Source organism: Hymenobacter puniceus (genome assembly GCF_014333525.1).
In the GTDB taxonomy this organism is placed as follows: domain Bacteria; phylum Bacteroidota; class Bacteroidia; order Cytophagales; family Hymenobacteraceae; genus Hymenobacter.
The window spans coordinates 747898-805234 of record NZ_JACSCX010000003.1 but is presented as its reverse complement, the minus strand read 5'-3'; the positions used below and the strand labels follow the sequence as shown (position 1 = coordinate 805234).

The window sequence follows — 57337 nt, the reverse complement described above, 5'->3', positions numbered from 1 at the left end:
TGCTTGATGCGCAGGGGCAGGTGCAGTGCATCATTCAATCCGTGCAGGACATCACCACCAGCCGCCAGGCCGAGCGGCAGCTGCTGGCCTGCATGCAGGCTGAGCAAGAAGCTTTTGCCGTGGCCGAGCAGCAGCGCCAACGCTTCCGCGAGGTGCTCACGCAGATGCCCGCATACATTGCCGTTTACCAGGGGCCAGACCACATCTACCAGTTCGTTAACCCCGCCTACCAGAGCTTGTTTCCGCACCGCTCCTTCCTGGGCCGGCCATTTCGGGAGGGAACCCCGGAATCCGTCGAGTTGGGGGTTGTGGCCTTATTTGATCAGGTGTACCGAACTGGGGAGCCGGTCTACCTGCGCGAAATGGAAGGCTGGTTTGACTTTCACGGCAACGGGCAGCCGGTGCAGGTCTTTCTAAATATCTCCTTACACCCGTTGCGCGATGTGCAGGGCCACATCGACGGGGTGATGGACTTCACGTACGACGTGAGCGAGCAGGTGCGCGCCCGCCAGCAAGTTGAGCACCTCAACCAGGCGCTGGAAACCCGCGTGCAGGAGCGCACCCAGGAACTGCGCGAGAGCAATGCCCACTTGCAGCGCACCAACGCGGACCTGGATACCTTTGTCTACACCGCCTCGCACGACCTCAAAGCGCCAATTACCAACATCGAGGGCCTGTTGCTGACCCTGCACGAGGTGCTGCCGGCCGAGGTGCAACAGACGCAGCTGGTGGCTGAGCCACTACGCTTGCTGCAGGACACGGTCAGCCGCTTCCGCATCACCATCACGCAGCTCTCCGACTTGGTGCGCTTACAGCAGAGCCAGGCAGGCCCGACTCAACCGGTGATGCTGGAGCCCTTGCTGGAGGCTGTATGCCACGATCTGGCCGCCGAAATTAAGGCAGCCGAGGCCACAGTGCACCTGCATATACCGGCAGAGCTGCGGATCAATTTCATTCCGGCCACCCTGCGCTCCATCGTGTACAACCTGCTCAGCAACTCCGTGAAATACCGTGCTCCTGAGCGGCCAGCCCACATCTGGGTGCGAGCTGAGCAGCAGGCCGGGGTGGTAACGCTGACCGTGCAGGATAATGGCCTGGGCTTAAACCAAGCGCAGCAGGGGCGCTTGTTTCAGGTATTTCAACGCCTGCACACCCACGTCGAAGGGTCGGGCGTTGGGCTTTACATGATCAAGCGACTCATTGAGAACGGGGGCGGCACCATTGCCGTGAGCAGTGAGCCAGGTGTGGGCACCACGTTCATCGTGGCGTTCCGCGCCTGATGCGCGCCTTTCTGTTGTTTCCGTCTTATGCCCCTCTATCTGGGGCCTCATTGTCCTTAGTCGCTCATGAAGACGCTGCTTGTAATCTGCTGCAATATTTAACAAACTAGTTCACAGAATCAGTGGTAAGAAAATACAGTTGGGGGTGTGGTTCCTCAACTTATGATCATTCCAAAAAACGCTCGGTTTAGCTACACTAGCCAATGTCCTGGAAAATATAACTTTTCGAGGGTGTTTTTTTGCTTAATCTGATCAATATGTATATTTGTTTAGGAGGTGTTTTTCGTTCACCTACTTTGTTTGCCTCTTCTAATTCATGACAACAACTCCGGCATTCATCTTAGCTAATGAGGAAGTGGAGCGTTTGCGCACCCTCCGCTATTATGACATTCTAAACTCGTTGAACGAGCAGATTTTCGATGAATTTGTGAATCTGACGGCTCGTATTTTCAGTTTGCCTATCTCCCTGATCAGCTTGGTAGATGAAGACCAGGTAGAGTACAAAGCAAGTGCTGGGCTACAAGGTTTGACATCCCAGCCTAGAGTGGAAGCGCTTTGTTCGCTCGCCATTCAGCAGGACAAGGCGGTGGTGGTGCAGGATATAGAAAAAGAAATCCAGCTTCCGGTTACCAACGAAATTAAGAAGGCTGCCCAGCTGAATAACCTGCGCTTCTATGCCGGTGCCCTGTTGCGGATGCCTGATCAGCGTAGCATAGGCACGCTATGCGTCATAGATAGAAATCCACGCTCATTCAGCGAGGAAGAACAGCAGATGCTTAATCAATTGGCTGGTTTGGTGGCGCAGACCATTGCTGTTCGGCATTTTTGCCTTGTAAGCACTGAGCTAGGGGAAGATTGTTGGAAAGACAACCAGCGGCGATTGGTCGAGGAGATACACGCACTGGTTGCGTTGGTGCGCTACGTCAATACACGCTACGGAGCTGAAGTGCCGGTGTCGCATGATGTTCTAGCGCCTGTGTCACGTCGTTTAGATGATCTGCGAGAAATCTTGCAGAACTATAGCAAGTGATTAAAGTGGGTAGTCGATAGATAAAGCAACCACTATCCAGTGACAGGCGTGTCCATAAATCGGTCGATTTCTGGACACTTTAGTTACCCGCCTCAACGGCCCCGAAAACACCGTTTTTCGGGGCCGTTTTCGTAACCCTTTTTTGGACGAGTAGTATTAATCTGTTTCTAACAAGCTAAACAGTAAAATAAACTATCATCGTCTCATGGACTTTCGCTCTTTGTCTGTGCCTGACCAAGTACGAATTGCCCAGCAAGTGTGTCAACAATTGTTTAAGCACTCGCAGACCTACCATTCATGGGAATGCATCCTGCGTGTGTTGCTCACGCTTAAATCTCTTGCTCGATGAGAAGGCAGCTGAGCCGGTAGGACGGCAGCATTTACTTCTTGTGCTTGCCGAACTCCAACGCCCATGAAAGCTGCCATCTACGCCCGCGTGAGCACCCGCGATAAAGGCCAAGACAACGAGAACCAGCTGCGCGAGCTACGGGCCTTCGCCGAACGACTCGGCTACACTATCTATAAGGAGTACCTCGATACCGAGTCGGGCGGTAAGGCCAACCGGCCCCAGTTCCAGCAACTCTTCACCGATGCCCACCAGCGCCGCTTCGACGTCGTGCTGTTTTGGGCCCTGGACCGCTTTAGCCGGGAGGGCGTTATTGAAACGCTCAACCACCTGCAGCGACTCTCGCACGCGGGCGTGCAGTTTAAGAGCTACTCCGAGCAGTACTTAGATTCAACCGGTATGTTCAAGGAGGCCATCGTCAGCATTCTGGCCACCATTGCCAAGCAGGAGCGGGTACGGCTGGGGGAGCGGACGAAGGCAGGCCTGGCCAAAGCAGTGGCAAAGGGTGCGACGCTGGGCCGGCCAGGTGTCGACACCGAGAAGCAGGTCCATGTGTTGCGGCTGAAGGCCACCGGCATTTCGAACCGGGCCATTGCTACCGCGCTGGGGCTTTCGCCAAGCACCGTGGCCAAGTACCTTGCCACCTGAGGGTGCTACTGACGCTTGGCAGTGGACGATGAATAATGTTCAAGCCACTCGCATGCGGAGGCTAGATGATCAAATATGTTGATAACAGGATGCTTGTTGCGATGCGCAAATTCCTGAATCTTATCCTGAATCTTATAGGGAGTAGTCGGCTCTTGCGCTTTCACCCAAGCGACTGCTCCAATCCCGTTTTGCCACAAACGGGGAAAATAATGCTGCTGCATCCATTCACCCAGCAGCTCCCAGCCATCTATGCCTTGGCTGCTATCCCAGAGAATTTTCGTGACTCCCGTTTGCTTGACGAAACGCATAATAATGGCGCAACTAGCCAAGGCAGAGGTTTCATCCTGTATGCCTTGCCATTCGATATAGAGCCAACGCCGGCTGGTATCTTCACTAACTGAAAAAATCGAGGATTCATACAGGGGTACAATCATACTGACGTAACGCCCGGTAAATTATGCGAGTTATACTGAAAAAAGGCTCTGTACTTATCCAATGAGGAGTTTGGAGTGCGGTTTTCACGTACAGTGTAGCGGGTAGTTACCGCAATTTCCTGTCCTTTTTGACGGCACCGCTGGGCGTGAGTTTTGGGCTCATGTTTCACACATCCCAATCCAAACCCCAGTTTTATGAAAGGATTTTTTGTGCTGCTTTTCGGCAGCATCAGTTTGTTACTGGCCAGCGCGCTGAGCAGCCCGGCCTATGCCCAGGTGCGAAGGCCTGAACCTGTCGCCTTCCACATGCAGATGCGTCACGTGTACATCGATGTGGACGCAGTGCCAGTTGCAACCGAGCAGGTGATTATAGCTCAGATGGCAGCCGTGCTGCCCGACGAGGGCAGCAAGCCGCACCCGAATCGATTTTACACCAGGTGGCGCCGGGTGCACGGTCGCTGGTACCAGTTCACGTTCCGGCGTGGTGAGCGTCGGGCCATGGTAACAACGCCTGAACCTATTTGGCGAAGTAGAAGTCGAGCATAAGTACATGCAAAAAGGGCTCTCGGCGTCGTGCTGAGAGCCCTTTTTGTTAGAAGTCCGGCATCTTAGCCAGCTGCTCGTCGTCGTCAAACATGCCCATTTTGCGCAAGTAGGTGGCCGTGATGCCGGCGTGGGCGTGTCGACAGTGGCGGCGCACCAACTCAATATCCTTGGTGGCCAAGTACAGGTTAATGGCGCCGGTGTGCTTGTAGCCGTAAATCGTATGCTCGCCATCAAACAGGCCCACAGCCTCCAACACCTTGCGGTGACGCTTGGCAAACCAGTTCTTACCTACCGGCGCGGGCCCGGGCTGCCGCTGCTTGGTGAAAATGTAGTAGTCGGGCGGGTAGTTGCGCAGTCCCGCTTGATCGATGAGCGTCTCGAGCTGGCGCACGATGCCTACGTGCTCGGCCTTGTTGTTTTTGGCGCGGTCTGCCGGAATGAGCACGGTGCGGGCCTTGATGTCTTTGACCCGTAGCAGGCGCAGCTCGCTGCCGCTGCGAATAAAGCCATAGTAGATGAACCCGATGTAGAGCAGCAGTTGCTCATCGCCCCGGGCCTGAATCTCGGCCGTAATCCGCTGGCGTTCGGCTTCCGTATAGGGCGTGTGGATGGGGGAGGCCTCCACCCGGCGTAGTTCCGTGGGCTGGCACGGATTGCGGGTCAGAATTTCCTGCTTGACTAAGTAGTTAAACGAAGCGTTGAGGCTGTTGCGGTAGTTGTTGTAGGTTTTGGCCGTAATGCCTCGCTTGCTTTGCTGCTCCAGAAAGTTGGTGACGTGTGGCAGCGTCAGAAAGCGCAAGGGGAGGTTGCCAAAGGTGCGGTACTCGCGAATCCGACGCAGGGCAACGTTATAGAATTCCAAGCCGATGCCCGCGGCTGCCTTACGCGCTACCACCCACTCGATGGCTTCCTGCACCGTGGCTTTCTTTGGGTCCAGGCCCAATGTTACCGCCGGCGTCTCCCCGGCCGTGTAGCCTTCCTGCAGCAGCTGCTGGATCTCCTTTAGTTTGTCTTTGCTCACCCGCCGCCTATCCCGGAGCGTGGTGTATTTATTCATGCCGGTATACTGCTTGCGGACGAAGTCCTGCTTGTCCGTATCCCAGATACGATAGTCGATATACCACCGCTTTGACATGTCGCCATCCGCGTCAAAAAGCCGAGGGGGATACTCTGACGAAAACATGGTGTTGTGATAAAATTGTGATAAAAATATAACATGCAACAAAAAACGGCCTCTCCGTAATGGAAAGGCCGTTTTTAAAAGTAGCGGGGACGAGAGTTGAACTCGTGACCTCAGGGTTATGAATCCTGTGCTCTAACCAACTGAGCTACCCCGCCGGGTTTTTGGTGCTGCAAAGGTAAGGACAAGATTTGTTCTAGCACAAGCTCTGAAGCAAAAAAAGCCGTGTATATTGCTTGCCTACGGTCTTTGGTAGATTCTTCCGGACCATTAATTTCCTAAGTCTGTTCTGCTTATGCCTCTTTCTGCCACTCGTCACAAACATCGGTTTACTGTCGAATTTCCAATCAACGCTTCTCCCAAGATTCTGTATCCCTACTTGGCCTCGGCTTCGGGATTGGCGCAGTGGTTCTGCCAGGATGTGCGCATCGACGAAGACCACCGCTTTAACTTCATTTGGGACAACCAGTCTCATTTTGCCGAAATGAACTCGCACCGTACCAACCGCTCGGTGCGCTATGTTTTCCTCGATCAGAACAAGCGCCTTACCCCGGATGCCAACTACCTGGATTTCACCTTGGAAGAATCGCAGCTAACCCAGGAAGTGTACCTGCGTGTGCTGGACTACTCTGAAGAAACCGACGACGATGAGTTGCAAGGTATGTGGGAAAGTCTCATTGTGAAGTTGCGTGAACTGGTAGGCGGATAAGAAGGTTCTTCATAATTGAAAAGCAGAGCGGACGCGAAACGGACAGTATCTTCGTTTCTGTTCCGCTCTTTTTTGTGGCCTCTTTTCGCCTATGCGCCCGGTCGCCGCTTCTGCATGAAAAAACTCGATAAGCTTATTCTCAAGGCCTTCGCGGGGCCTTTTGTCCTCACGTTTGCGGTGGTGGAATTTATTCTGCTCACCCAATACATGTTAAAATACCTCGACGATTTGGTCGGGAAGGACCTCGGAGCTGAGGTAATCGGGCAATTGCTCTTCTTCTTTGCCGTGCTCATGGTGCCGGTGTCCTTGCCGCTGGCTGTGCTGCTTTCTTCCCTGATGACTTTTGGTACGCTTGGTGAGCATCACGAGCTGACGGCTATCAAAACCTCAGGAATTTCGCTGACGCGGATTCTCCGGCCGGTGCTGCTAACCAGCCTTGGCCTGATGGTTGGAGCCTTTTGGTTCAACAATACCATTGTGCCCAAAGCCAACCTGAAAGCCTACAGCTTACTCTGGGATTTGCGGCAGCAAAAGCTGGCTCTGGATATCCGGCCGGGCGTGTTCTACAGTGGCATTCCGGGCTACACCATCAAAGTCAATGACAAGTTGGGTGAAGACGGCGAAGTGCTTATGGGAATTATGATTTATGACCACACGCAGGGTTCCGGTACCATGCGGGTGATTCTGGCAGATTCGGGCCGGATGTTTACGCGTTTCGGCGGGCAGTATTTAGGATTAGAGCTGTTCCGGGGGCAGAGCTATGTAGAGCAGCCGGACGCGCGCAGTCGTTCCGGCGCTACGTTCATTCGGCAGGCCTTCAACCGCAACATGATTACGTTTTCCCTGAAATCCTTTGACCTGAACCGGACACAGGTAGAGCTGTTTTCTCAAAATAAGATGATGAAGAACATTCCGCAGCTGGAATCCTTCATCGATTCACTGCAAGGGCGGTTGCAAACCGAGCGTAGTCAAGTGCCTCAGCAGCTGGCGCCCTACTATTCTTATCTGCGTTTCGACTCTACCGGCCAGGCCCTCAACCGCCGGGCCGAGCCAATTCAGATAGCAGAAGCTCGTTTGCCCGCCCTTAATGCCGGTGTGCTGGAACAAGCCACCAACCGGGCCCGCAACGTACGGGCCTTCGCCGGAACTACTGGCGAGCGGCTGGCTAACCTGGTTAAGGAATCAGGCAACTACCGCATCGAAATTTACCGCAAGTACGTGCAGTCGGTAGCCATTCTGCTGATGTTTCTGATTGGGGCACCCTTAGGGGCCATTATCAAAAAGGGTGGGCTGGGCGTGCCTATTCTGGTTTCCATTCTGTTTTTCATCGTGTACTACATCTTGTCTATCATTGGCGAGAAGTATGGACGGGAAGGGTTGATGCCTGTAACGCTGGGCATGTGGATGTCGACGGCGGCGCTGCTGCCGTTTGGCTTGTTCTTCCTCTATCAGGCGCGCAACGACTCCGGTTTGCTCGACTGGGACTTGAGCCGGTTTGTGCCTGCCTGGCTGCGCTGGCCGTTTCGCGGCTATAAGAAAGCAGTCTGACGGCTTGTAGTCGTTGTTCAGCCCAAGCTATACTTCTGAGCGAGCATCGGCAAACAACCAACAAATCACTATTTTTCTTACCTTTGCCGCCACCCCGAAATGCGGGGTGGCTTTCTTTTTTCATACTTACTATCAAAGACGGGGAAACCTATCTGCCGATGAAACTCACTACCGAAGCAAAACAGGCTATTTTCGAGAAAAACAGCCTGCAAAAAGTAGCCACCGACACCGGTTCGGCCGAGGCTCAGATTGCGCTGTTCACGCACCGCATCACGCACCTCACCGAACACTTGAAAGTGAACAAGAAAGACTTCTCGACTCGTTTGGGTCTGCTGAAGCTTGTTGGTAAGCGTCGTCGCCTGTTGGATTACCTCCAGCACCGCGAAATCAACCGCTACCGCGCCATCATCAAGGAGCTGGGCATTCGTAAGTAAGCTCACCGCCTGGAGCAGGGAGCCTTCCACGCCGGAAGGTTCCCTGCTCTTTTTTTGTCCGATTCCCAGCGCACCATTTGCCGGGTTTGGGCGTTGATTTTCCCGAATATGATTTTTTAGAGCAAAATGGGGCCTCCGCCGGCCCCGTTTTTTCGGCTGCTCGCCCGCTGCACGCTTTTCCACAAGCACCCTCTCAGATGCCCAATTACAACGCGGTTACCAAACACATTACGCTGCCCGACGGTCGGCAGATTTCCATCGAAACCGGCAAACTGGCCAAATTCGCGGATGGCGCCGTTGTGGTGCGCCTCGGCGACGCCATGCTGCTGGCCACGGTCGTGTCGCAGCCCAGCGCGCGCGGCGACGTGGATTTCCTGCCCCTGTCGGTTGATTACCAGGAGAAATTCGGTGGTGCCGGCAACATTCCCGGCTCGTTCCAGCGTCGCGAAGGCCGCCTCTCGGATGCTGAAATCCTGGTGTGCCGCATCGTAGACCGTATCCTGCGCCCGATGTTCCCCAAGGACTATCACTACGAGGTGCAGGTGATGATTACCCTGATTTCGGCCGATAAGACCGTGCAGCCCGATGCCCTGGCCGCGCTGGCCGCCTCGGCTGCTCTCTCAATTTCGGATATTCCCTTCGCCGGCCCCATCTCGGAGGTCCGCGTAGCCCGCATCGACGGTAAGCTGCAAATCAACCCCCTCACCGCCGACATTGCCCGCGCCGACATCGACCTGATTGTAGGCGCCACAGCTGATTCGGTAGCCATGGTAGAAGGCGAGATGGACGAAGTGAGCGAAGAGGAAATGGTAGAAGCCATTGCCTTCGCCCACGAAGCCATCAAAGAGCAAGTGCGTGTGCAGTTGGAACTGGCTGCTGAAGTGGAGAAGTCCCACACCAAGCGCGAGTATCCCAAGTACGAGGAAAACGACGACCTCAAGAAGCGCATCCAGGAAGGTGTGTACGAGCAGGCTTATAAAGTGGCACACTCGGGCAACCCCAGCAAAGCCGGCCGCAAGGAAGGTTTTGGCGCCATCAAAAAGACTTTGACCGCGCAACTGCTGGAAGAGCAGCCCGAGCTGGACATGAAGATGTTCGGCCGCTACTACTCGTCGGCGGAGAAAAAAGCCATCCGCGACATGATGATCAAGGAGCGCACCCGCCTTGATGGTCGTGCTCTGACGGAAATCCGCCCGATCTGGAGCGAGGTGAACTACCTGCCCGGTGCCCATGGCTCGGCCCTGTTCACCCGCGGCGAAACCCAGTCGCTGACCACCGTAGCCCTTGGCACCAAGCTCGATGAGCAGATCATCGACACGGCCATGACCTCAGGCTACAGCAAGTTCATGCTGCACTACAACTTCCCGGCCTTCTCGACCGGCGAGGTGAAGCCCAACCGCGGCCCCGGCCGCCGCGAAATCGGCCACGGCAACTTGGCCCAACGCTCCTTGAAGAAGGTGATGCCTTCCGACGACGAGAACCCCTACACTGTGCGCATCGTGTCGGACATTCTGGAGTCGAACGGCTCCAGCTCAATGGCTACGGTGTGCGCTGGCTCGATGGCCTTGATGGACGCCGGTATTCCGGTGCGCGCAGCCGTTTCGGGCATTGCTATGGGCCTCGTGCAGGATAAAGAAACCGGCGAATACGCCGTGCTGTCCGATATCCTGGGCGATGAGGACCACCTCGGCGACATGGACTTCAAAGTAACCGGCACCGAGAAAGGTATCGTGGCTTGCCAGATGGACATCAAAATCCAGGGCTTGAGCGCCGAAATCATGACGGCTGCCCTGCACCAGGCTCGTGAGGGTCGCCTGCACATCCTGCGCGAGATGGCCAAGACCATTGCGGCGCCGGCTGCCGAGCTGAAGCCGCATACGCCCCGCTCGCACAAGATGCTGATCGACAAGGAGTACATCGGGGCCGTTATCGGACCCGGCGGCAAAGTCATCCAGCAGATTCAGAAGGACACCAACGCTACGGTTATCATCGAGGAGAAGGACGAGAAAGGCCACGTGAGCATCTACGCTTCCAACCAGGAAGACATGCAGGCGGCCATCGACCGGATCCGGGCTATTGCCGCCACGCCGGAAGTAGGCGAAACCTACAAAGGCAAGGTGCGCAGCATTCAGCCATACGGTGCGTTTGTAGAAATCATGCCGGGCAAGGATGGGCTACTGCACATCTCGGAGGTTTCGCACGAGCGCCTTGCCGCGCTGGAAGGCGTGCTGGAAGTAGGGCAGGAGATTGACGTGAAACTGCTCGACATCGACAAAAAAACCGGCAAATACCGCTTGTCGCGCAAGGTGCTGCTCCCGAAGCCGGAGCGCGCCGCCGATACCAACGGCGCGGCCTAAACCGCCCTGCCGAACTTTCGCGGGTACCGGGGTGTTGCTCTCAACTGACCTGGTACCCGCGTTTGGGTACTTTCCGTATACCGGATCAATACGACGTCATCAGCATCAATAACTTCATTCTCTCGCGCCCGCAATGAGACAGTTAAAAATCAGCAAGCAGATCACCAACCGCGAAAGCCAGTCGCTGGATAAATACCTCCAGGAGATTGGCAAGGTGGATCTGCTAACCCCCGATGAGGAGGTAACGCTGGCGCAACGCATCAAAGAAGGTGACCAGCAAGCGCTGGAAAAACTCACCAAAGCCAACCTGCGCTTCGTGGTGTCGGTGGCTAAACAGTACCAGAACCAGGGCCTCAGCCTCGGCGATTTGATCAACGAGGGCAACCTCGGCCTGATCAAGGCGGCCAAGCGCTTCGACGAAACCCGGGGCTTTAAGTTCATTTCCTACGCCGTGTGGTGGATTCGCCAGTCGATTCTGCAGGCTTTGGCCGAGCAGTCGCGCATTGTGCGTCTGCCCCTGAACCGGGTAGGCTCGCTGAATAAAATCAGCAAGTCATTCTCGGAGTTGGAGCAGAAATTCGAGCGGGAGCCTTCGCCTGAGGAAATTGCCGAAGTACTGGAGCTGACTACCTCGGAAGTAGTGGACACGCTCAAGATTTCGGGCCGCCACGTATCGGTGGATGCGCCGTTTGTGCAGGGTGAAGAAAACCGTCTGCTCGACGTGCTCGAAAACGAGGACGAAGAATCGCCCGATACCGGCCTGATGAACGACTCGCTCCGCAAGGAAGTGCAGCGCGCGCTGAGCACGCTCACCAAGCGCGAAGCCGACGTCATCACGCTCTATTTCGGTCTAAACGGCGAGCATTCCCTTACGTTGGAAGAAATAGGCGAGAAGTTCAACCTGACCCGTGAGCGGGTTCGTCAGATCAAGGAAAAAGCTATTCGCCGCCTGCGCCACACCTCGCGGAGCAAGGCTTTGAAGCCCTATCTGGGGTAAATTTTTCCGCCCCGTCGCAGAAAACCCTGGCCTTTGGTTGGGGTTTTTTGTTGACTATACGGTGGTGCCCTCTGTATTATCCTGCTTTCTCGGCATTTCGGACAAAGTGGCCGGCTACGGATTTGGCCTAATTTTCGGCAGTACGGAGTTGCGCCGGACGAAAACCCGGGACGCGTGTACTTTTGCATCCCAACTTCAACCCTTCACGGCGCAAGCTGCTGCTTACGTCATTTTTTCTGTATGGCGACTACCACCCCAGAACACATCAAGTGTCTGATTATTGGCTCCGGCCCGGCCGGCTACACGGCGGCTATTTACGCGGCCCGCGCCAACCTCAAGCCGGTCATGTACCAGGGTTTGCAGCCTGGTGGCCAGCTCACGATTACCAACGACGTCGAGAACTTCCCCGGGTATCCTGACGGCATCATGGGGCCGGAAATGATGGAGGACCTTAAGAAGCAGGCCGCCCGCTTCGACACCGACATCCGCTACGGCATTGCCACGTCGGTGGACTTCTCGGGCCACCCGCACCGCGTGACCGTGGATGAGAAGGTGGAACTGACGGCCGATACCATCATCATTGCCACCGGGGCCTCGGCCAAGTGGCTGGGGCTGCCCTCGGAGCAGCGCCTGAACGGCTCGGGCGTATCGGCCTGCGCCGTGTGCGACGGGTTTTTCTACCGTGGCAAGGACGTGGCCATTGTGGGCGCCGGCGACACGGCGGCCGAGGAGGCTACCTACCTGGCCAACCTGTGCAACAAGGTGTACATGATTGTGCGGAAAGGGGAGATGCGGGCCTCGAAAATCATGCAGAAGCGCGTGACCGACAACCCCAAGATTGAGGTGCTCTGGAACACGGTGACCGACGAAATTCTGGGCGAGCACGCCGTGGATGGGGCCCGGGTAAAAAACGTGCTGGATGGCACCACCCGCGACCTAGCCATTGAGGGCTTTTTCGTGGCCATCGGGCACGAGCCCAATTCGAAAATCTTCCAGCCCTATCTGCACCACGACGAGCAGGGCTACCTGAAAACCATACCCGGCACGGCCAAAACCAACGTGGACGGCGTGTTTGCCTGCGGCGACGTGCAGGACTTCACCTACCGCCAGGCCGTAACGGCCGCCGGCTCCGGCTGCATGGCTGCCCTCGACGCCGAGCGGTACCTGGCCGCGCTGGGCGACCATTAACAGCGGCGTTGTGAAGTTGTGAAATAATGAATTTGCACTTGATGCAAGACATTGGGTGCATTGGGCGTTGAAACCCGGAATATCATCATTTCACAACTTCACAGCCTCGCAATTTCACCTTTTACTGAACGCCCTTGCTGCATTTTTTGAAAACATGGCTGCTGCCGCTGCTACTGATCGGGCTGTTTCTTGGCTTGCCCGGCCAGCTGCTGGCCCAGCGGCGCAAAGCGCCGGCGCCCAAGGCGAAAGCCGGCTCCGCAGGCAAGCGGAGCGACTTTTTCCGCATCAAGTCCCCGACCATTCGCTACGTGCGGCCGGATACTACCATTCTCATTCAAACCGAGGAATTGCCTGAAGAAGGGTCTGACGCGGCCAAATCTATCTTCTTTAACCCGGCCAAAAAACTGTCCATCGTGAGTGAGGATACTACCACGCTCAATGAGGGCGGGCAGGAGATTGTGGAGATGTCGGAGGAAGTGAAAATCGACTCCTCCTGGATCAAAGTGGCGGGCTACTACGCCATCTGGGACACGCACAACATTAACCCATACCGCGTAGATGGCCGCCGGCTGCGCGACACGTTGAATCTGAAGCTAACCGAGCCCGAGCGCCAGCGCTTCGCTAAAATGCCGCTGGTGAAAACGCCTTTGACGTCCGACTTCGGCTTCCGGGGCTACCGCTGGCACTACGGCGTCGACCTGGACCTGGAAACCGGCGACTCCGTGAAGGCGGCCTTCGATGGAGTGGTGCGCATCGTGAAATGGGACGGTTCGGGCTACGGCAACTACGTTCTTATCCGCCATTACAACGGCATCGAAACACTTTACGGGCACATGCAGAAGTCCTTGGTCACGCCGGGTACGTTTGTGAAGGCCGGGCAAATTATCGGGCGTGGTGGTAGCACGGGGCGCAGCAGCGGCTCGCATCTGCACTTTGAGGTCCGTTACGAAGGTAATCCCATCGACCCGGAGCAGATGTACGACTTCCCGGATTACCGGTTGGTGAAAGACAATTTCCAGATTACCTCGGGCCTGTTCGCTTACTACAGCAAATCGTTGAAGTACCGGGGCGGCAGCGTACCGGGCGCGGCTACGCGCAGTACCAGCAGCAGTGCCGGCAAACCCACCCAGGCCCGGCGCATCGTCAGCCACAAGATCCGCAGCGGCGACACGCTCTCGGAAATTGCCGATAAGTACGGCGTGTCGCAGGCCCAGATCCGGCGCCTGAATGGCGGTACGGCCGTGCTGCGCGTAGGCCGGGTGCTGCGGATAAAGTAAACATAGCAAACAGCAAACCTGGAATAGCTGGCAGCGTTCAACCACGCGTTGACGAAGTCAGCTATTTTCGTCTTTTGCTCTTCCCGTACTACAATCACATGAAACTTGATATCCTGGCTTTTGGGGCGCACCCCGATGATGTGGAAATGTCGGCGGCCGGCACGTTGCTGGCGGCGGCGGCGGCCGGTAAGAAAATCGGCATCGTCGATTTTACCCGGGGTGAGTTGGGCACGCGCGGTACCCCCGCCACCCGCGCCCAGGAAGCCGAAGCCGCCAGCCGTATTCTGGGGTTGAGCGCCCGCGAAAACCTGGGACTGCCCGATGGCTTTTTTCGCAACGACCGGGAGCATCAACTGCCATTAATTGCAGCCTTACGGCGCTACCAGCCCGATGTGGTGCTCTGCAACGCCATACAGGACCGCCACCCCGACCACGGCCGGGGTGCCCAACTGGCCTCGGATGCCTGCTTCCTGAGCGGGCTGCGCATGATTGAAACCCTCGGCGAAGATGGCCAGCCCCAGCAGCCCTGGCGCCCCCGTGTGGTGTACCACTACATCCAGGACCGGCAGCTACCATCTGACTTTGTAGTAGACATTACGGCGCACTGGGCAAAGAAATGGGAATCCATTCAAGCCTACCAAACCCAGTTCTTCAACCCCAGTCTCGACCAGCCACAGACCTACCTTTCCAGTCAGGAGTTCAGCAAGTTTATGGAAGCCCGCGCCCGTGAGTTCGGCCACCTGATAGGGGTGGAATTCGGGGAGGGCTTCACCCGTCAGCGGCCGGTGGGCGTGCGCGAGATTACAGAGTTGATTTAGAGGCGGCAAATTCTTTCTCAAGGGATGTATACTGCCTGGCAGCTTAGCTCGCCCGTTATGCAACAGGCTAGGCAGCAGGTGCACATATACGCAAAGCAAAATGCCCGACTGGTCAGCCGGGCATTTTGCTTTTCCAGTTTCATACCTTTTACCGCACCCCCAGCCGGTTCCGCTTCCAGGCTGAGCCGGTAGCGGACGGCGTATCAGCTGAAGCAGCGGCAGTAGCGCCGGGTTTCTTCTCGGTCAGGAGCATAGCGGTGAGCACGGCGGCGAGCTTGGCGGTAGCTTCGTCCGGGGCGGCAGGTTTCAAGGACTCGGGCGTGAAGTGGTCCTTAATGAAGTTGGTGTCGAAGTTGCCGCTCACGAAGGCCGGGTGCTGCAGCACGTAGCGGCCGAAGCCCAGCGTGGTTTCAATGCCGGTAATCTGGTACTCGTCGATGGCGCGCAGCATCCGGGCAATGGCCTCCTCGCGGGTGGCCCCGAAGGTGACGAGCTTGGCAATCATCGGGTCGTAGTAGATAGGAATTTCCATGCCCTGCTCGAAGCCGTCGTCGACGCGCACGCCGGGGCCCTGGGGGCGCACGTAGGTGGTCAGCGTCCCGATGTCGGGCAGGAAGTTGTTCTGCGGGTCTTCGGCGTACACGCGCAGCTCCAGCGCGTGTCCGGTGATGCTCAGCTCGTCCTGGCTAAAAGCCAGGGGCAGCCCCTGGGCCACTTTGATCTGCTCTTTCACCAAGTCGAGGCCGGTGATTTGCTCGGTGACGGGGTGCTCCACCTGCAGGCGGGTATTCATCTCCAGGAAGTAAAAGTTGCGCTGGTCGTCGAGCAGGAACTCCACTGTGCCGGCACCGGTGTAGTTGCAGGCGCGGGCCACATCCACGGCGCAGCGGCCCATTTCGGCGCGCAGCTCCGGGGTAAGCACTGACGAAGGCGCTTCCTCAATCACCTTCTGGTGGCGGCGCTGAATCGAGCACTCCCGCTCGAATAGGTGCACGATGTTGCCGTGCTCATCACCTAGCACCTGAATTTCGATGTGGCGCGGGCCGGTCACGAACTTCTCAATGAAAACCGAGCCGTCGCCGAAGGCCGAGGTGGCTTCGTTGATGGCCAGCTGCATCTGCTCCTCGAAATCTGCAGCCGAATTGACAATGCGCATGCCCTTACCGCCGCCGCCGGCCGAGGCCTTAATCAGGATGGGGAAGCCCACCGTAGCGGCAATGCGCTTGGCTTCTTCCACGTCGCTGATGGCTTCGTCGGTGCCGGGTACCAGCGGGATGTTGTAGGCTTTCACGGCCTGTTTGGCCGAAAGCTTGTCGCCCATCACGTTCATGGCTTCCGGCGAAGGCCCCACGAAAATTAGCCCAGCCTCCGTGACCATACGGGCAAACTCGGCGTTTTCGCTCAGGAAGCCATAGCCAGGATGGATAGCATCGACGCCCAGCTGGCGGCACACTTCCAGAATTTTGTCGCCGCGCAGGTAGCTGTCTTTGCTGGCGGGTGGGCCCACGCACACGGCCTCATCGGCGTAGCGCACGTGCAAAGCGTTGCGGTCGGCTTCGGAGTAAATGGCCACGGTCTGGAGGCCCATTTCCTTGGCCGAGCGCAACACGCGCAGCGCAATTTCGCCGCGGTTGGCGACGAGCAGCTTGGTGATTTTCTTCATCAGGAGAGAGGTGGAGCGGGTGGGAGTGGAATAGTTGCGTAAAGAAACGTCATGCTGCGTCCCTGGCTTGATGCGCCACATGCTCTGCATGACGTTTAACATGGCGGAATGCCTTTCAGTACCCAAAGAAACGCCATTCCGGCCGGACCGTAAAACCGCGTAGCCCAATTTGCAGATGGTTGGAAGCCTGCCTGCTGAGGGCTACCTTTGCGGATTGCCATAACTTTGTACATTCCCCGGCGGTTAGCCCTTCGCGGACAGCCGCTCGTTTCCTTTCACATTAACCCGTCCCCTCGTGGATCTATTTGAGAAGATTGCCGCCAACCGCGGCCCGCTGGGCAGCCACTCGCACTACGCGCACGGCTATTTCACGTTCCCCAAACTGGAAGGCGAAATCAAGCCCCGCATGATATTCCGCGGCAAGGAGGTGCTCACCTGGAGCCTGAACAATTACCTGGGCCTGGCCAACCACCCCGAGGTGCGCAAGGCCGACGCCGAGGCGGCTGCCGAGTACGGCATGGCCCTGCCCATGGGCGCCCGCATGATGAGCGGCAACTCCAACCTGCACGAGCAGCTGGAAAATGAGCTAGCCGAATTCGTAATGAAGCCGGACTGCATGCTGCTCAACTTCGGCTACCAGGGCGTGGTAAGCATTATCGACGCCATGGTAAACCGCCACGACGTGATTGTATACGACGCCGAGTCGCACGCCTGCATCATTGATGGGGTGCGCCTGCACGCCGGCAAACGGTTTGTGTACACGCACAACGACATGGGCAGCCTGGAGAAGCAACTGGAGCGGGCCAAGCGCCTCACCGATGAAACCGGCGGCGGCATCCTCGTGATTACCGAGGGCGTTTTTGGCATGTCGGGCAACCAGGGCGACCTGCGCGGCGTGATTGCGCTAAAGGAAAAATTTCAGTTCCGTCTGTTCGTGGATGATGCCCATGGCTTCGGCACGATGGGCGCTACCGGCGCCGGAACGGGCGAAGAACAGGGCGTGCAGGATGGTATTGATCTTTATTTTTCGACGTTTGCGAAGAGCATGGCCAGCATTGGCGCCTTCGTAGCCGGCCCCGAGAACGTAATTGAATATTTGCGCTACAACATGCGCAGCCAGATTTTCGCTAAAAGCCTGCCCATGCCGCTTGTGGTGGGCGCTTTGAAGCGTTTGGAGCTGCTACGCACCCAGCCCGAGCTGAAGGAAAACCTCTGGACCATTGTGCGGGCGCTGCAGAGTGGCTTGCGCGAGAAAGGCTTTAATATCGGCACTACCACCTCGCCCGTAACGCCGGTGCTGCTGGAGGGCCAGATTCCGGATGCCACCCAGGTAACCTTCGATCTGCGTGAGAATCACGGCATTTTCTGCTCTATCGTGGTATATCCGGTGGTGCCCAAAGGCGTGATTATGCTGCGCATTATCCCGACGGCAGTACACACACTGGAAGACGTCGATACGACCATCAAAGCCTTCGAAGTGGTACAGGAGAAGCTCGCAAAAGGGCTTTATTCCAAAGCTGAAGTACCTGCGGGCCTGCAGAACTAGTTTCGGCTTCGCTAAATACAAAAGCCAGTCTCTGCGAAGGGGCTGGCTTTTGTATTTAGTATTATTCCGAGGTAGGTGTGCTGGGTAAGCGAAGGCGGAGTAAACTTTTTTTGCGAAAAAGTGGCCCTGGGAGCCGTGAAACGCGTTTAAGAAAAAAAGTGGCCTACTTGCTTGTATTTGAAATCCCTGTATATTAGGCCCAGTTAAATTGTTTTTTCCACTCCACACAACCCCCTCACATGAGCAATTTCAGCCAACTCAAGGACCTCGTTATGGGCCTGGAAGGTGACTTCGAGAAGTTCTACGACAAGAACAACTCGGCCGCTGGCACCCGCGTGCGCAAAGGCATGCAGGAACTGAAGAACATGGCCCAGAGCATCCGTACGGAGGTTCAGAACGCTAAAAACAGCGCTGCTCCAGCTGCTGGTGCTGCTAAAGCCGCTCCGGCTGCTAAGAAAGCGGCTCCGGCTGCTGCCAAGAAAGCTGCTCCGGCTGCCAAAAAGAAGTAGTCCGGCTTCGGCACCGTTCCGGCCTTCACCCCGGCCGCCGCTGCTGATGCGGAGTACGCAAAAGAAAAGGCCTCACCTGTCCGGTGAGGCCTTTTTTATGGCCGTAAGTCAAAGAAGCTACACCACCTTAATCAGGTAGTAGTTCTTCTTGCCTTTTTGGGCTACCACGTACTTATCGTGCAGCAGCGGCAGCTCGGTGGCCTGCTGCTCCAGCGTGGCCTTGGCGCGGTTCAAACTCACGCCGCCGGCCTGAATCATCTTCTTGGCCTCGCCTTTGGAGGGGAAGATGACGGCGTTGGTGGCGTCGCTGAGCAGGCTGATGACGTTGTGCTCCGAGAGGCTGGCGCGGGGCACCTCCACGTGGGGCACACCGGCAAACACGTCGAGCAGCGTAGCCTCGTCGAGGCTGCTCAGCTCCCCGTTGCCGAACAGCACCTGCGAGGCCGCCACGGCCGCCTCGTAGGCGGCCTGGCCGTGCACGCGGATGGTCACGTCCTGGGCCAGGGCTTTCTGCAGGGTGCGCAGGTGCGGGGCAGCGGCGTGCTCGGCTTCCAGGGCTTCAATTTCCGGCTGGCTCAGCAGCGTGAACACGCGGATGAGGCGGGGCACGTCGGCGTCGGCGGCGTTGAGGAAGAACTGGTAGAACTGGTACGGGCTCGTCATGGCGCCATCGAGCCACACGGTGCCGGTTTCGCTCTTGCCGTACTTGGTGCCGTCGGACTTAGTGATGAGCTGGCCGGTGAGGGCGTAGGCCTTGCCCTCGCCGCCCGACATGCGCCGGATCAGCTCGGTGCCGGTGGTGATGTTGCCCCACTGGTCAGAGGCGCCCATTTGCAGGGTGGTGCCCAACTCTTTGTAGAGGTGGTAGAAGTCGTAGCCCTGCAGCAGCTGGTAGCTGAACTCGGTGTAGCTGATGCCGTCGGCGCCGGATTCCTCGTTGCCGCCGATGCGGCGCTTCACCGAGTCCTTGGCCATCATGTAGTTCACGGTGAGGTGCTTGCCCACTTCGCGCAGAAACTGCAGGAAGTTGAAGTCCTTGAACCAGTCGTAGTTGTTCACGACGCGGGCCCCGGTAGGCGAGTCGTCGAACACCAGAAACTTCTCCAGCTGGGCCTGAATGCCGGCCTGGTTGCGGCGCAGGGCCTCTTCATCGAGCAGGTTACGCTCCGCCGATTTGCCCGAGGGGTCGCCAATCATGCCGGTAGCGCCGCCTACCAAGGCCAGGGGCCGGTGTCCGGCGCGCTGCAGGTGCACCAGTAGCATGATGGTGGCCAGGTTGCCGATGTGCAGGGAGGGCGCGGTGGGGTCGAAGCCGATGTAGCCAGTGATGGGCGCGTTCTTCAGCAGGTGCTCCTCGGTGCCAGGCATCATGTCGTGAAACATGCCCCGCCAGCGCAGTTCGTCTATGAGGTTCAAAGTGTAAGTAGTAAGTAAGAATTAGGAATTAAGAATTGAGCCGGCGAAATCCAGAGAGGCAAACGTGCTTTTCTCATCCGGTACCAGCCGCCCAATTCTTCCAAAGCTGTTCGGCAAAGGTAAGAGGCAGCCCGTACCTTTGGGTAGGAAGAATTGGGAAGGTGCTCACCAGTGCGCCCGCATCAATTCTTAATTACTAATTGCTCATTACTAATTAAAAATTGACTCTCTCGCCCGACGAAATCCTGAAGCAGCTCCAGCAGCGGCAGTTTGCGCCCGTGTACTTTCTGCAGGGGGAGGAGCCGTACTACATCGATCTGCTGGCCGATCTGCTGGAAAAGCACGTGCTGCCCGAGCACGAGAAGGGCTTCAACCAGGTGGTCATGTACGGCAAGGACACCGACGTGGCCGGCATTCTGGGCCAGGCCAAGCGCTTCCCCATGATGGCCGAACGCTCGGTGGTCATCGTGAAGGAAGCCCAGACCGTGGCCGATCTGGAGGCCGAGAAGTCGTGGCCGTTTCTGGAGGCGTACCTGCGCAATCCGCTGCAAAGCACGGTGCTGGTGTTTTGCTACAAGCACAAAACCCTGGATGCGCGCAAGAAGCTGGGCAAGCTGCTGGCCGGCGACAAAAAGGAGCCTGCCCCGGCCGGCACCGTGCTCATGACCAGCAAAAAGCTATACGACAACCAGGTGGCCCCCTGGCTGAGCAACTACGTGCGCTCCAAAAACCAGCAGATTACGCCCCAGGCCACGGCCATGCTGGCCGAGTACATCGGCGGAGAGCTGGGCCGCCTCACTAACGAGGTGGATAAGATGCTCATCAACCTGTTGCCCGGCCACAGCATCGACGAGGATCTGGTGCAGCGCATGGTGGGCATCAGCAAGGAGTACAACATCTTCGAGCTGCAGAGCGCCTTGGTGCGCCGCGACGTGCTCAAGGCCAACCGCATCCTGCTCTACTTCGAGGCCAACCCCAAGAACAACCCGCTCATCCCGAACCTGACGCTGCTATTCAACTACTTCTCCCGCCTGCTGGTGCTGCACCAGCTGCCCGGCAGCCCCGCAGACGCCGACTGGCTGAAGATGGGCCTACGCTTCCCCATCCAACGCCAGGACTATCAGGTGGGCCTGAAGGTATTCGACTTCCACCGCACCCGCGACATCGTGCACCTCATCCGCCGCGCCGACGCCCAGAGCAAAGGCATCGACAGCGGCTCCATGACCGACGGTGAAATCCTGCGGGAGCTGATCTGGCTCATCATCCACCCGGTGCCGCTGCACGCGGTGGTGGGGCGGTAGCCAGTAGCGCGAAGCCTTTGCTTCGCGTATCGTTGCGGGCTTCCGCCATGCATTGTTCCGCCTTACGCGAAGCAAAGGCTTCGCGCTACACAAGCACTATGCACCCTGACTGCTTCCCGGCCGGGATATCCGGCTTCCCCTCGTGGTGGTAATATGAGGCGTTTGAGCAGCAACTGCTCCGTAAACAGCTGCTGCTTGCTGAGGGGGCTCTAGTAGCGGAATCGGTGATGCGTTTTGCGTGCCCCGCGTGCCGGGAAGTATGGGTGCTATCGGAGCCGGAAGGAGCGTGGCGGGGCTATTTTCTGCCGGAGGCCGCTGCCGCCACTTATGGCCGCTGGCTGACCCTGCGCGAGAAGCTGCGCCGGCTCGGCGGCTTCGGGCTGTTGCTGGCGGCGACGCTGCACTGCGGGTGGTGGTGGTGGTGAGCGTTTGGGGGTGGGGAGTAGTTGTCGGTGCCGAGTTGGCTGGTGAGAAGTACTTGGTAGAGCAAAATAGAAAGAGGTTTGAAACAATGTCGGTACAATTAATGTCTATACATTAATTGTCATTCTCGCGGACCGCATATCTGGCCGAAGCATCGCACCTACGGGGCGGGGCTGGCACGATTTCGCGGGGCAGCGGGGAGACGCCTACTTCTTTCTATTACACTAGCATGAACATTCTGCACGTCATTTCCAGCCCCCGCGGCGGCGCTTCCTTCAGCATTCAACTGGCCAACGGCATCATCGAAAAGCTGCAGGCTGCTTACCCCGGCAGCACCGTCACTACCCGCGACCTGGCCACGCATCCGTTCCCGCAGCTGGAAGAAACCAAGCTGCAGTCCTTCTTCACGCCGCCCGCCAACCGTACGCCCGAGCAGCACGAAGCCGCCCGCCACTCCGACGACGCCATTGCCGAGCTGCAGGCCGCCGACATCATCGTTATCGGTGCGCCGCTTTACAACTTCGGTATCCCGTCCACGCTCAAAGCCTGGATTGACCACATTGCCCGCGCCGGCATCACGTTCAAGTATGTCGATAACGCGCCCCAGGGCCTGGTAACCGGTAAGAAAGTGTACGTGGCCATGTCCAGCGGCGGCATCTACTCGGAAGGTCCTGCTGCCGGCTTCGACTTCGTGGCTCCGTACCTGCAGGCCGTCCTCGGCTTCCTGGGCATGACCGACGTAACGGTAGTGCGGGTAGAAGGCGTTGCCATCCCCGGCGTACAGGATACGGCCCTGGAAAAAGCCCTGAGCAGCGTGAGCATCCCAGAGCCGGCCGAACTTACCGCGTAGCCAGTAGAACGGCGTAGAGACGCAATACTTTGCGCCTCGTCGTTGCTGATGTTGTTAAAAATTCACGCTTCAAGTCGTTCAACGACGAGACGCAACATGTTGTGTCTTTACATTGGCTGCTTCCAGCTTAACCCGCTAGTGAAGATCCATAGCTGGTTCCCTCATTACCAGAAAAGCCCGTCCGGCCTCCCATTGGGGAAATCGGGCGGGCTTTTCTGCTTGGCGGGGGGCCTGTTGAGATGCGCGGGTGTCCCTGAAGCCCCGGTCTATGTAGGAGCCTACGATACCCGCTGATAAGCCCAAGGTACCCGCCTTGGAACGCCCGCGCTGACAGCTCCGGAGAACCAAAGGAAATTTTTCCTCGTTAATCAGAAAAAATTCCATAAGTTCGATTCGCTAACCGAAAATTTACCATGGCCACACCTGCTCATCAACCCAAGATTACGGCCCCCATGCCGGCGGCTTTGCGCAAAAAATGGGCCGCCTGGGGCCGGGCCGGGCAGGACGCCTACGCCTTGGTGATGGAGGCCCGCAAAGGTGTGCCGGCGGCCACGGCGTTTGAGGTGGCCGAGGCCTACCAGCTGCAGGCCCAGGAGCTGGAGGCCATCTACGAGCTATCCACCAAAACCCTGCGCACCTACTCCCAGGAAAAGAAAAACCTGAGCGCAGCCAGCAGCGAGAAAACGCTCAAAATTATCAGCCTCTACAACCTGGGGCTGGAGGTGTTCGGCAACGCGGCGGCCTACCTGCGCTGGCTGGACAAGCCCGCCCACGGCCTCGACGGCGAGATTCCGCTGCGGCTGCTGGAAACCAGCGGCGGCATTGACCTGGTAGCCGAAGAACTCACGCGCATCGCCTACGGCGACTTGTCGTAACCCGAGAATCTGCATGCTGGTTTACCGCATCTGCCTGGCTAAGTATGCCGACGACCTGTTTGCCTCGGGCTACCGGGCGCGCTGGAATTTCAAGGATCAGTTCGTGATTTACACGGCTGCCACCCGGGCGCTGGCCTGCCTTGAAAACGTGGTGCACCGCAGTGGTGAGGGCGTCACCGACCAGTTCCGGGTGCTGGTAATTGAGGTGCCCGACGACGTGCTCATCGAGGAAATCAGCCCCACCCAGCTGCCCACCGACTGGGAAAAAGCCAGCCGCTACGCCGTGTGCCAGCCCCTCGGCGACGCCTGGTACCGCCGCCGCAGCTCGGCGGTGTTGCGCGTGCCTTCGTCCATCGTGCCCCAGGAGTTCAACTACATCCTGCACAGCCGCCACCCCGATTTTAAGCGCATCCGCATCGTGGCCCGGGAGGAATTCCGGTTCGACTCGCGCATCAAGGCGCAGGAAGTGGGCTGAGTGCAGATCAGGATGGATAAGAAGATTTTGACGCTGCTACTTGGGCTGACGTGCCGCTATGGTATAGCGCAACAGCCGCAGAAAGTTACTCGTCTGAGAATATCGGTTTCAGAGATGTTTGCCCACCGGGAGTACGTACTTACCGATAGCACAATTCAGGTTGAGCTACATGGGTTAGGCATCCGGGATACATTGTTTACCAGAGTAATAACACCAGCGGAACGGAGTGCGCTGTTTGCCCCACTGGACCAAGTGTATTTGTCTACGCTAAAAAGCCACTACCGAAACGGCGGCACCGACTCCCACCAGCCCAGCTACACGTTCACAGTGGTGAAGGGAAGTTTCATCAAGCAAATCAGACTGGATGACTACCGACTCAGCTGTCTGATCGGCGTTTCGGAGAAGCTGGATAGGCTTCTTCCTGAGGCCTTCCGGCTACGCTACGCCACTGAAGTGACCAAGTGATTTTTCTGCTCTCTCTGCTGCCTTTCCTATGCAAGTCCTCGACATCATCCCCGTATCCCCCAAAGAAACCTTCCTGATCGGCCACCTGACGGGGCCGGTGCAGCCAGGCAAGTGGGAGTTGCGCCTGAACGGCGAAACCGTGGCCGTGCTGGATATTGTGGGCGAGGCTCAGGTGCAGAACGGGCCCAAGGGCAAGCTGCTGCCGCCCCGCGTGCTGGAGTGCCGCGGCCCGGTAGACCGCCGCGCCATCGACTTCACCCGCGACGAGGTGACGCTGGAGCGGCAGTAGCTAATACCGCTCCTCGCCGCGGGCCGAGCTGAGGTCCAACAGATACTCGCAGGCTTTGCGGAAGCCTTCCTGCTCGTCGGGGCTATAGCGGTAAACCAGGTGGTAGCCGTCGGCCAGGTGGGCTTCCAGCAGCCAGTCGGCACCGTCTATGACGCTGAGGTCTTCACGGGAGGTCAACTGGCGAAACTCACTTTTCAGCAGTAGCTGCTCGAAGCGCTGCCATTGCTCTTGGCTGAGTGAGCGGGTGGTTTCTTCGGCACCAACCGGCATGGGTGGCCGGTTGGCTTCGGCCAATTCCCGCTGCAGGGCGGGGGCTGCCTGTCGCTGGCGAAACTGCGCTTTCAATTTCCTGACTTGCGCCGCCGAGGCATCTGGTGGTATGTACAGGATGTCTACCATCCTGGGGAGGCCGGCCGGTTTATTCAGAAACTGTGTGCGAAGCGTCGGGCCATTTGCCTGCCGGGCCAGGGTCAGCAGAACGGGGCGGTGGAAAGCCCGCAGCCACAGAAACCGATAGGTGTCGGTGCCTCTATAATAATTCGCCAGAACCGGGGCCTTAAATGCGTACAGATTGCGCGAGGCAAATTGCAGGGAGTGAGGAGGGACAGCGTCTGCCGAATCAATGGGGTACGGGAGGAATCCGCCGGGAAATAGAACGTGGTGGAGTCCCGTGGTTGGCCCTGTGCATCGGAAATGGCCGGGTTTTGTGGATAGTTGCTCACGGAATCGTTGGGAGCGGAGCAGCCGGCTAGCAGCAGGAACGGGAGCAGCAAACGGATACGGCGCATAGAGCAGAGGCTAACATATAAAATAGCGGACCGAAGGTAACAACCGCCTTTTGGCTACACCAAACCCGGCCGGTGGCGCGTTAACCTGAGCTAAAAGGCGATTCTGCCGCAACCCAAGCGCGTTTTTAACTACTTTTGGCCAACTCCGGCCCTGGTGGGGCCGCTTCCCGTAACGCCGAGCAATGAAGTTATTCCCCCGGATTGCGCTGGCCGCCTCCCTCAGCGCCGCGGCGCCGCTGGCCGCCCAAGCCCAGCAAACCCAGGTGTTCGCCTCCGACGAGCGCCACTTCCAGGAAGGCCTGGAACTGTTCGACCGTGGCAAGTATGGCGCCGCCCAGCAGGCGTTCCAGCGCTACCTCGACCTAACCCAGCGCCGCACCGGCGAGCTGGCCGAGGGCCGCACCATCGACGCCGAGTACTACTACGCCGTGGCCGGCCTCTACCTGTTTCACCCCGACGCCGAGGACCGGATTCTGGCCTTTGCGCGCCAGAACCCGGCTCACCCCAAGGCTGCCGTGGCGTTTTTCGAGCTGGGCAAGTTCTACTTCGATAAGAAGGACTACGTCAAGGCCATCGACTACCTGCAGCGCGTGGGCGCCGACAATCTGAGCACCGAGCAGCGCGCCGAGTCGGAGTTCAAGCTGGGCTACAGCTACTTCGCCCAGAAGGAGTTCGACAAGGCCAAGCTGCAGTTCGACCGCAACAAGCAGGGCACCCACGAGTACCGCTACGCCAGCTCCTACTACGCCGGCTACCTGGCCTACCGCGCCGGCGACTACGCCGGAGCCCGCCAGGACCTGGCCGTGGCCGAGCAGAACGACGCCTACCGCCCGGTGGTGCCGGCCGTGATGAGCCAGATTTACTACAAGGAAGGCAACTTCGACGGCCTCATCGACTACGGCACCAAGGCCCTGGCCCAGACGCCGCCGCCGCAGTCCGCCGACGAGATTCAGCTGCTGGTGGGCGACGCGTACTATCAGAAGCAGGACTTCAAGCAGGCCGCCGAGTATTTCGATAAGTATGCCGCCGGCCGCAAGAAGATCGAGCCCGAGGTGCAGTACAAAATCGGGTACGCCAACTACAAGCAGGGCGACTTCAAAGGCGCTATCGGCTCGTTCAAGGGCGTAGCCGCCCGCCGCGACTCGCTGGGGCAGAACGCCGCCTACCACCTGGGGCTGAGCTACCTGCAGACCAGCCAGAAGCAGCTGGCCCTGAACTCGTTTGACGCGGCCCGCAAAGCCAGCTTCGACCGGAACATCACCGAAAACGCTACCCTCAAGTACGCGCAGATCAACTACGAGCTGGGCAACACACCGGAGGTAATTGCGGCCCTCAAGGACTTCGGCAAGAAGTACCCGCGCTCCAAAAACCGCGAAGCCGCCGACGACATCCTGAGCGAGAGTTTCCTGAACTCCTCCGACTACGCCCAGGCCCTCAACTACCTCGACAACCTCGACGACCGCAGCGCCAAGCTCGACGCCACCTACCAGCGCGTGTCTTACCTGCAGGCCGCCACGCTCTACAACAACGCCCGCTACACCGAGGCCCTGCCGCTGCTCGATAAGAGTCTGAAATATCCGCAGGACGACGCGCTGCGCGCCGCCGCTCAGGTGCTGAAAGGCGAAATCTACAGCGTGGGCCAGCAGTACCAGCCCGCCATTACGGCCTACACCGCCGCGGCCCGCACCGCCCGCCAGGGTGGCGTGGACGCCGACGAGAAGGTGTTCGAGCAGAAGGCTCGGTACGGCCTCGGCTACGCCTACTACAATACCCAGCAGTATGACCGCGCCCGGCCGCAGTTCCAGGCCTGGCTGCAGGACCCAGCAGCCAAGCCCGCCGACCCCAACTACTACGACGTGAGTTTGCGCCTGGCCGACACCTACTACGTGGCCAAAAACTACACCCAGGCGCTGGAGCTCTACAACAAAGTCATTGCGGCCAACGCCGCCGACAAGGACTACGCCTACTACCAGAAGAGCGTGGTGCTGGGTTTGCTGGGCCGTCGCGACGAAGCGGCCAGCACGCTGGGTACGCTGCTGCGCACCTCGCCCACCTCGCGCTACGCCGACGACGCCGTGTACCAGCAGGCCCAGCTGGATTTCGAGGCTGGCTCGTTTCAGCAGGCCGTGGATGGCTTCTCGCGCCTGATTACCAACCGCCCCAACTCAGCCCTCATTCCGCAGGCGCTGCACAAGCGCGGCGTGGCCTACGCCAACCTGGAGCAGCACGACAAGGCCGCCGCCGACTTCAAGCAGGTGCTGAGCCAGTATCCGCGCACCAAGGCGGCCAGCAGCGCCATCTACTCGCTGCAGGAGAGCTTGTCGGCGCAGGGCAAGACCGAGGAGTTCGACCAGTACCTAGCCCAGTTCAAGCAGCAGAACCCCGACAGCAAAGCCACCGAAAGCGTGGAGTTTGAGGCCGCCAAGTCGCTGTACCTGGCCGAGAAGTACGCCCAGGCCATTCCGCGCCTGGAGTCGTACCTGAAGCAGTACCCCGACAACGCCTTGGCCGCCGACGGCCGCTACTTCCTGGCCGACGCGCTGCTGCGCACCGGCAAGAAGGCCGAGGCACTGCCCAAGCTGAAAGCCGTGGTGCAGGAAGGCAAGTCGGAGTTTGTGAACCGAGCCGTGGGCCGGGTGGCCGAGCTGGAGTTCGAGAACAAGAACTACCCCGAGGCCATCAGCTACTACACGCGGCTGCGCACCTCGTCGCAGAACAAGCGCGAAATTGCCAACGCCGGGCTGGGTTTGATGCGCAGCTACTACGAAAGCGGCGACTTAGAAAACACGCGCCGTGTGGCCCAGGAACTGCAGGCGCAAGCCGCTTCGCCCACCGCCACCAACGCCGCGCTGCTCTACCTGGGCAAGGCCAGCCTCAAAGCCGGCAACTTCGACCAGGCCATTACGGAGCTGAACACGGCCGCCACGGCCGCTGCCGCCGACGAGAACGGCGCCGAAGCCCAATATCTGGTGGCCGACGCGCTGTATCAGCAGAAGAAGTACCCCGAAGCCCTCGACGCCGCCTACAAAACCAACACCTCGAACTACGAGCTGTGGCAGGGCCGGGGCTTCCTGCTCATCTCCGACATCTACGCTGCGCAGGGTGAAAACTTCCAGGCTCGCGCCACGCTCAACTCCATCATCGACAACAAATTTCCGGTGGCCGAGGTGATTGACGGGGCTAAGCAGCGCCTCACCGCGCTGCCCTCCGACAGCCCAGCCGGCGGCACTAAACCTGCCCCAACCAAGCCGGCCACCACCAAGCCCGGCACCAGCAAAGCCCCGACCACGCCTAAGGGCAAAACCGCCGGCCGCAGCTCGTTGCAGCCCAGCACGGCCCAGCCCACCGATACCATCAGCAACCGCACCGACGGTCCGGTAGGCGAGGAGGAATAGGAATAGAGTTGCTTGTGTTGTCTGGAATATTTGTCTGATTATTAATTGGTTGCTGCAGTGTATCTCAACTGATGCCTGCACTGAATCCACTCCCGAACCATATGACGCTTCATCCGTCGAAAATGCTGGCCCTGGCTGGCCTGCTGGCTGCCGTGCCCGCCGTGGCGCAGGCGCAGACTACGCGCCCGAACCCCCGCGGCAAGATCGAGGAGGCCGAAATTGAAATCGTAAAAGAGCGGGTCAACCAGCTGCCCGAAGCCACCCGCAACTTCGAGAAAATCAACATCGCGCCGCCCGCCAAAACCGCGGCCCAGGTGCCGTACACCTACCCCGACTACAAGCTGCCGTCGGACCTGCTCAACCCCTCGGTGCGCGTGCTCACCATCCGGCAGGAGGAGCTGACGCCGCAGACCGGCAACTACCTCAAGGCGGGCATCGGCAACTACGGCACCTTCTTGGGGCGGGCGCACCTGCACAACACGCGCAGCAACGCCGCTTCCTACGGGCTCGATCTGAACCACCTGTCGTCGAGCCGCGGCCCGGTTGACAAGCAGAACTCCGGCCAGAGCCGCACCAGCCTGGGCGTGCACGGCGAAACTTACAGCGGCAGCACGGCGCTGGGCGCCAAGGTGGACGTGGGGCGGGAGCGGTACAACTTCTATGGCTACAACCGCGACCGGGCCGACCTGCCCGTAGCCGACAGCCTTAAGCAAACCTTCTTCCGGGCCGATGCTAAGGTGTACGCCCGCAACCGCGCCACCGACGCCGCCTTCCAGTATGACGTAGCTCTGGGTTTCCGGCACTGGAACGACCGGTTTGAGGCCAAGGAAAACAACATCTACGCCGAGTTGCGCTCCAGCTACGCCCTGAGCGAAAGCAGCCGCGTGACCGTCAATGGCGACCTGTCGTTCATTTCCTTCAAGGATTCGCTGAGCTACCGCCGGCCCTTCCTGCAGGTGACGCCGGCCTACAACCTCACCCTCAACCGTCTGGCCCTGACCGTAGGCGCCACCTTGGGCTACACCGGCGACACCATCCGCGACGTGTCGCAGTTCAAGGTGTACCCGGCCGTGCGGGTGGGCTATACCGTCACGGAAGACAAATTGGTGGTATTCGCGGGCCTGGGTGGCGGTTTGCAGCGCGTGAGCATGTACGACCTGACCACCGAAAACCCCTGGCTGGCCCCAAACCAGCGCGTGGCCGACACGCACCGCGGCCCCACGCTGTACTTCGGCTTCCAGGCCGCGCCGGCCCGTGCGCTGGAGGTGAATGCCAAGGTGACGCTCAGCAACGACCGGAACCTGTACTTCTACAACAACTCCCGCCGCGACTCCACCAAGTTCGACCTGGTCTACGACAAGAAAGCCACCCAGCTGCTTAATGTCCACGGCGAAATCATCTACAACGCGGCCGAGAAAACCCGCATTGGCCTCAAAGCCGACTACAACGGCTACAACGTGAAGACGCTGGCCGAGGCCTTCCACCGGCCGGCCTTCCAGTCGGTGCTGTTTGCCTCGCACAACGTGTATGAAAAGCTGTTGCTGGGCGCTGAGCTCTACACCTACAGCTCCAGCTTCGGCTCGGGCTACCGCTACGGCGCCAATGCCCTGCAGCCCCGCGAATTCGTGCGCCCCACCGACTCCGTAATCGACCTGAATCTGCGCGCCGATTACCGCATTATGGAAAATCTAAGCATCTTTGCTCAAGGCAATAACCTGCTTAACCGTCAATATGAGCGGTTCCTCAACTACCCGGTGAAGGGAATCAACGTATTGGCCGGTGTCACCTACGACTTCTAAAATTAGTGCTTGGTGCCTGGTGCTTAGTGCATAGGTCGTGCTACGACCAGTTACTAAATACCAAGCACCAGGCACTACGCACTAAACATATATGCCGCTCTCCGACCATATCCGCACCCTGCTCCGGGACCATGACTGCGTCATCATCCCCGATTTTGGCGGCCTGATTGCCGACTACGCGCCTGCCCGCATTCATCCGGTGCGGCACACGCTGGCCCCGCCGGCCAAGCGCGTAGCCTTCAACCAGTCGCTGACCCGCAACGACGGGTTGCTGGTAGATGCGCTGAGTGCGCGCCTCAACCTGACCACGGCGCAGGCCCGCCAGCTGGTGCGCGAAGCGGTAGTGCGCATGCAGGAAGAGCTGGACGCCAACCAGCGCACTGAGCTGAGCGGCATCGGCACGTTCCGCCGCTCTGCCGGCCGCGGCCTGGAGTTTGAGTACACCGGCACCGACAATTTGCTGTCGGCCAGCTTCGGGCTGCCGGAGTTGGTGTCGCGCCCGGTGCGCGCCACCGATGCGCTGAACTCGCGCGAGCGGCAGCCGGCCGTGCCGCAGCTGGCCATCGTGCGCCGCCGCGCCTCGCGGCTGGTTTACAATGCCCTTACCGCCGTGGTGGTAGGGCTGATGTTCTCGGCCAGCTATATGTTTGCCGATCAGCAAGGCTACTTGCCGCAGAGCTTGCGCCTGCCAGCTTTTCAGGAAGTGAGTGCCACCACGCCGCAAATCCAGCCAGTGGTAACTGCGCCGGCCATCAGCCGTCAGCAGGCCGCCCTTACGCCCCCCGATAACTACGCCGCCACGCCCGCCTCTGAAACCCCAGCGCCAGAAGTAGCTGTAGCAACGCCAACGGTGGTAAATAAGCCCGCCGTAGCCAGCAAGCCGGTAGCTGTAACGCCAGCCGTTGTGGTCCGGAAAGCTCCGGCCGCTGCGCCCGCCGCAAAAGTGACTCCGGCCGTGGCTGCCTCGGTAGCTGCCGTAAAACCCGCCAGCAAAGACGTGCAGGCTCCGGCCGCTAAATCGGCCAAAGCAGCGGTGAAAGCGCCGGGTTGGGAAAAAGCCCGCGCCACCAATGCAACCCCGGTAGCCAGCAGCGCGACAATTAACAGCCGCACCAACCGTTACTACGTGGTGGCCGGTTCGTATACCAGCCTCAAAAATGCGGAAAAAGGCCGTCAGGCCCTGATTCGGTTGGGTCACCCGGCCCGCGTGATTCTGCCGCAGGCCGGTAGCCGGCAATTCAAGCTCTCCGTTGCCGACTTCGCCGACCGCACCTCGGCCGACCGGCAGGCCACCATCCTGCGCAAGCGGATGGGTTCCTCTCTCTGGGTACTCAATTACTAGCATGACCGTATTGCTTTCCCTGCTGCTTCAGATGCAAATCGGCAGCGCGCCCGCCGCCGGCGCGGCCACCGCCGACTCCACCGCCACGGCCGCCAACGCGGCTGCCAACGCCGCCGCCGCCGACCTTTCGCTGGTAGATTTGATTGTGAAGGGCGGGGGCATCATGATTCCGCTGTTTCTGCTGTCGTTTGTGTCGCTCTACATCATTATTGAGCGCTACATCACTATCCGCAAAGCCGCGGCTGTGCCGGAGTCGTTCATGCCCGGCATCCGCAACCTGATGGTGAAAGGCGACTTGCAGGGCGCCAAAATGTTGTGTGCACAGACGGCCACGCCACTGGCCCGCATGATCGAGAAAGGCATCCGCCGCATCGGTTTGCCGCTGAAAGACATCGAAACCAGCGTGGAGAATGTCGGCAAAGTGGAAATTGCCCGCCTCGAAAAGAACATCAGCATCCTGGGCATTATTGCCGGCATTGCGCCGATGCTGGGTTTCGTGGGTACCATCATCGGGGTTATCAAGATCTTCTACGCCATCAGTGCCACCGGCGACTTCGGCATTGCTCAGATTTCGGGCGGTCTGTACACCAAGATGGTGACGTCGGCTACCGGCCTGATTGTGGGTATCATTGCCCACATCGGCTACCACTGGCTCAGCATCATGGTCGAGCGCCTGGTGTTCCGCATGGAAAATTCGGCTATCGAGTTCATGGATATCTTGCAGGACAACTAAGTAGTTGTCAGTTACTCGGTATCAGTTGTCAGGCTTTTTTACTAGCCGCAACGGGTAACTAACAACTTACGACCAACAACTGACAACTCCAATGAATTTAAGCCGGCGCCGTAAGCTTTCCTCGCACGTCGAAACCAGCTCGATGAACGACATCATGTTCTTTTTGATGCTGTTCTTCCTGATTGTGTCGACGATGGTGAACCCCAATATCATCAAGCTGATGCTGCCCAATGCCAAAAGCAGCAAGCAGATGATGAAGCAGCCCATTACGATTTCTGTGGACGCTGCCGGCGGCTACTTCATCGACCGGCAGCCAACTAGCGCCGCCCAGCTTGAAGGTGAGCTGCAGCGCCGCGTGCAGGGCCTCGACAGCCCCACCGCTGTGCTGCGCGTAGATGCCTCCCTGAACGTGCAGAAGCTCGTCGACATCCTGGAAATCGGCAACCGCCTCAAGATTAAAATGGTGATGGCCACCCAGGCCCAGCAGGCCGCCGGGAAATAGGTTGGGTGATGAGGTAATGAAGTGAAGACGTGAAGAGGAAACAGGCGAGGAAAATCATCCGGCTTGTTGTTCTGAACCTTTGGCACTTTACATCCCTTACCTAATCACCTGATTTCTTCATCACCTCATCACCTCATCACCACAATGGAATACCGCGAAGAACATCGGAAGGAAGCCCTGGTTGGCACCGTGCTGCTGCACGCGGCCCTGGCTGCCGTGTTCTTCTTCACGGTCTTCAAAGGCCCTGACCCGCCCCTCGACGCGCTGGGCGGCGACGGAGTAGAGCTAAACTACGGCGTAGACGAAGCCGGCTCCGGTGACATCCAAAGCCTAGCCACCGCCAACGACTCGCGCAACCGCGAAGACAGCCGCCCGCCCGCCTCCAACCCCGACCCGCAGCCGACGCCCCCGCAGCCCCAGACGGCGCCACCCGTGCCGCAGCAGGCCGCCGAGGCCCGCACCGTGACGAGTGAGGCTGAGGAAAGCCCGGTGGCCGCGCCAACCGTGGAGAAACCGTCGCCGGCCCCAAAAGAGGAAGTGAAGGAAGCACCCAAGCCCGCCGAGCGCCCGCGCACGCTCTACACGCCTAAAGGCAGCGCCAATGGCGGTGGCAACGGCGTGAACGGCTCTAGCAACGCCCCCACCGGCAACAATAACGGCGACCGGCCCGGCTCCGTCGGCGACCAGGGCGACCCGAATGGCTCACTGGATGCCAAGGCCCTCTACGGCCAGCCCGGCAGCGGCGGCAGCGGCAGTAGCCCCGGCTCGGGCGGCTTGGAAATGAGCGGCTGGGCTTTCGTCAACCGGCCTACGGCGCCGGCTATCGACAACAACTCCGGCTTCGTACGCTTCAAAATCAAAGTAAATGCCGACGGTGAAGTGGAGGCCGTGACCAAAGTATCGGGCAACGTGTCGGCGGCGCAGGAGCGGGCCTGCCGCGACGCGCTGGAAAACGCCGAATTCCGCCGCACCAACTCCGCCAACGGCGGCGGCACCGGCTTCTACACGTTCCGCTTTACGGTGCGCTAAGTTTCAAGGCACAGAGAACATCACCGGGCCGCCGGCTGGAGAAATCCGGCTGGCGGCTTTGTTTTGCGGGCAGTAGCGCGAACTTTGTAGTTCGCGCTACTGCTCCCGCCGCAATGACCTACCAGCAAACCCTCGATTATCTGTATAGCCAGCTGCCCATGTTTCAGCGGGTGGGGGAAGCTGGCTACAAGCCGGGGCTAGAACGGACCGAGGCGCTGGCCGCGGCCATGGGCAACCCTGAGCGGCAGTTGCGCTGCGTACACGTGGCGGGCACCAACGGCAAGGGCAGCAGCTCCAACCTGCTGGCGGCGGTGCTGCAGGCGGCCGGCTACAAGGTGGGGCTCTACACTTCACCGCACCTCAAGGAATTCACGGAGCGTATCAAAATCAACGGGCAGGATTTAGCGCCCGACTACCTAGTGGCATGGGTGGCGCGCTGGCAGCCGCTGTTTGCCGAGCTGCAGCCGTCGTTTTTCGAGATGTGCGTGGCGTTGGCCTTTGCCTACTTCGCCGAAGAGCAGGTAGACGTGGCCGTGGTGGAAGTGGGGTTGGGCGGCCGCCTGGATTCCACCAACATCATCACGCCGCTCGTCTCGCTCATCACCAACATCAGCTACGACCACCAGAATCTGCTCGGCAACACGCTGCCGCAGATTGCCAGTGAAAAAGCCGGCATCATCAAGCCGGGTGTGCCGGCCATCGTCAGCCAGACCCAGCCCGAAGTGCAGGCCGTGTTCGAGCAGAAAGCTGCCGAGGTGCAGGCCCCGCTGCTCTTCGCCGACCAGCACTACCTGGCCGAGCTGGCCGCCCCGCCGGCACCCGATGAGGAAACCCAACAGCTCACCATCACCCAACCCAACGGCCAGCTGCTGCTCGCCGACCTGGAGCTGGGTTTGGTGGGTGACTACCAGCGTCTGAACCTGCCCGGCGTGCTGGCCGCGGTGGATGAGCTGCGCCGGCAGGGGGTCACGATTCCGGAAGCTGCCGTGCGCGAAGGACTGCGCGACGTGCGCCGCCTCACCGGTTTCCTGGGCCGCTGGACTATCCTGGGCCGCCAGCCGCTGGTAATTTGCGACACGGGCCACAACGAGGCCGGCATCCGGTTTATCGTGGGGCAGCTGGCGCGGCTGCCCATGCAGCGGCTGCATTTCGTGCTGGGTGTGGTCAACGACAAAGACGTGACCAAAATGCTGAGCCTGCTGCCCCAAGAGGCGACCTACTATTTCTGCCAAGCCACCATCCCGCGGGCTATGCCGGCCGCCGAGCTGGCCGAACGGGCCGCGGCGGCCGGCTTGCAGGGCGTCGTATGGGGGCCGGTTCCGGCTGCCGTGCGCGCCGCCCGCGCCGCCGCCGGCCCCAATGATGTGGTGTTCATCGGGGGCAGTACCTTTGTGGTAGCCGAAGTGGACTTCTGAGTTGTTAGTTGCGGGTTGTTAGTTGTCAGGTGTTTACTTGAAAATTGATTAACCAGTAACTAACAACTGACAACCAGCAACTAACATCTAAATACCCAACGCCCAGTGCCCCGTATCAAACTCCAACGCTTCGCCGAAAACGCCGAACGGCCCGACATTGTAGAACCCGGCAAAGCCAACTACGAGCAGCTGCGCGGCCGCTGGCACGTGGAATTCTTCGGCACCGAGCACCCCATTACGCTGGAAGTGGGTTGCGGCAAAGGCGAATACACGGTGGGCTTGGCGGCCCGCTATCCGGAGCGCAGCTTTCTGGGCCTCGACATCAAGGGCGAAAGAATCTGGCGCGGCAGCAAGCGGGCCGAGGAGCAGGGCTTGCGCAACGTAGGCTTCGTGCGCACCCGGGCCCACGATTTGCTGCAACATTTTGCGCCCGCCGAACTGGCTGAAATCTGGATTACGTTTCCCGACCCGCGCCCGCGTGACCGGGACATCAAGCGCCGCCTGACCTCGCCGCGCTTCCTGGACCTGTACCGGCAGATTCTGCAGCCCGGCGGCCTCGTCCACCTCAAAACCGACAACGAGGACCTGTTCGACTACACCCTGGAAGTGCTGACCGAGCGGCCCGGTGTCACCATTCTGGCCCAGACCAAAGACCTGTACGCTACGCCGGAGCTGCTGCCGCACGCCGAGGACATCGTCACGAACTTTGAAAGCAAGTACCGCGCCCAGGGCGTGCCCATCAAGTACGTGCAGTTTCAGCTGAGTTAGGGCGTTGTTGGTAGCCCAGGCAGCCGCTTACAGTCGCCCGCATTCCGCCTGAAGTTGCCCGCTTACAATTCGAAGACATGGAGCCATTACCCATGCTGTCCACTGCGCACTTGTTTCCGGTACTAGATGCGCGACTGCAGGAACTGCTTGGCTCGCTGACCCTGGCGGAATGGGAGCAGCCGACGCTGGCGCCGCAGTGGCGGGTGCGCGACGTGGCTCTGCATTTGCTCGACGGTAACCTGCGCACGCTCTCGATGCTGCGGGATGGGCACTTTGGGGCCGGCGCCCCGCGCAGTGCGGCCTACCCCGATGTGGTAGCCTACCTCAATCAGCTCAACAATGACTGGGTGGCGGCGGGACAGCGCCTCAGCCCGGCCATCATCAGGTGGCTGCTGGAGTTGAGCGGAGCCGCGTACAATGCGTATATCAGCGCCTTACTGCCCTTCGAGCCGGCCGTGTTTCCGGTGGCCTGGGCGGGTGAAGAAACGTCCCTGAACTGGTTTCACGTGGCCCGGGAGTACACCGAGAAGTGGCACCATCAGCAGCAGATCCGGCAGGCAGTGGGGCAGGAGGCGCCGCTGTTTGCCTTGGCGCTTTACGAGCCGTTTCTGAGTGCCTGCCTGCGGGCCTTGCCGCACCACTACCGCGCGGTTCTGGCCCCGGTGGGCACCGTACTGGCTCTGGTCATTACGGGAGCCAGCGGCAATACCTGGTATCTGCGGCGGGCCGAAAACGGCTGGGAGCTGGGGACCAACTACTCCGGGCCGGTGGCTACGCACGTCATGCTCGATGGAAAGGTGGCCTGGCGGCTTTTCACGAAAAGTCTGCCGCGGGAGCTGGCGGCAAAGCATTTGCGGGCCGAAGGAGACCAGGCGCTAGCCGAGCCGCTATACAGCCTGATTACGGTTATGGCCTGACGAGCCTGTGCAGGCCAAGCGCCACTACGGCGCCCGGCTTTACGCCTCCAGCTCCTCAAACACCGCTTCCAGCTCGGTGAAGTCGCGCAGGCCAGGCTTGATTTCGTCGCCGCCTTCCAGCACAATGCCGGCCGGCCGCACCATCTCTACCAGCTTCCGTACCGAGTTGCCGGTGCTGGCTGCAAAGCCGGTGCCCAGCCATACCGGAAACATGCGCGCCTGCTGGGTGAGCCGGGTGAGCTGAATGGCTGAAAGCAATTCCTGTGGCGGCGTGGCCAGAATAAAGCCGGTCAGGTGGGGCTGCTGCTCGCGGAAGCGGGTGTCCACGTCCTCGGGCAGCATATCCGGAATCCAGCGGATCAGCTTCTGGGCCGGCAGCTGTAGCAGGGAGAGGTCGGCGGGCGTGCGGCGGCGGTGCAGCAGCACGTCCTTCAGCCCGCACTGAGTGGCTATGGCGTTGATGCCGGCGGCGGGCATCGTATCAAACTCGCCCACCAGCTCTACGCCGGCCACCCAGCCGCTGATTTCCTGTACGGCTTCGGGCGTGAGGTAGCCCGGCAAGGTGGGGTCGAGCAGGAAGGAAAGGCGGTCGGCGCCCATGCCGGCGCAGTAGCGGGCATCGGACAGGTTGTTGATACCGCGCACCAGCACGGACGTAAGCAAAGCCATAGCAGAGGAAAATTAGGCGTGCCACTCCGCAAAAAGGGAGGGGCGGCAACCAGCACCGCGCAAAAGTACGGATTCCGGCCGGCCTGCGCAGTGGCCGCCGCTGCGTTTTGTAGCGGGAAGAAACCTCGGGCCCGCCCAAGGTGTTATCTTTGCCGCTGCGGCCGCGGGCCTTGACCCCGCGGGCGCCTTTCTTATGACGCAATTTGCACCCTCCACGCCGACCGCCCCGCGCGGCCGCGTCCTCGTCGCCATGAGCGGCGGCATCGATTCTTCGGTAGCAGCCGTGCTGCTGCACGAGCAAGGTTACGAAGTGGTCGGGATGACCATGAAAACCTGGGACTACGCCTCGGCCGGTGGCTCCAAAAAAGAAACCGGCTGCTGCTCGCTGGACAGCATCAACGATGCCCGCCAGATTGCCGTGGACCTCGGTTTTCCGCACTATATCATCGATATCCGGGACGAGTTCGGTGACTTTGTGATTTCCAACTTCACCGAGGAATACCTGGCCGGCCGCACACCTAATCCCTGCGTGCTTTGCAACACCCACATCAAGTGGGACGCCCTGCTGCGCCGGGCCGACCAGCTCGGCTGCGAGTTCATTGCCACCGGCCACTACGCCCAGATACGCCACGAAGACGGCCGCTACGTCATCAGCAAAGGCCTCGACGAAAACAAAGACCAGAGCTACGCGCTGTGGGGCGTCAGCCAGGAGAGCTTGGCCCGCACGCTGTTTCCGCTGGGCAAGATGCGCAAAACCGAAATCTACGACGAGGCGCGCCGCCGCGGCTTCACCGAGCTGGTGAACAAGCCCGAGAGCTACGAAATCTGCTTCATTCCCGACAACGACTACCGGGGCTTCCTGCGTCGCCGCGTGCCGGGCCTGGAGGAGCGCGTAGCGGGCGGCAAGTTTGTGCTGCGCGACGGCACCGTGCTCGGCACCCACGAAGGCTACCCGTTCTACACCATTGGGCAGCGCAAGGGCCTGGGCGTGGCGCTAGGCTACCCAGCCTACGTAACAGAAATCCGGCCTGACACCAACGAGGTGGTGCTGGGCAACTTCGAGGATCTGGCCAGTTCGCGCACCACGGTGGGCAAGCTGAACATGGGCAAGTTTGCGTCGCTGGAAGGCCGTGGCCTAGTGCCGTGCCGCACCAAAGTGCGCTACAACCACAACGGCGGCGCGGCCGCGTTTCTGGAGCAGATCGGCGACAAAATCCACATCTATTTTGACGAGCCCGTTCACGCTGTGACGCCCGGCCAGGCCGCCGTATTCTACGACGGCGACGACGTAATTGGTGGCGGCTGGATCGAGCGCCACACCATCGGCGAAACTCCCGTATCTTCGGAAGCCGCAGCCGCGTATTAGGCCGCACGCATTTACCTCTATGACTGTGGGTTCAACTGTTATTTCCGGGCTGCGGCCCCTGCGCTGGCTGCTGCCGGCTTTGCTGGTGGTAGCCGTAGCGGGCTGCGAGAACGAAACCGAGACCGTAGAGCCCACCGACACCAGCTACTACCAACTGGAAGTCGGGCAATTCCGGATTTATGAGGTGACGGACACGCTTTGGACCAACTACGTGCGCCAGCCGCAGCCCCGGTTTCAGTTTCGGGAGCGGGTGGAGGAAAAGTTCACTGACGCCAGCGGCCGCACGGCCTACCGCGTGGTGCGTGCCCGCCGCACTACCAGCACCGACGCCTGGCGCGACGACAGTGTGCTGGTGGTTAGCCCTTCGGCTAGCAATGTGCTGGTGACGCGCAACAACCGCCGCACCGTGGAGCTAATATATCCGGTGCGCACCGGCTACTACTGGAACCTGAATGCTTTCAACGAGCAGAATCCGGTGGATAAAAACGATTTTCATTACAAGCAGGTTGGCGAGTCATTCACGACTACCAGTGCCGCCGGCCAGGCCACAACCTACCCGAAAACCGTAACCACCGCCCTGCGCGAAACGGATGCGGAAGAAGGCGGCGAGTACATCAACGCCTTTTACTACTTCCGCAGCCGCCAGGTGTATGCCGCCGGAACGGGGCCGGTGTACCGGAGTCGCCGCCGCTTCATCTACTGCCCACCCGGCAACTGCGTGCCGGACCCCACGCGCCCTTTCGCGGGTTCTACCCGTACGGAAGTGCTGATCGAGGCCGGCCGCTAATCGGCGTATAGCACCGGTAGCGTAATTGCCAAAACAGCCGTGCCACTTTGCCTTTTATGGCTGGGTTGCACGGCTGTTTTGGTGCCAACTATGGCGGAAGACCAAAGTGCGGAGTACGGCCCCGAATTCGTATCTTCCGGCACGTCTATCAGTTTCGTTTCCCATGCAACACTCGTATTCCGCTTTGCTGGCGGGTCTGGCTCTGGCGGCCGCTACGGCCGCGCTGCCCACTGCTGCCCACGCCCAGGCCGTAACGGCTAAAGTGCAGGCCAACACAGTGCGCAAGCACCTGGTGTATTTCCGCGACAAAACCGGCACGCCCTTCACCGTCGGCCAGCCTCAGGCGTTCCTGTCGGCGCGGGCCGTGCAGCGCCGCACCCGCCAGAACATTGCCGTGCAGCCCCGCGACCTGCCCGTAACGCCTACCTACGTAACCCAGCTGAAAGCTGTGCCGGGTGCTACGGTGTGGTATACCTCGCGCTGGTTTAATGCGGCCGTGGTTTCCTGCGACTCGGCCACGCTGCGCAACCTGCAGGCGCTGCCGTTTGTGCGCAGCGCCACCACCCTCAACCGCACTGCCGCCGCCGGCCCAACGCCAGTACGGCCCCGGAGTCCCGAGGATGCCGAGGAGCCCACGCAGGAGCGCACGCAGGCCAACCCCGTGTACGGCACGGCCTACAAGCAGGCCCTGATGGTGGGCGCCGTAGCCATGCACAACGCCGGCTTCCGGGGGGAAGGCATGCAGATTGCGGTGTTCGACGACGGTTTTCCGGGCGTAAACCAGACCGCGCCGTTTGCCGCCATGCGCAATGAGAATCGCCTGGCCGACGTCTACAACTTCGTGGAGCGCAACACGGCGGTATACGGCCGCGACAGCCACGGCACGCATTGCCTTTCTACCATGGCTGCCAGCCAGACGGGCGCATTCGTGGGCACTGCGCCGAAAGCTACGTTCCGGCTGTACCTCACCGAAAATATCATCGGCGAAAACCCCATTGAAGAAGTGAACTGGCTGCTGGCCGCCGAACGGGCCGACTCGGCCGGCGTGGACGTTATCAGTTCCTCGCTCGGCTACAGCACCTTCGACACGCCGTATGGCAACTACGCCTACACCGACCTGAACGGGCGCACGGCCATCAGCACCCGGGCCGCCGCGCTGGCCGCCCGCGCCGGCATGATCGTCGTGAATTCGGCCGGTAATGAGGGCAACAACTCCTGGCAGCGCATCCTGGCGCCGGCCGATGCCGATTCCATTCTGGCAGTTGCCGCCGTCGACTCGTTCGGGGCGCGGGTGGGCTTCAGCTCCATCGGGCCCAGCGCCGATGGGCGAATCAAGCCTAACCTGGCGGCTATGGGCTTTCAGACGGCTATTGTTAACACCGCCGGCCAGCCCACGCGGGGCAGTGGCACGTCGTATGCCTGCCCGGTGCTGGCGGGCATGGTGGCCTGCTTCTGGCAAGCCAACCCCACGCTTACGGCGCAGCAGGTTATCAGCTTTCTGCAGCGTTCGGCTTCCCAGTCCGCGGCGCCGAACAATCTGCTGGGCTACGGAATTCCGAATGCCGTGGCGGCCTACACGCTGGCCAACCCTGGGGTACCACTCTCGGCAGGTAGCTCGAAAGCCATAACTGGTGAGCTGTTCGTGTATCCGAATCCGGTGAAAAGCGAGGAGTTAAGCTTGCAACTCAATGCGGCATTGCAGGGCAAGCAACTGCGGGTGCGCTTCTACGACGGCCGCGGGGCGCTGGTAGCCGAGCAAACCCTGCCAGCCACCAGCGCCCCCACGGTGCGGCTGCAGCCGGGGCCGCTGGCCAAAGGCGTGTATACCTGCGACGTAACGGCCGGGGACACAGTCCGGCGCACGGTGCGCTTCATAAAGCAATAATTTGCGAATGTAATTAGCATTGAAAAGCAAATATTTTTAGTACCTTGGAAGGGAATTCGGACGAACCGGATTCCTTTCTTTTTTCAAGGGTGACACCACCCACAAGCCGCAATACCATGTTGCAAATGATGATTTCGAAGCGTCTGGGGCGTCGCCAGTTCCACTTCACAGTGCAGGGCGCCAACTTGCACGAAGTAGTAACCGAGTATGAGCGGCTCAGCTTTCCGGATGTGGCCAAGTGCGGCATCTGCGGCTCCGACAACCTCGACCTGACGGCCCGCGTGGCCCAGGACAAGTTCAAATACACCTCGCTCCGCTGCCTGGACTGCCGCGCCGATGTGACGTTTGGCAAGCGCCAAGAAGACGACCAGACGTATTTCCTGCGCAAAAATGAAGAAGGCAAGCTCGATTGGCGCGCCTACGACAAAGGAGAAAACGGCAGCAAATAAGCCAATCCGGTAACGGCCGTAGTTGCCGTTGCTAATCCGCAGGGCCTTTCGTTGGGCAGAAGATTGCAGGCAGCGTACCAAAGCGCTGTTTGACGTCGTTCTGCCTCGCGGAAGGCCTTTTTGCGTGGCAATGGTCGCTCTCGAACCAGCCGCAATGTGTAGTGTAAGTTATAACTGCTTAACTCCGCCATATCTGGCGCATTAGCCGCATTACCTGTCCGCCAAACCTGCTTACCTTCGCGGTATGACTCTGAACCGCCGCCGGATGCCGTTGCTGGCTCCTTCGTTGCTTGCTGCCGACTTCGGCAACCTTCAAACTGAAACTGAGCGCCTCGCCGGCAGCGTGGCCGACTGGCTGCACTGCGACGTGATGGACGGCCGCTTTGTGCCTAATATCTCCTTCGGGATTCCGGTGCTGCAGGCCATTCACCGCCACGCCAAGCAGCCGCTGGACGTGCACCTGATGATTGAGGAGCCGCAGCACTACCTGAGCGCCTTCCGAGATGCCGGGGCCCACAACATTACGGTGCACTACGAGGCCTGTACGCATTTGCACCGCGTCATTCAGCAAATCAAGCAGCTGGGCTGCCGGGCCGGTGTGGCCCTGAACCCCCATACGCCCGTGTGGGTGCTGGAAGACGTGGCTGCCGACTTGGATTTGGTGTGCATCATGTCGGTGAATCCGGGATTTGGCGGGCAGGCGTTCATCCCGAATACCCTGCGCAAAGTCACGGCGCTCAAGGAATTGCTGGTAGATAGCGGCTCGTCGGCGCTGATTGAGATTGACGGCGGCGTGACCAGCGACAATGCCTCGGCCCTGGTAGAAGCCGGCGCCGATGTGCTGGTAGCCGGCTCGTTTGTGTTCAACGCGCCCGACCCGGTGGCGACACTGGCCGAGCTGCGGGCCCAACTGGCCGCTACGGTCAGTGCCGAAGAAGAGGGCCGCTAGCATGCCGCACCGTTTCTCTAGGTTGTCTGGTTTGTCCTGGTCGTTGCGTGTGGCACTGCTGGTAGGTCCGGCGCCAGTAGCTATGTTGCTGCCAATGGCGGTGCAGGCACAAACCACTGAGCGCATCACACTCAGCGGCACCGTGCGCGACGCCGCCGGCCAGCCGCTGGAGCAGGTAGGCGTGGGCGTGGAAGGCCAGCCCGGGGGCACCGTTACCGATGCAAAAGGCCGCTTTACGCTGAGTGTATTGCGCACCGGCCGGCCGGCCGTGCTGGTAGCGCGCAGCCTGCGCTACCGCGCCCAGCGGCTGCCGGTGGTGCTGAGTGAGGACCGCCGCGAGTTGAGCATAACGCTGCAGACCGACACCCGGACGCTGGGTAACGTGACTGTGCGCGCCCGAACCGACGAGGCCGATACCCGCGAGCAGGTGAGCATGATTAAGCTCGACCCGCGTACGGCCAAGGTTCTGCCTTCGCCATTCGGCGACTTCAATGCCATCCTCAAGACCCTGCCCGGCGTGCAGTCCACCAACGAGCTGACGAGTACGTACTCGGTGCGGGGCGGCAACTACGACGAAAACCTGGTGTACGTCAACGGCATCGAGATTTACCGGCCCTTTCTGGTGACGGCCTCGCAGCAGGAAGGTTTGAGCTTCGTGAATCCGGACTTGGTGAACAAGGTGGAATTCTCGACCGGTGGCTGGCAGCCCAAATACGGCGACAAGCTGTCCTCGGTACTGAACATTGACTACAAGCAGCCTACTAAGTTTGCAGCCTCCGCTACGGGCAGCCTCGTGGGCGGGGCCATGCACGTGGAGGCTACTTCGCCGGGCAGGCGCCTGAGCTATCTGGCCGGCATCCGCTATAAGAATGCCACCTATGTGCTCAGCTCCCTCGACCAGGCGCAGGGCGGCTACAACCCCACGTTCTACGACGGGCAGGCCTACATCAACGCCAATTTGGGGCCGAAGGGCAACGAGGACCGCACCTCGCTGGGCGTGCTGGCCACCTTCGCCCACAACGACTACCGCTTCACGCCCGAATCTGGGGAAAGCACCTTCAGCACCGCCACCAACCAGGCCACGCGCCTGTACATTGGCTACAAGGGCCGGGAGCGGATGCAGTACGATATGGCTCAGGGCGGCTTCGACCTGAAGCACAACTTCTCGCCTCGTTTGCAGGGCGAAGTACTGGGCGGGCTGGTGTACTCCCGGGAACTGGAATACCGCGATGTGGAAGCCGACTACCGCCTGGCGGACATCAACCGGGACCCCAACTCGCGTGACTTTAATCAGCCCGTGCGCCAGCGCGCCGTGGGCAAGCGCTTCGACCACTCGCGCAACACGCTGCAGGCCGCCATTGCCACGGCCGAGGCCCGCGCCCGCTGGACTCCCGGCAACCGCCACACCGTGCGCTTCGGGATGAAAACCGGCCGCGAGCGAATCGAAGATGTGCTCAACGAATACAGCTTCGCCGACTCAGCCGACTACGTGCCCGATGCGCGCCGCACACGGCTGGTGGCTGACCTCGATCTGCAAAGCACCCGCACCCAGGGCTATGCGCAGCATACCATCGAGCTGGATTCTTTGCGCACGCTCACGTACGGCGTGCGGGCACATTGGTGGTCGGTAAACCAGCAGCTGGTGGTGAGCCCGCGGGTGCAGTACTCGTTTATTCCGCGCAGCCGGCCCAACCACTCCTATAAGGTGGCGGCCGGGGTGTACTACCAGCCGCCGTTTTACCGCGAGCTGCGCGACCAGCAGGGCAGCCCCATGCCAGGTCGTCCCTTGGTAGTGGAAGCCAGCCTGAACCCCGAGCTGCGGGCCCAGCGTTCCATGCACCTCATTGTGGGCAATGAAATCCGGTTCGAGCAGTACGGCCGGCCATTCCGGTTCACGGGCGAGGCGTACGTCAAGTATATGACCGACGTGGTGCCTTACGATATCGACAACGTGCGGCTGCGCTACTTCGCCAAAAACCTGGCCACGGCTTACGCCGCCGGCGCCGACTTCCGGGTGGGCGGCGAGTTTGTGAGTGGGGCCGAGTCGTGGTTTACGCTGGGCGTGCTCACCACCCGCGAAAACCTGCAGGGCGACTCGCTGAACCTGTACCAGACCACCAAAATCGGGGCCGACAGCTTGGTGGGCCGCGCTGCCAAGGGCTACATCCGCCGCCCGCAGGACCAGCGCCTCAACTTCGGTATCTTCTTCCAGGACCATTTGCCCAACAATCCGTCGGTACGGGGCTACGTGAATTCGGTGTTTGGGACGGGTTTGCCGTTCAGCCCGCCCAACAACGAGCAGGAGCGGGGCACCACCAAACTCACCCGGGCCTATTGGCGCGTGGACCTGGGCTTTTCCAAGGTGCTGGCGCTGAATACCGAGCCCGACCGGCGGTTGGGCCGTCTGGAAAGCCTTTGGCTGGGGCTGGAAGTGCTGAACGTGCTGGCCCGCAACAATGTGGCCGGCTATAGCTACGTGCAGGATTTGAACGGCCGCACCTACGCCGTGCCCAACTACCTCTCGCAGCGCCTCGTGAATCTGCGCGTCATTGCCCGGTTCTGAGTTTTTGTAGGGGCGAGTACTAAAACTCACGCACACTTAAACGGGCCGCTCTGCAGATGCAGGGCGGCCCGTCTGGGTTTATTGGGGGGCTTGCTTATACTGGGTCAGCGGCGGGTGTTGCGGTGGGTATGGGCTCCTGGTGCACGTCGCGGAACAGCAGCATGGGCAGCAGGCGCTCTTCTTTGGGCGCATCGAAGCCGCAGGTGGCCTGAAATTCGCACGGGTTGTGGTAGGTGCCGAACAGGTAGTCCCAGAGCGGCAGGTCGCCGTAGTTGTGGCTGTGCTTCTGATATTCGTGGTGGATGCGGTGCATTTCGGGGCGCTGAAACACGTAGCCGATCCATTGGGGCGTGCGCACGTTGGTATGGTAGAAGAATTCACCCAGCGCAGTGCAAAGCGTATACACAGCCCCGGCGGCCGGACTCAAGCCCAGCAGCGTGAACACCAAGAGGCCGCCCAGCATGGAATTGACGGTCATTTCCAGTGGGTGCTTGTAGAAGGAGGTAATCACCTCGATGCGGCGGGGGCTGTGATGAATCTGGTGAAAGTGCCGCCACAGAAAATCAACCGTATGCCGCCAGCGGTGCCACCAGTAAAACACGAACGTGGCTACCACGTAGGCCAGCACGCCGCCTGCCACCGGCCCCACGTGCTGCGAGAGATGAAACACCGAATATTCTGACAGCCATTTTTCCCAGCTGATGCCGGCCAGCAGCACCACGCCCAGCTGGGCGCCATTGATGGCCAGCACCCGCAGCGGCCACGAGGCAATACGGGGCAGTGGCCAGCCCGGAATCAGGCGTTCCAGCACGAAACAGCCGGCAAACGCCAGCAGAATATAGCCGAGCATGGGCGGCAAATCCGGCATCGGCACGCGGGAAACACTGTCGGGCAGCGACAAAAGCAGGGCATTTAGCATAGTGGGTAAGAGCTTGGTGAAACCATGCTCAAAGGTGCCCGCCTTGCCTGCGCTTTCTCTTGATCTACATCAAGTTCGCTTTTCGTGATTTGGTGTTCGTGATTTGGTGTTCGTGATTCGTTTCACCGTTCAGGAAATGAAACCGACCGACGAAAAACAAACCACGAAAAACGAGCTAAGGTCGGGCACGCAGGCGGCTCAGGGTTTCGGGAGTGAGGCCGAGGTGGGAGGCAATGTGCTTAAGCGGTACGTGCTGGAAGATGGCCGGGAAGTAGCGCAGCAGCAGCTGGTACCGCTCGGCGGCGGATAGCATGCGCAAATGCAGCGCGCGTTGCTCGCTGAGCACATAATACCGCTCCGTGAGCACGCGCCCCACAAAGTTGAACTCCGGAAACTGCCGGTACAGCTGCTGCAGCTGCTCCCACGACAACGACCACAGCACGCAGTCGGTGAGCAGCTCCACATACTCGTGCGACGGCTGCCGCGAAAAGAAGCTCAGGATAGACACCACAAAATCACCATCGCGCATAAACCACGCCGACACGTCTTTGCCCTCATGCAGCGAAAAGCCGCGCACCACGCCGCATTCCACGAAATATAGCCGCCCCGCCACCTGGCCCGGCTGTAGCAACTGATGGTGCCGCGGCAGCTCGTCGCGGCGCACCAGCTGCTGCAGTGCCTGCTGCAGGCCGTCGGAAAGCGTACAGATAGATTGGCACACCTGCAGAAACGGGCCCATAGACAGCGCGGTGAAAAGGTGAAGAAGGGAATGGGAATCGGGATTATGAGGAAGCAACCCGTAAGACTGTGGTGGACTGCTCGGAGCGTCAAGAAACAAAAAAGCAGGCCCTAGCGCCTGCTTTCTTTTCTTTTACTATTCACCTCATCACTCAATACGCCTTTCCCTGCCACTCAATCAGGGCGGTGCGCATGTTGGGAAGCTGGCTTTTAAAGGCCACGTCGTCTTTGTCGCCCATTTTGATGGCCTTGCGGCCGTACACGATGGCCGTGTCGTAATCGAGCTTGGAAGCCAGCAAGCGCGCCTTAATCCAGTTGTTGGTATACACATCGCGCAGCCGGATCGACTCGTTGATGAAGTACAGGGCCCGTTCGGCGTTCAGGTTGTTTTGCACCAGATAGTCGGCGGCCTGGGCCAGCAGCTGCCAGTCGCCGGGGCGCTGGGCCACGGCTTTCTCGATGCCGGCCACCACCCGGGCCTGCACGTTGGTATCGATGAAGACGCTGACGGTTTTCTTTTCCCAGCTCAGGTTCAGGTGGGCTGAGCCGGGTTTCACGTCAGAAAACCAGTAGAGCAGCGTTTCGTGGTACGCCGATACTTCCGGCACTACCGGCACGCGCAGCACGTCGTCCTTTTCATCGTAGCCTTCGGCGCCCCAATGCGTGGTCACGCGGTTAAACACCATGTCCCAGTCCTGGTCGGAGCGGGGAAAGATATAGAACGAATACTTGCCGGCGGGCAGCATTTTACCGTTGACGCGTACGGTATCAGCAAAGGTGATAACCGTATTTTCATTGGCTCCCGCCCGCCAGATCTGGCCGTAGGGCACCAGACCTTCCCAAATCACACGGTTGCGAACGCTGGGTGCGTGGTAGTCCAGTGTTACTTCAGACAGGCCGATGGTATGGGTCAGGAGCACCCGAGGACTGGCTTGGGGCAGTGGAAACAAAGATGCGGGCGGCATTGCCGGGGCTGGTCTGGTCTGGGCGAGAGCACCAGAATGCAGCCCTCCACAAAGCAGGAGGCTACACACACCGGAAACAAAAAGCTGAACGAATGGACGGAACATACAAAAAGCAACAGGTGGCAGGAGACGGGTAGTAGAGGCAATAGGAGCCGAGCGCCAACGGATAGCAATACGTGCAGAAACAATAGTGCCAACAATCGGTTAAAGGCAAACGGGAGGGCAAAGGTCCAGGTTCTACAGAATTTTTGCTGGATTTAATTTCGTTCTGACCGATTCCCGTGTACTTTTGCCCCGCAACTCTGCTTTTATGCCTGCATCTGCCGCGCTTTTCTTCTGCACCAACAGCCCCGGGGCTGCGTCCGCTACGTGCGGCGCCTCGGCTGGGCTGCGCGCGGCGCATCATCATCTGCACGGCCACCATTCCTCTTTTTAGAGGAATGATACACGCATATTGTCCCGTTGGGCGAACCGCTTCAGGTTCCCCGGCCCCCGAAAGTGGTGGCCCCGGCAGCCTATTGCCGCTGGCCAGCCTTTCAACCCCTCCCCACAGATTCCTACCCGAATTACAGTTAAGCCTTGGCCACCCCGGTCAATTCTTAATTACTAATTCTTAATTACTAATTGAAAGACATATGCTCCGTCTGGCCATCCAGAAATCGGGCCGCTTAAGCGAAGATTCCCTGAATTTGATTCGGGAATGCGGCATCAGCTTCCTTTCGGCTTCCTACAAGCTCAAAACCGAAGCCACCAACTTCCCCCTCGAAATCCTCTACCTGCGCGACGACGATATTCCCGGCTACGTGCAGGATGGCGTGGCCGACCTGGGCATTGTGGGCCAGAACGTGTTGGTGGAAGCCGGCTTTCCCGCGCTGGAAGTGGAAGGCCTGGGCTTCAGCAAGTGCCGCCTGAGTCTGGCCGTGCCCCGCGCCGCCACTTACGACTCCATCGAGGATTTGCAGGGCGTGAACATTGCCACCTCATACCCGCGCATTCTGGGCGACTACCTCGCGGAGCGCGGCGTGAAAGCTAACCTGCACACCATCAGCGGCTCGGTGGAAATTGCGCCCAGCATCGGGCTGGCCGAGGCCATCTGTGATATTGTGAGCAGCGGCTCCACGCTGCTGGGCAACGGCCTGCGCGAGGTGGAAACTGTGTTCCGCTCGGAGGCCGTGCTCATTGCCAACCAGAACCTGAGCGCCGAGAAAAAGGAGCTGCTCGAGCAGCTGCAGTTCCGGATGCAGGCCGTGCGCCGCGCCCGCCGTAACAAGTACATCATCCTCAACGCCCCCGTAGCGGCCTTGGATGCGGTGAAGCAGTTGCTGCCCGGTATCAAGTCGCCGACGATTACGCCGCTGGCCGAGGAAGGCTGGGTATCGGTGCAGTCGGTGGTAAACGAGGACGACTTCTGGCACATCACCAGCCAGCTCAAAGCCGTCGGCGCCGAAGGCATCCTGGTATTACCGATTGAGAAAATGATTTCATAGGGACCTGGGGACTTGGGGGCTTAGTGTCTTGGTTGATGTTTGAATCAGCCAGAATAGACTTTGAGCTCCGTTTGAACAGAAACCAAGTCCCCAAGATCCTAAGTCCCCCAAGACCCTAAAAGATGAACATCTTCCAATATCCTTCCCAGGCCGAGTGGGCGGCGCTGCAGCAGCGGGCGGCCCAGCAGCAGGTCCAGGACGTGGAGCAGCGCGTTCAGCAGATTTTCGAGGACGTGCGCCAGCGCGGCGACGCGGCCCTGCTCGACTATGCCCGGCAGTTCGACGGAGCCGACCTCGCGGGCGGCCTGCGCGTGGGGCCCGAGGAGCTGGCCTCCGCTGCCGCGCAGGTGCCTTCGGAGCTGCAAACGGCCATCCGGCAGGCGCACGCCAACATTCTGCGCTTCCACAAAGCGCAAATCCCGCAGGAGGAGCGAGTAGAAACCATGCCGGGCGTGTCGTGCTGGCGGCGGGCGGTGCCCGTGCAGCGCGTGGGCCTCTACATTCCGGGTGGCACCGCGCCGCTGTTCAGCACTTTGCTGATGCTGGGCGTGCCCGCCCGTTTGGCCGGCTGCCCCGAAATCGTGCTGTGCACCCCGCCCCAGAAGGACGGCTCGGTAAACCCCATCATCCTGTTCACGGCCCAGCTGCTGGGCATCACTACCATCGTGAAAGCCGGCGGGGCCCAGGCCGTGGCCGCCCTGAGCGGCGGTACCGACTCGGTGCCGGCCGTGGATAAGATTTTCGGCCCCGGCAACCGCTACGTGACGGCCGCCAAGCAGCTGGCTACCCGCTACGGCGTGGCCATCGATATGCCGGCCGGCCCTTCGGAAGTGCTGGTTATTGCCGACGAATCGGCCACGCCGGCCTTCGTGGCCGCCGACCTGCTCAGTCAGGCCGAGCACGGCCCCGACTCGCAGGTGATTCTGCTGTCCGACTCCCTGTCGATGCTGGAGCAGACCAAAGCCGAAGTAGCGCGTCAGCTGCGCGAGCTGCCCCGGGCCGAGGTTGCCGCCCAGGCCCTCACGGAGAGCCGCGCCATTCTGCTGCGCACGCCGGAGGAAATGCTGTACTTCTCAAACCAGTACGCCCCCGAGCACCTGATTCTGGCCGTAAAAAATCCAGAGCAGCTTGCCGAAGGCGTGACCAACGCTGGCTCCGTATTCCTGGGCCACCTCACCCCGGAAGCCGTGGGCGACTACGCCTCGGGCACCAACCACACGCTGCCCACCAACGGGTACGCCCGCAACTACAGCGGCGTGTCGCTCGATTCGTTTCTGAAGAAAATCACCTTCCAGCGTCTCACCCCCGAAGGTCTGCTGAACGTGGGCCCCGTGGTAGAAACCATGGCCGAAGCTGAAGGCCTCCGCGCCCACGCCCGCGCCGTGACCCTCCGCCTGGAAGCCCTGGCCGGCGGGGAGCAGTAGAAACAGATATATAAAACCTGTCATCCTGAGCATGTGGCGCATAAAGCCAGTGTCGAAGGACCTTATCACGCCAGAACCAGACGTTCGGTAGTAACCCAGACGTGATAAGGTCCTTCGCTCTGCTCAGGATGACAATAAGAAACCAACCGATGTTCAACCTTGATAGCCTCGTACGCCCCAACCTGCGGGATATGAAGCCCTACTCGTCGGCTCGCGACGAATTTCAGGGCGAGGCCCAGGTCATGCTCGACGCCAACGAGAACAGCCTCGGCAGCGCCGGTCCCGACCAGTTCAACCGCTACCCCGATCCGCTGCAGCGCGCCGTGAAGCAGGAGCTGGCCCAGCTCAAAGCCGTGCGCCCCGAGCAGATTTTCCTCGGCAACGGCTCCGATGAGGCCATCGACCTGCTGGTGCGCCTCACCTGCGTGCCCGGCCACGACAGCCTGCTCATCCTGCCGCCCACCTACGGCATGTACGAGGTGGCCGCCAACCTGAACGATGTGCGCGTGGAGCGCCTGCAGCTGACGCCTGACTTCCAGCTCTCGCCCGAAATCGTGGCCGGCGTGCTGGCTTCCGACGCCAAAATCGTGTGGCTCTGTTCGCCCAATAACCCCACCGGCAACCTGCTCCACGCCGGGTACATGGAGGAAATTCTGCGCGGCTTCCGCGGGCTGGTAGTGGTAGATGAGGCCTACGCCGATTTCGCCGCCGTCCCCAGCTGGACCACCCGCCTGGCCGAATTCCCCAACCTGGTAGTGCTGCAAACCTTCTCCAAAGCCTGGGGTCTTGCCGGCCTGCGCCTGGGTATGGCCTTCGCCTCGCCGGAAATCATCGGCTACCTCAATAAAATCAAGCCGCCCTACAACGTATCGGAAGCCACGCAGCGTTTCGCCTTGCAGGCCCTGCGCGACGCCGACCGGTTTGAGGCGCTGCGCCGGCAGCTGCTGGTGGGCCGCGACTGGCTGGCCGAGCGCCTGCCCGCGCTGCCCATCGTGGCGGAGGTATTCCCCTCGGACGCGAACTTTTTGCTGGTCCGTTTCCACCCCGACGCCACGGCCGTGTACGATTTCCTGGTTGCCCGGGGCATCATCGTGCGCAACCGCACCACCCAGCCCGGCTGCGCCGGCACGCTCCGCCTCACCGTGGGCACCCCCGCCGAGAACGAGCTGCTGCTCCAGGCTCTGCGGGATTTTGCGGGGTAGTATATATAAGGAGTAGAGAACATCATGCTGAGCTTTCCGAAGCATCTCTACCGTTCCGTTCGTTAATCAAGTCCGAGCCATGAGCGAAAATCCTGTGATTGGCCGGATAGCCAATGCGTCCCTAGTTCTTGAGCACTTTGGGTATTGGCCGGATTTTCACGATGCAGAAGTCAAGAAAGTAACCCTTGAAGCTAATCCAGGCTATTATCCAACGGCTACTTTTGTGCTTGCTGCATTTGAAACGACAGCGTCAACCGATGAGCGGGGATACTTTCGTCAGGCCAAGCACTGCGAAATCGAACTTCGTTTTACAGGCATCAAGGAAATCGACTTTGATGGATTCGGTCATCAAAACGTCATCTTCAGTTTAAAATTTGAAGAGCAAGACGCTGACCTTACCTGTATGCTCGACTCGGCGGTCGGTCTGGATGCTTTCATTGTTGCGCAAGCTGCTGAAGTGGTGAGTTTGCTGCCAAACAAAATGTCAGATCACGCGCCAAGTGCCTGAGTTGACCAACACTTTTACTTACCCATGAAAAAAGTACTCTTCATTGACCGCGACGGTACCATCCTCATTGAGCCGCCGACGGATTTTCAGGTGGACGCGCTGACGCGGGAAAAATTTCAGTTTGTGCCCGGTGCCATCACCGGCCTCTCGCGCATTGCCCGCGAGCTGGATTACGAGCTGGTGCTGGTGAGCAACCAGGACGGCCTCGGCACCGAGAGCTTCCCGGAGGATACCTTCTGGCCGGCCCACACCATGATGCTCGACGTGCTGCGCTCGGAAGGAGTGGAGTTCGTGCGGGAGCACATCGACCGAAGCTTCCCCCACGAGAACCTGCCCACCCGCAAGCCCGGCACCGGCATGCTCACCCAGTACCTGGGCGAGGGCAGCGGCTACGACCTTAAAAACTCCTTCGTCATCGGCGACCGGCTGACCGACGTGGAGCTGGCCCAGAACCTGGTCTGCCAGTCTATCCTGCTGAAGCCGGAAGGGGAGGGCGACGAGCGCGCCGCGCTGACCACGATGAGCTGGGAAAAAATATATCAGTTTCTGCGGCTGCCCGCCCGCACCGCCGTGGTACAACGCGACACGAACGAAACCAAAATCAGCATCGAGCTGAACCTCGACGGCAACGGCCGCCCCGAGATGCATACCGGCCTGGGCTTCTTCGACCACATGCTCGACCAGCTCAGCAAGCACTCGGGCGTGGATATGAAAATCACCGTGCAGGGTGACCTCCACATCGACGAGCACCACACCATCGAGGACACGGCCATTGCCCTGGGCGAAGCCTTCACCCAGGCCCTCGGCGACAAGCGCGGCCTGGCCCGCTACGGTTTCCTACTACCCATGGACGACGTGCTGGCTCAGGCCGCCATCGACTTCTCGGGCCGTCCCTGGATTGTGTGGGATGCCGAGTTCAAGCGCGAGAAAGTAGGGGATATGCCCTGCGAAATGTTTTACCATTTCTTCAAGAGCTTCTCCGATGCCGCCCGCTGTAACCTCAATATCAAAGCCGAGGGCCAGAACGAGCACCACAAGATCGAAGCCATATTCAAGGCCGTAGCCAAGTCTATCAAAATGGCCCTGGTGCGCGACGCCGGCCGCATGGAAATCCCCAGCACGAAAGGCATTTTGTAGTTTATCCATTTGTTTATACAAATGGATAAAGAGTTGGTTGCGCGTGATTTGCATATATAACTGTCATCCTGGCTGAAGCGAAGGGCCTTACACATCGCACCGATTCGTGCTACCGTAACAAGGCTCTCGGTTCTAGTCAGGATGACTATTTATAAGCAAAACCTCTTTAAAAGTTTGTTTAAACAAAAGAGAAAACGACGTTCTTCACTCGATATGTTCAAATGGAAATAGCCATAGTAGATTACAAAGGCGGCAACGTGCAGTCGGTGCTGTTTGCGCTGGAGCGGCTGGGCGTGCAGGCCACACTCACGGCCGACCACGACGTGATTCGCCGCGCCGATAAGGTGCTGTTCCCGGGTGAGGGCGAAGCCGCCTCCGCCATGCGGGAGCTGCGCGCCCAAGGTCTGCACGAACTGCTGCCCACGCTCACGCAGCCGTTTCTGGGCATCTGCCTGGGCATGCAGCTGCTGGGCCGCCACACCCAGGAAGGGGGAGGCACCGAGTTGCTCGGGATTCTCCCGTTCGACGTGGTTCGGTTCCCGGCCACCGCGGAGTATAAGGTGCCACACATGGGCTGGAACAACCTGCAGGCATTGCGCGGCCCGCTGTTCGAAGGCCTCAGCGCCGAGGACTACATGTACTTCGTGCACAGCTATTATGCCCCAGTGGGTGAGTATACGATTGCCGAGGCCGCGTACCCCGCGCCATTCAGCGCCGCCGTGCAGCACGAGAACTTTTACGCCGTGCAGTTCCACACCGAAAAGAGTGGCCCCGTCGGCACCCGCATCCTGGAAAACTTTCTCAAGCTGTAAGCCCGTGATAAAAGAACGGTCATGCTGAGCTTGTCGAAGCATCTCTGCCGCTTCGTTGCAGTAATAACTCAACGAAGCGGCAGAGATGCTTCGACTTCGCCTCCGGCTTCGCTCAGCATGACGTTCTTTTGATCCGTTACCAGCACCAAGCACTAAATCCAACATGGAAATTATTCCCGCTATTGACCTCATCAACGGCCAGTGTGTGCGCCTGACGGAGGGCGACTTTGCCCAGCAGACCACCTACGACGACGACCCGCTGGCCGTGGCCCAACGCTTCGAGGCCGCCGGTGTGAAGCGGCTGCACCTGGTGGACCTCGACGGAGCCCGCGCCAAGCGCCCCGTGAACCTGCCCGTGCTGGAGCGCATTGCCCGCCACACCAGTCTGCACATCGACTTCGGAGGCGGGTTGCAGAGCGAGGAAGCCGTGCGCCAGGCCTTCGACGCCGGAGCCCGGCAGATTACCGCCGGCAGCATTGCCGTGCGTGAGCCCGAAACCGTGAACGGCTGGCTCCATACCTTCGGGGCCGACCAGATCATCATCGGGGCCGACTACCGCGACAATCACATTTCCATCAACGCCTGGGCGGAGCAGAGCGAGCGGACCCTGCTCGAGTTTGTGGAGGGCTACCTGGCCAGTGGGGCCACCACCTTTATCTGCACCGATGTGAGTAAGGACGGCAAGCTCCAGGGCCCGTCGCTGGCTACGTACACCGAGCTACGCAAGCAACTGCCCGCTGCTCGCCTCATTGCCAGCGGCGGCGTAACCACCATTGCCGACGTGGATGCCCTGGCCGCCGTGGGTATGCACGGGGCCATCATCGGCAAAGCCATCTACGAAGGCACCATCACGCTGGAGCAGCTGCAGCCCTGGCTATGATTTAGTTTTTAGTTGTCAGTTGTTCGTTGCTTGTCCACTCTCGATGTAGTCAGCCGGCAATAAACCATACAATCACTGACAACTGATAACGAACAACTGACAACTAAAAAACAATCATGCTAACCAAACGAATCATACCCTGCCTCGACGTGAAGGATGGCCGCACCGTGAAAGGGGTGCGCTTCGAGGGCCTGCGCGACGCCGGCGACCCGGTGGCTTTGGCCGCCCGCTACGCCCGCGAAGGCGCTGACGAGCTGGTGTTCCTCGATATCACCGCCACCAACCAGAAACGCGCTACGCTGGTGGCCCTGGTGCGCGACGTGGCCCGGGAGCTGGACATTCCGTTCACCGTGGGCGGCGGCATCGGCACCGTATCCGACGTGGAAGCCCTGCTCATGAACGGGGCCGACAAAGTGAGCATCAACTCAGCCGCTTTGGCTCGCCCCGAGCTGATTGACGAACTGGCCGCCCGCTTCGGCTCCCAGTGCATTGTGGTGGCCGCCGATGCCCGCTACAACGATGCTGACGGCTGGCAGATCTATACCCGGGCCGGCACCCACAACACCGGCCGCGACGCGGTGCAGTGGTGCCGGGAAGCCGCCGAGCGGGGCGCAGGCGAAATCCTGCTGACCTCCATGAGCAACGACGGTACCAAGGACGGCTTCGCGCTGGACATCACCGGGGCCGTGAGCCGGGCCGTGACCATTCCGGTCATTGCCAGCGGCGGGGCCGGATCCAAGCAGGACTTCACCAACGTGTTCCAGCAGGCCCACGCCGACGCCGGCCTCGCCGCCAGTATCTTCCATTTCGGCGAAATCGGCATCCGCGAGCTGAAAGAACACCTGCGCCAGGACGGCATTGCCGTGCGGCTGTAATTTTAGTTGTCAGTTAGTAGTTGTCCGTTGTCAGTTCATTGACTGCTCGCGACTGTACTACCAACTACCAACTACTAACCAACAACTAGATCCAATGGATTTTGCCAAAATGCCCGATGGGCTGATTCCGGTGATTGTGCAGGATGCCCACACGGGGCAGGTGCTGATGCTGGGCTACCAGAACGAGGAAGCGCAGCGTGTGACTCGCCAGACGGGCCGCGTGACATTCTTCTCCCGTTCCAAGCAGCGCCTCTGGACCAAGGGTGAAACCTCCGGCAACTACCTCACCGTGGTGAGTGAGCACGCGGATTGTGACCAGGACGCCCTGCTTATCCTGGCCCGCCCCGACGGCCCCACCTGCCACCGGGGTACCACCAGCTGCTTCGAGCAGCCCCAGCAGACGCGCTACCCGGCCCCGGCCGTGAGCTTC

The 57337-nt window shown here is 60.0% G+C and carries 53 protein-coding genes, 1 tRNA gene and 1 pseudogene (2 of these 55 running past the window's edge); 45 read left to right on the top strand and 10 right to left on the bottom strand.

Annotation, left to right across the window (positions count from 1 at the left end; translation table 11 throughout):
- The 3 genes from H8B14_RS12100 to H8B14_RS12090 form a co-directional block, all read left to right on the top strand.
- Positions 1-1280, top strand: the 3' portion of a protein-coding gene (locus H8B14_RS12100; protein WP_187315880.1) for a sensor histidine kinase. 334 nt of this gene lie to the left of the window's left edge; the window shows 1280 of its 1614 coding nt (coding positions 335-1614); its start codon lies beyond the left edge, outside the window; it ends in the stop codon at positions 1278-1280.
- 316 nt (positions 1281-1596) lie between these two features.
- A complete protein-coding gene (locus tag H8B14_RS12095) occupies positions 1597-2310 on the top strand; it encodes a GAF domain-containing protein (RefSeq protein ID WP_187315879.1) in 714 nt (237 codons plus the stop codon).
- A gap of 412 nt (positions 2311-2722) precedes the next feature.
- The gene (locus H8B14_RS12090; RefSeq protein WP_187315878.1) at positions 2723-3304 is read left to right on the top strand and encodes a recombinase family protein; all 582 of its coding nucleotides are present in this window, start codon (positions 2723-2725) and stop codon (positions 3302-3304) included.
- A gap of 5 nt (positions 3305-3309) precedes the next feature.
- Here H8B14_RS12090 and H8B14_RS12085 read toward each other — a convergent pair whose 3' ends face one another.
- On the bottom strand, positions 3310-3738 hold the full coding sequence (locus H8B14_RS12085; RefSeq protein ID WP_187315877.1) for a hypothetical protein: 429 nt from the start codon (positions 3736-3738) through the stop codon (positions 3310-3312).
- A gap of 195 nt (positions 3739-3933) precedes the next feature.
- Here H8B14_RS12085 and H8B14_RS12080 point away from each other — a divergent pair, with 195 nt between their 5' ends.
- Positions 3934-4284: a hypothetical protein gene (locus H8B14_RS12080; RefSeq protein ID WP_187315876.1), complete on the top strand. Its 351-nt coding sequence runs from the start codon at positions 3934-3936 to the stop codon at positions 4282-4284.
- Positions 4285-4330: 46 nt separating this feature from the next.
- Here H8B14_RS12080 and H8B14_RS12075 read toward each other — a convergent pair whose 3' ends face one another.
- Together H8B14_RS12075 and H8B14_RS12070 are read right to left on the bottom strand one after the other, a co-directional pair.
- Positions 4331-5419, bottom strand: a complete 1089-nt coding sequence (locus H8B14_RS12075; RefSeq protein WP_187315875.1) for a tyrosine-type recombinase/integrase — start codon at positions 5417-5419, stop codon at positions 4331-4333.
- Between the two features lie 129 nt (positions 5420-5548).
- A tRNA-Met gene (locus tag H8B14_RS12070) sits at positions 5549-5622 on the bottom strand.
- A gap of 137 nt (positions 5623-5759) precedes the next feature.
- On the opposite strand from H8B14_RS12070, the gene H8B14_RS12065 reads away from it, so the two are divergent.
- From H8B14_RS12065 to bshB1, 8 genes are all read left to right on the top strand, one after another.
- A complete protein-coding gene (locus tag H8B14_RS12065) occupies positions 5760-6173 on the top strand; it encodes an START-like domain-containing protein (protein ID WP_187315874.1) in 414 nt (137 codons plus the stop codon).
- A 114-nt stretch (positions 6174-6287) separates the two neighbouring features.
- A complete protein-coding gene (locus tag H8B14_RS12060) occupies positions 6288-7721 on the top strand; it encodes an LptF/LptG family permease (protein ID WP_187315873.1) in 1434 nt (477 codons plus the stop codon).
- 158 nt (positions 7722-7879) lie between these two features.
- A complete protein-coding gene (gene rpsO, locus H8B14_RS12055) occupies positions 7880-8155 on the top strand; it encodes a 30S ribosomal protein S15 (RefSeq protein WP_187315872.1) in 276 nt (91 codons plus the stop codon).
- Positions 8156-8352: 197 nt separating this feature from the next.
- Positions 8353-10512 carry a polyribonucleotide nucleotidyltransferase gene (pnp, locus tag H8B14_RS12050; RefSeq protein ID WP_187315871.1) on the top strand — a complete coding sequence of 720 codons (2160 nt, stop codon included), beginning with the start codon at positions 8353-8355 and terminating at the stop codon, positions 10510-10512.
- Positions 10513-10645: 133 nt separating this feature from the next.
- Positions 10646-11509, top strand: coding sequence for a sigma-70 family RNA polymerase sigma factor (locus tag H8B14_RS12045; protein ID WP_022823752.1), 864 nt, complete (start codon positions 10646-10648; stop codon positions 11507-11509).
- A gap of 240 nt (positions 11510-11749) precedes the next feature.
- The gene (trxB, locus tag H8B14_RS12040) at positions 11750-12697 is read left to right on the top strand and encodes a thioredoxin-disulfide reductase (RefSeq protein ID WP_187315870.1); all 948 of its coding nucleotides are present in this window, start codon (positions 11750-11752) and stop codon (positions 12695-12697) included.
- Between the two features lie 146 nt (positions 12698-12843).
- A complete protein-coding gene (locus H8B14_RS12035) occupies positions 12844-13974 on the top strand; it encodes a M23 family metallopeptidase (RefSeq protein ID WP_261989978.1) in 1131 nt (376 codons plus the stop codon).
- A 98-nt stretch (positions 13975-14072) separates the two neighbouring features.
- Positions 14073-14792, top strand: a complete 720-nt coding sequence (gene bshB1, locus H8B14_RS12030; RefSeq protein WP_187315869.1) for a bacillithiol biosynthesis deacetylase BshB1 — start codon at positions 14073-14075, stop codon at positions 14790-14792.
- A gap of 148 nt (positions 14793-14940) precedes the next feature.
- On the opposite strand, the gene accC is transcribed toward bshB1, so the two are convergent.
- Positions 14941-16455, bottom strand: coding sequence for an acetyl-CoA carboxylase biotin carboxylase subunit (gene accC / locus H8B14_RS12025; RefSeq protein WP_187315961.1), 1515 nt, complete (start codon positions 16453-16455; stop codon positions 14941-14943).
- A 295-nt stretch (positions 16456-16750) separates the two neighbouring features.
- Between accC and H8B14_RS12020 the strand changes: the two genes are divergently transcribed.
- A complete protein-coding gene (locus H8B14_RS12020) occupies positions 16751-18001 on the top strand; it encodes an aminotransferase class I/II-fold pyridoxal phosphate-dependent enzyme (RefSeq protein WP_187315868.1) in 1251 nt (416 codons plus the stop codon).
- A gap of 239 nt (positions 18002-18240) precedes the next feature.
- Positions 18241-18411: pseudogene (locus H8B14_RS21340) on the top strand (histone H1); the annotation flags it as partial.
- 216 nt (positions 18412-18627) lie between these two features.
- On the opposite strand, the gene tyrS reads toward H8B14_RS21340, so the two are convergent.
- Positions 18628-19926 carry a tyrosine--tRNA ligase gene (gene tyrS / locus H8B14_RS12010; protein WP_187315866.1) on the bottom strand — a complete coding sequence of 433 codons (1299 nt, stop codon included), beginning with the start codon at positions 19924-19926 and terminating at the stop codon, positions 18628-18630.
- A 221-nt stretch (positions 19927-20147) separates the two neighbouring features.
- Here tyrS and holA point away from each other — a divergent pair, with 221 nt between their 5' ends.
- The 7 genes from holA (at position 20148) to H8B14_RS11975 (ending at position 24604) form a co-directional block, all read left to right on the top strand.
- Complete coding sequence (holA, locus tag H8B14_RS12005) at positions 20148-21227, top strand: DNA polymerase III subunit delta (protein ID WP_187315865.1); 1080 nt, start codon at positions 20148-20150, stop codon at positions 21225-21227.
- A gap of 227 nt (positions 21228-21454) precedes the next feature.
- Entirely contained in the window at positions 21455-21652 is a 198-nt protein-coding gene (locus tag H8B14_RS12000; protein ID WP_187315864.1) for a hypothetical protein, read from the top strand.
- Positions 21653-21879: 227 nt separating this feature from the next.
- Positions 21880-22500, top strand: coding sequence for an FMN-dependent NADH-azoreductase (locus tag H8B14_RS11995; RefSeq protein ID WP_187315863.1), 621 nt, complete (start codon positions 21880-21882; stop codon positions 22498-22500).
- A gap of 413 nt (positions 22501-22913) precedes the next feature.
- Positions 22914-23375 (top strand): MbcA/ParS/Xre antitoxin family protein, encoded by a 462-nt coding sequence (locus tag H8B14_RS11990; protein WP_261989977.1) that lies wholly within the window; start codon positions 22914-22916, stop codon positions 23373-23375.
- Between the two features lie 13 nt (positions 23376-23388).
- Complete coding sequence (locus H8B14_RS11985; protein WP_187315862.1) at positions 23389-23850, top strand: RES family NAD+ phosphorylase; 462 nt, start codon at positions 23389-23391, stop codon at positions 23848-23850.
- A 258-nt stretch (positions 23851-24108) separates the two neighbouring features.
- On the top strand, positions 24109-24315 hold the full coding sequence (locus H8B14_RS11980) for a hypothetical protein (protein WP_187315861.1): 207 nt from the start codon (positions 24109-24111) through the stop codon (positions 24313-24315).
- Between the two features lie 28 nt (positions 24316-24343).
- The gene (locus H8B14_RS11975) at positions 24344-24604 is read left to right on the top strand and encodes a hypothetical protein (protein WP_187315860.1); all 261 of its coding nucleotides are present in this window, start codon (positions 24344-24346) and stop codon (positions 24602-24604) included.
- On the opposite strand, the gene H8B14_RS11970 is transcribed toward H8B14_RS11975, so the two are convergent.
- Positions 24605-25003 carry a hypothetical protein gene (locus tag H8B14_RS11970; RefSeq protein WP_187315859.1) on the bottom strand — a complete coding sequence of 133 codons (399 nt, stop codon included), beginning with the start codon at positions 25001-25003 and terminating at the stop codon, positions 24605-24607.
- 571 nt (positions 25004-25574) lie between these two features.
- Between H8B14_RS11970 and H8B14_RS11965 the strand changes: the two genes are divergently transcribed.
- The 9 genes from H8B14_RS11965 (at position 25575) to H8B14_RS11925 (ending at position 37292) form a co-directional block, all read left to right on the top strand.
- The gene (locus H8B14_RS11965) at positions 25575-28787 is read left to right on the top strand and encodes a tetratricopeptide repeat protein (RefSeq protein ID WP_187315858.1); all 3213 of its coding nucleotides are present in this window, start codon (positions 25575-25577) and stop codon (positions 28785-28787) included.
- 101 nt (positions 28788-28888) lie between these two features.
- On the top strand, positions 28889-30586 hold the full coding sequence (locus H8B14_RS11960) for a TonB-dependent receptor (protein WP_187315857.1): 1698 nt from the start codon (positions 28889-28891) through the stop codon (positions 30584-30586).
- Positions 30587-30677: 91 nt separating this feature from the next.
- The gene (locus H8B14_RS11955) at positions 30678-31928 is read left to right on the top strand and encodes an HU domain-containing protein (protein WP_187315856.1); all 1251 of its coding nucleotides are present in this window, start codon (positions 30678-30680) and stop codon (positions 31926-31928) included.
- 1 nt (position 31929) lies between these two features.
- Complete coding sequence (locus H8B14_RS11950; RefSeq protein ID WP_187315855.1) at positions 31930-32661, top strand: MotA/TolQ/ExbB proton channel family protein; 732 nt, start codon at positions 31930-31932, stop codon at positions 32659-32661.
- 91 nt (positions 32662-32752) lie between these two features.
- On the top strand, positions 32753-33163 hold the full coding sequence (locus H8B14_RS11945; protein WP_044017710.1) for an ExbD/TolR family protein: 411 nt from the start codon (positions 32753-32755) through the stop codon (positions 33161-33163).
- A gap of 144 nt (positions 33164-33307) precedes the next feature.
- Positions 33308-34192 (top strand): hypothetical protein, encoded by an 885-nt coding sequence (locus tag H8B14_RS11940; RefSeq protein WP_187315854.1) that lies wholly within the window; start codon positions 33308-33310, stop codon positions 34190-34192.
- Between the two features lie 113 nt (positions 34193-34305).
- A complete protein-coding gene (locus H8B14_RS11935; protein ID WP_187315853.1) occupies positions 34306-35607 on the top strand; it encodes a bifunctional folylpolyglutamate synthase/dihydrofolate synthase in 1302 nt (433 codons plus the stop codon).
- Positions 35608-35712: 105 nt separating this feature from the next.
- Positions 35713-36375, top strand: a complete 663-nt coding sequence (gene trmB / locus H8B14_RS11930; protein ID WP_187315852.1) for a tRNA (guanosine(46)-N7)-methyltransferase TrmB — start codon at positions 35713-35715, stop codon at positions 36373-36375.
- Between the two features lie 77 nt (positions 36376-36452).
- Positions 36453-37292, top strand: a complete 840-nt coding sequence (locus H8B14_RS11925) for a maleylpyruvate isomerase N-terminal domain-containing protein (RefSeq protein WP_187315851.1) — start codon at positions 36453-36455, stop codon at positions 37290-37292.
- 39 nt (positions 37293-37331) lie between these two features.
- Here the strand turns inward: H8B14_RS11925 and H8B14_RS11920 are convergent, their stop codons facing one another.
- On the bottom strand, positions 37332-37961 hold the full coding sequence (locus tag H8B14_RS11920; RefSeq protein ID WP_187315850.1) for a beta/alpha barrel domain-containing protein: 630 nt from the start codon (positions 37959-37961) through the stop codon (positions 37332-37334).
- A 193-nt stretch (positions 37962-38154) separates the two neighbouring features.
- Here H8B14_RS11920 and mnmA point away from each other — a divergent pair, with 193 nt between their 5' ends.
- The 6 genes from mnmA (at position 38155) to H8B14_RS11890 (ending at position 45960) form a co-directional block, all read left to right on the top strand.
- Positions 38155-39327, top strand: a complete 1173-nt coding sequence (gene mnmA / locus H8B14_RS11915) for a tRNA 2-thiouridine(34) synthase MnmA (RefSeq protein WP_187315849.1) — start codon at positions 38155-38157, stop codon at positions 39325-39327.
- Between the two features lie 19 nt (positions 39328-39346).
- The gene (locus H8B14_RS11910; RefSeq protein ID WP_187315848.1) at positions 39347-40114 is read left to right on the top strand and encodes a hypothetical protein; all 768 of its coding nucleotides are present in this window, start codon (positions 39347-39349) and stop codon (positions 40112-40114) included.
- Between the two features lie 163 nt (positions 40115-40277).
- Positions 40278-41999 (top strand): S8 family peptidase, encoded by a 1722-nt coding sequence (locus H8B14_RS11905; RefSeq protein ID WP_187315847.1) that lies wholly within the window; start codon positions 40278-40280, stop codon positions 41997-41999.
- 125 nt (positions 42000-42124) lie between these two features.
- On the top strand, positions 42125-42448 hold the full coding sequence (locus H8B14_RS11900; RefSeq protein WP_187315846.1) for a hypothetical protein: 324 nt from the start codon (positions 42125-42127) through the stop codon (positions 42446-42448).
- A gap of 244 nt (positions 42449-42692) precedes the next feature.
- Positions 42693-43397 (top strand): ribulose-phosphate 3-epimerase, encoded by a 705-nt coding sequence (gene rpe, locus H8B14_RS11895; protein WP_261989976.1) that lies wholly within the window; start codon positions 42693-42695, stop codon positions 43395-43397.
- A 1-nt stretch (position 43398) separates the two neighbouring features.
- Positions 43399-45960, top strand: coding sequence for a TonB-dependent receptor (locus H8B14_RS11890; protein WP_187315845.1), 2562 nt, complete (start codon positions 43399-43401; stop codon positions 45958-45960).
- 94 nt (positions 45961-46054) lie between these two features.
- On the opposite strand, the gene H8B14_RS11885 is transcribed toward H8B14_RS11890, so the two are convergent.
- From H8B14_RS11885 to H8B14_RS11875, 3 genes are all read right to left on the bottom strand, one after another.
- The gene (locus H8B14_RS11885; protein WP_261989975.1) at positions 46055-46879 is read right to left on the bottom strand and encodes a sterol desaturase family protein; all 825 of its coding nucleotides are present in this window, start codon (positions 46877-46879) and stop codon (positions 46055-46057) included.
- A gap of 175 nt (positions 46880-47054) precedes the next feature.
- Positions 47055-47618, bottom strand: a complete 564-nt coding sequence (locus H8B14_RS11880) for a Crp/Fnr family transcriptional regulator (protein WP_187315844.1) — start codon at positions 47616-47618, stop codon at positions 47055-47057.
- Between the two features lie 151 nt (positions 47619-47769).
- Complete coding sequence (locus H8B14_RS11875) at positions 47770-48567, bottom strand: DUF2911 domain-containing protein (RefSeq protein WP_187315843.1); 798 nt, start codon at positions 48565-48567, stop codon at positions 47770-47772.
- Positions 48568-49217: 650 nt separating this feature from the next.
- Here H8B14_RS11875 and hisG point away from each other — a divergent pair.
- The 9 genes from hisG to hisIE all read left to right on the top strand — a co-directional run.
- Positions 49218-50069 (top strand): ATP phosphoribosyltransferase, encoded by an 852-nt coding sequence (hisG, locus tag H8B14_RS11870; RefSeq protein WP_187315842.1) that lies wholly within the window; start codon positions 49218-49220, stop codon positions 50067-50069.
- Between the two features lie 122 nt (positions 50070-50191).
- On the top strand, positions 50192-51493 hold the full coding sequence (gene hisD, locus H8B14_RS11865) for a histidinol dehydrogenase (RefSeq protein ID WP_187315841.1): 1302 nt from the start codon (positions 50192-50194) through the stop codon (positions 51491-51493).
- A 149-nt stretch (positions 51494-51642) separates the two neighbouring features.
- A complete protein-coding gene (hisC, locus tag H8B14_RS11860) occupies positions 51643-52695 on the top strand; it encodes a histidinol-phosphate transaminase (protein ID WP_187315840.1) in 1053 nt (350 codons plus the stop codon).
- 79 nt (positions 52696-52774) lie between these two features.
- Positions 52775-53203, top strand: a complete 429-nt coding sequence (locus H8B14_RS11855) for an Imm50 family immunity protein (RefSeq protein WP_187315839.1) — start codon at positions 52775-52777, stop codon at positions 53201-53203.
- 24 nt (positions 53204-53227) lie between these two features.
- Positions 53228-54340: a bifunctional histidinol-phosphatase/imidazoleglycerol-phosphate dehydratase HisB gene (hisB, locus tag H8B14_RS11850; RefSeq protein ID WP_187315838.1), complete on the top strand. Its 1113-nt coding sequence runs from the start codon at positions 53228-53230 to the stop codon at positions 54338-54340.
- Positions 54341-54561: 221 nt separating this feature from the next.
- Positions 54562-55152, top strand: coding sequence for an imidazole glycerol phosphate synthase subunit HisH (hisH, locus tag H8B14_RS11845; RefSeq protein ID WP_187315837.1), 591 nt, complete (start codon positions 54562-54564; stop codon positions 55150-55152).
- A 163-nt stretch (positions 55153-55315) separates the two neighbouring features.
- Positions 55316-56032 (top strand): 1-(5-phosphoribosyl)-5-[(5-phosphoribosylamino)methylideneamino]imidazole-4-carboxamide isomerase, encoded by a 717-nt coding sequence (gene hisA / locus H8B14_RS11840; protein WP_187315836.1) that lies wholly within the window; start codon positions 55316-55318, stop codon positions 56030-56032.
- A gap of 116 nt (positions 56033-56148) precedes the next feature.
- Positions 56149-56907 carry an imidazole glycerol phosphate synthase subunit HisF gene (gene hisF / locus H8B14_RS11835; RefSeq protein WP_187315835.1) on the top strand — a complete coding sequence of 253 codons (759 nt, stop codon included), beginning with the start codon at positions 56149-56151 and terminating at the stop codon, positions 56905-56907.
- Between the two features lie 94 nt (positions 56908-57001).
- Positions 57002-57337, top strand: the 5' portion of a protein-coding gene (gene hisIE / locus H8B14_RS11830) for a bifunctional phosphoribosyl-AMP cyclohydrolase/phosphoribosyl-ATP diphosphatase HisIE (protein ID WP_187315834.1). The gene runs 303 nt beyond the window's last position; only the first 336 of its 639 coding nucleotides appear in the window; the start codon lies at positions 57002-57004; its stop codon lies off the right edge, out of view.

Excerpts from the sequence above, each read along its gene's own strand:
- accC (WP_187315961.1), bottom strand. The coding sequence starts at position 16,455 with ATGAAGAAAATCACCAAGCTGCTCGTCGCCAACCGCGGCGAAATTGCG.
- H8B14_RS12095 (WP_187315879.1), top strand. The coding sequence starts at position 1,597 with ATGACAACAACTCCGGCATTCATCTTAGCTAATGAGGAAGTGGAGCGT.
- H8B14_RS12065 (WP_187315874.1), top strand. The coding sequence starts at position 5,760 with ATGCCTCTTTCTGCCACTCGTCACAAACATCGGTTTACTGTCGAATTT.
- H8B14_RS12080 (WP_187315876.1), top strand. The coding sequence starts at position 3,934 with ATGAAAGGATTTTTTGTGCTGCTTTTCGGCAGCATCAGTTTGTTACTG.
- H8B14_RS12075 (WP_187315875.1), bottom strand. The coding sequence starts at position 5,419 with ATGTCAAAGCGGTGGTATATCGACTATCGTATCTGGGATACGGACAAG.
- H8B14_RS12000 (WP_187315864.1), top strand. The coding sequence starts at position 21,455 with ATGCGTTTTGCGTGCCCCGCGTGCCGGGAAGTATGGGTGCTATCGGAG.
- hisC (WP_187315840.1), top strand. The coding sequence starts at position 51,643 with ATGTTCAACCTTGATAGCCTCGTACGCCCCAACCTGCGGGATATGAAG.
- H8B14_RS11975 (WP_187315860.1), top strand. The coding sequence starts at position 24,344 with ATGCAAGTCCTCGACATCATCCCCGTATCCCCCAAAGAAACCTTCCTG.
- H8B14_RS11955 (WP_187315856.1), top strand. The coding sequence starts at position 30,678 with ATGCCGCTCTCCGACCATATCCGCACCCTGCTCCGGGACCATGACTGC.
- hisG (WP_187315842.1), top strand. The coding sequence starts at position 49,218 with ATGCTCCGTCTGGCCATCCAGAAATCGGGCCGCTTAAGCGAAGATTCC.
- H8B14_RS11950 (WP_187315855.1), top strand. The coding sequence starts at position 31,930 with ATGACCGTATTGCTTTCCCTGCTGCTTCAGATGCAAATCGGCAGCGCG.
- H8B14_RS11925 (WP_187315851.1), top strand. The coding sequence starts at position 36,453 with ATGGAGCCATTACCCATGCTGTCCACTGCGCACTTGTTTCCGGTACTA.
- H8B14_RS11960 (WP_187315857.1), top strand. The coding sequence starts at position 28,889 with ATGACGCTTCATCCGTCGAAAATGCTGGCCCTGGCTGGCCTGCTGGCT.
- bshB1 (WP_187315869.1), top strand. The coding sequence starts at position 14,073 with ATGAAACTTGATATCCTGGCTTTTGGGGCGCACCCCGATGATGTGGAA.
- H8B14_RS11945 (WP_044017710.1), top strand. The coding sequence starts at position 32,753 with ATGAATTTAAGCCGGCGCCGTAAGCTTTCCTCGCACGTCGAAACCAGC.
- hisA (WP_187315836.1), top strand. The coding sequence starts at position 55,316 with ATGGAAATTATTCCCGCTATTGACCTCATCAACGGCCAGTGTGTGCGC.
- H8B14_RS12045 (WP_022823752.1), top strand. The coding sequence starts at position 10,646 with ATGAGACAGTTAAAAATCAGCAAGCAGATCACCAACCGCGAAAGCCAG.
- H8B14_RS11855 (WP_187315839.1), top strand. The coding sequence starts at position 52,775 with ATGAGCGAAAATCCTGTGATTGGCCGGATAGCCAATGCGTCCCTAGTT.
- H8B14_RS11920 (WP_187315850.1), bottom strand. The coding sequence starts at position 37,961 with ATGGCTTTGCTTACGTCCGTGCTGGTGCGCGGTATCAACAACCTGTCC.
- hisF (WP_187315835.1), top strand. The coding sequence starts at position 56,149 with ATGCTAACCAAACGAATCATACCCTGCCTCGACGTGAAGGATGGCCGC.
- H8B14_RS11910 (WP_187315848.1), top strand. The coding sequence starts at position 39,347 with ATGACTGTGGGTTCAACTGTTATTTCCGGGCTGCGGCCCCTGCGCTGG.
- H8B14_RS12060 (WP_187315873.1), top strand. The coding sequence starts at position 6,288 with ATGAAAAAACTCGATAAGCTTATTCTCAAGGCCTTCGCGGGGCCTTTT.
- H8B14_RS11935 (WP_187315853.1), top strand. The coding sequence starts at position 34,306 with ATGACCTACCAGCAAACCCTCGATTATCTGTATAGCCAGCTGCCCATG.
- H8B14_RS11900 (WP_187315846.1), top strand. The coding sequence starts at position 42,125 with ATGATGATTTCGAAGCGTCTGGGGCGTCGCCAGTTCCACTTCACAGTG.
- H8B14_RS11985 (WP_187315862.1), top strand. The coding sequence starts at position 23,389 with ATGCTGGTTTACCGCATCTGCCTGGCTAAGTATGCCGACGACCTGTTT.
- H8B14_RS11940 (WP_187315854.1), top strand. The coding sequence starts at position 33,308 with ATGGAATACCGCGAAGAACATCGGAAGGAAGCCCTGGTTGGCACCGTG.
- H8B14_RS11970 (WP_187315859.1), bottom strand. The coding sequence starts at position 25,003 with ATGGTAGACATCCTGTACATACCACCAGATGCCTCGGCGGCGCAAGTC.
- mnmA (WP_187315849.1), top strand. The coding sequence starts at position 38,155 with ATGACGCAATTTGCACCCTCCACGCCGACCGCCCCGCGCGGCCGCGTC.
- H8B14_RS12085 (WP_187315877.1), bottom strand. The coding sequence starts at position 3,738 with ATGATTGTACCCCTGTATGAATCCTCGATTTTTTCAGTTAGTGAAGAT.
- H8B14_RS11885 (WP_261989975.1), bottom strand. The coding sequence starts at position 46,879 with ATGCTAAATGCCCTGCTTTTGTCGCTGCCCGACAGTGTTTCCCGCGTG.
- rpsO (WP_187315872.1), top strand. The coding sequence starts at position 7,880 with ATGAAACTCACTACCGAAGCAAAACAGGCTATTTTCGAGAAAAACAGC.
- H8B14_RS11890 (WP_187315845.1), top strand. The coding sequence starts at position 43,399 with ATGCCGCACCGTTTCTCTAGGTTGTCTGGTTTGTCCTGGTCGTTGCGT.
- hisD (WP_187315841.1), top strand. The coding sequence starts at position 50,192 with ATGAACATCTTCCAATATCCTTCCCAGGCCGAGTGGGCGGCGCTGCAG.
- H8B14_RS11905 (WP_187315847.1), top strand. The coding sequence starts at position 40,278 with ATGCAACACTCGTATTCCGCTTTGCTGGCGGGTCTGGCTCTGGCGGCC.
- H8B14_RS11995 (WP_187315863.1), top strand. The coding sequence starts at position 21,880 with ATGAACATTCTGCACGTCATTTCCAGCCCCCGCGGCGGCGCTTCCTTC.
- H8B14_RS11965 (WP_187315858.1), top strand. The coding sequence starts at position 25,575 with ATGAAGTTATTCCCCCGGATTGCGCTGGCCGCCTCCCTCAGCGCCGCG.
- pnp (WP_187315871.1), top strand. The coding sequence starts at position 8,353 with ATGCCCAATTACAACGCGGTTACCAAACACATTACGCTGCCCGACGGT.
- H8B14_RS11880 (WP_187315844.1), bottom strand. The coding sequence starts at position 47,618 with ATGGGCCCGTTTCTGCAGGTGTGCCAATCTATCTGTACGCTTTCCGAC.
- hisB (WP_187315838.1), top strand. The coding sequence starts at position 53,228 with ATGAAAAAAGTACTCTTCATTGACCGCGACGGTACCATCCTCATTGAG.
- hisH (WP_187315837.1), top strand. The coding sequence starts at position 54,562 with ATGGAAATAGCCATAGTAGATTACAAAGGCGGCAACGTGCAGTCGGTG.
- H8B14_RS11990 (WP_261989977.1), top strand. The coding sequence starts at position 22,914 with ATGGCCACACCTGCTCATCAACCCAAGATTACGGCCCCCATGCCGGCG.
- trxB (WP_187315870.1), top strand. The coding sequence starts at position 11,750 with ATGGCGACTACCACCCCAGAACACATCAAGTGTCTGATTATTGGCTCC.
- rpe (WP_261989976.1), top strand. The coding sequence starts at position 42,693 with ATGACTCTGAACCGCCGCCGGATGCCGTTGCTGGCTCCTTCGTTGCTT.
- H8B14_RS12090 (WP_187315878.1), top strand. The coding sequence starts at position 2,723 with ATGAAAGCTGCCATCTACGCCCGCGTGAGCACCCGCGATAAAGGCCAA.